Consider the following 56559-nt stretch of genomic DNA (forward strand, 5'->3'; position numbering starts at 1 on the left):
CCGCGGTGTTCGAGGAATGTCTGCATGTCGGCCAGCAGCTGGCACGGGTGCAGGTCATCGGACAGGCCGTTGATCACGGGCACGCGGGAGTTGGCGGCGAATTCGGTCAGGGTGCTGTGGGCAAAGGTACGGATCATCACGGCGTCGAGCATGCTCGACATGACAATCGCGCAGTCGCCGATCGGCTCGCCACGGCCCAGTTGCGTGTCGCGCGGCGAGAGGAAGATCGCCTGGCCGCCGAGCTGGATCATGCCGGCTTCGAACGAGATACGGGTGCGGGTCGAGGACTTCTCGAAAATCATCCCGAGCACGCGGTTTTTCAGAGGCTCGAACAGTACGCCGCGGTTACGCAGGTCTTTGAGCTCAACGCCTCGACGGATCACGCTGACCAGCTCTTCGGGCGTGCAATCCATCAGGGAGAGAAAGTGCCTTGCGCTCATCATTGACTACCTTTTTGCAACAGACCGCAGATACTCAAAGCCTTGTTTAACTGAAAAACGGGCGAGACCTGCGGCGTAAGCCGCACGGGGCGACGAAATAGGGGAAGGCGCGATCTTATAATTAAATGTCGCGTCTTACCAATAGGGCTACGGTTTTTAGGGGATTTCAGAGGGGCTACGGGGTGATCGCAGTAGCGCTTTTGAAGCCTGTTTCCTGACAGCAGCCCGTCATTTGTACACTGGGCTCACGGGGCTTTGCAATCAAACGGGGCGGGGATGGCACTCTGATGGTCGGTTTCTGACCCGGTATTCGAGACCTCTGATGGCAATGTGCCTTGCCTGAAACACTTGCTAATGCAAAGTGCTGGGTTATAACTAAATCACGAGCGACGCAGGAAGCCTTTGGAATGGAATCGAAAGAACAGCAGCTAATGGAGTTACTCGGCCTCACAGCCCGCTCACTGACCCATCTCACCGCGTCCATGACTTCGATGTCCTTCGAGTTGTTGCGCAGCGAAGACGAAGTCACCAGGGCCGCCGCCCGACGAATGATCGACCGCATGGTCACCATCAGCACCGGCCTCGACGAGCACTGGCACCTGATCGGCGAACTCACCGGGGTGCATGTCGCTCACGAGCAGATCGAAACCATTCAGGAGATCCAGTTGCAGGCGCCGCCCAGGCTCTCGCCGAACTGACCCGAGCGGCCATCGGCTGGCCTGATGGCCGCCGATTCACAAGACGAACGTCGCTGGCGCGGCGGCGGGTCACGCGCCATAGTTTTGTTTCCGCGGGCGACATTGCCCGCCCAGAACAAGACAGAGACTGGCCATGACCAAGACTCTCCATCACCGTGCGTGCCACCTGTGTGAAGCCATCTGCGGCCTGACCATCGAAACCACCGAGATCGAAGGCAGCGTGCAGATCACCTCGATCAAGGGCGACGCCCTTGATACGTTCAGCCGCGGGCATATCTGCCCCAAGGCTGTGGCGCTGCAAGACATTCAGAACGATCCGGATCGCCTGCGCCAACCGATGCTGCGGGTCGGCAGCGAATGGCAGCCTATCGAGTGGGAAGACGCCTTCAGCCTTGTAGCCGAACGCCTGTCGGCGATCCAGGAACGTCACGGGCAGAACGCAGTGGCGGTCTATCAAGGCAACCCCAGCGTGCACAACTATGGGCTGATGACCCACAGCAATTATTTTTTAGGCCTGCTGAAGACCCGTAACCGGTTTTCCGCGACGTCGGTCGACCAATTGCCTCATCACCTGACCAGCCATTTGATGTACGGCCACGGGTTGCTGCTGCCGATCCCGGACATCGATCACACCGATTTCATGTTGATCCTCGGCGGCAATCCGCTGGCCTCCAACGGCAGCATCATGACCGTGCCGGATGTGGAAAAACGCTTGAAGGCGATTCAGGCCCGGGGCGGCAAAGTGGTGGTGGTCGATCCACGCCGCAGCGAAACGGCGGCGATTGCCGATCAGCATCTGTTCGTGCGTCCCGGTGGCGATGCAGCGCTGTTGTTCGGGCTACTCAATACCTTGTTCGCCGAAGGCCTGACCCGCGACAGTCATTTGCCGGTAGACGGTCTGGATGAGGTGCGCGAGGCGGTCGCAACCTTCACTGCCGAGGCCATGAGCCCGTTGTGCGCTGTGCCCGCAGAGCAGATCCGCCAACTGGCGCGGGACTTCGCGGCGGCGCCGACAGCGGTCTGTTACGGCCGCATGGGGGTCTCGACCCAGGCGTTCGGTACCCTGTGTCATTGGGTTGTGCAGTTGATCAACCTGGTGACCGGCAACCTCGACCGCGTGGGCGGTGCGTTGTGCACCGAACCTGCGGTAGACCTGGTGGCGTCCACCTCGGGCGGGCATTTCAATCGGTGGCAGAGCCGGGTGTCCGGGCGTCCGGAGTACGGTGGAGAGCTACCGGTGTCGGCGCTGGCCGAAGAGATGCTCACCGAAGGGGAAGGGCAGGTCCGCGCGCTCATCACCGTGGCGGGTAATCCGGTGTTGTCCACGCCCAATGGCCGGCAACTGGAACAGGCACTGGATGGCCTGGAGTTCATGGTCAGCATCGACCTGTACATCAATGAAACCACGCGTTATGCCGACCTGATCCTGCCGTCGACCTCGGCCCTGGAAAACGATCATTACGACACAACGTTCAACATGTTTGCGGTGCGTAACGTGACGCGCTTCAACCGCGCAATCCTGGCCAAACCGGAAGGTGCGCTGCATGACTGGGAGATTTTCGTCGGCCTGGCCAAGGCATTCGCTGCGAAGACCGGCAAAGAGTTGAAACCTACAATTGCGCCTGCGCAGATGATTGATCGTGGTCTGCGGATGGGGCTTTACGGCGATGCCTCGGAACAAAAGTTGTCGCTCGCCACCTTGTTCGATCACCCGCATGGCGTCGATCTCGGGGCGCTGAAATCCAACCTCGCTCCGCGTCTGAAAACCGCAAACCAGCGAGTCCAGGCAGCGCCCGTCGAGGTCCTCGCCGACCTGGCACGCTTTGCAGCCTTGCAAGCGCCGGCCGCCGATGAGTTGTTGATGATCGGCCGTCGCCATGTACGCAGCAATAACTCGTGGATGCACAATTACCACAGGCTGGTGAAGGGCAAGCCGCGTCATCAATTGCTGATGCATCCGGACGACCTGGCCAGTCGTGGGCTCAATGATGGGCAGCGCGTGCGGGTCAGCTCCCGGGTCGGCATGATCGAAGTTGAAGTGCTGGGCAGTCTGGATATGATGAAAGGCGTGGTCAGCCTGCCTCACGGTTGGGGTCATGCGCGGCCGGGTGTGCAGATGACGATTGCCAGTGGTCAGCCGGGTTCCAGCGCCAATGACCTGACCGATGAGTGTCAACTTGACGAGCTGTCGGGAAATGCGGCGTTGAACGGCGTGCCGGTGACCGTGGCGGCGGCTTGATCAAGTCTGTCGGGGAGACCGAGCATGGCGCTTGGGTTTCCGTTACAATGCGCCACCGTGCCGACCACTGAGTCGGAAAGTTCAGCCGAGGTGCTCCATGGATATCATCGAAACGATTAAAGAGCAGATTGCTAACAACACCATTCTGCTTTACATGAAAGGTTCGCCGAATGCCCCGCAGTGTGGCTTCTCTGCGAAAGCCGCGCAGGCCGTCATGGCTTGTGGTGAAAAGTTCGCGTACGTGGATATCCTGCAGAACCCGGAAATCCGCGCCAACCTGCCAAAATACGCCAACTGGCCAACCTTCCCGCAACTGTGGGTCGGTGGTGAGCTGGTCGGCGGTAGCGACATCATGACCGAGATGGCTGCAGACGGTTCGCTGCAAACCACCATCAAGGCTGCTGTCGAAGCGGCTGCTGCCAACAAGACCGAAGCCTAAGACGATTGGCTCCCTTGTAGGAGCTGTCGAGTGCAACGAGGCTGCGATCTTTTGATCTTCAGCAACTAAAAAGCCCCGCTCCTCGAAAGAGGGGCGGGGCTTTTTATTGCGCTTGATAAGTTATGTCGATGTCGCCGCTGCCATCGCCAAGATCGCAGCCTCGTTGCACTCGACAGCTCCTACACAGCTCCTACTCTTCGCCCATCTGCGATTGCAGATAGTTCTCAAGACCGATTTTATCGATCAGGCCCAGTTGGGTTTCCAGCCAGTCGATATGTTCTTCTTCGGACTCAAGGATATCTTCGAGCAGTTCGCGGCTACCAAAGTCGCCAACGGTTTCGCAATGAGCGATCGCGACTTTCAGGTCCGCATGACCGGTGCGTTCAATACGCAGGTCGCACTCAATCATTTCCTGAGTGTGTTCGCCGATCTGCAGCTTGCCCAGGTCCTGGACGTTCGGCAGGCCTTCGAGGAACAGGATGCGCTTGATCAGCTTGTCCGCGTGCTTCATCTCGTCGATGGATTCGTGGTACTCGTGCTTGCCGAGCTTGTTCAGACCCCAATCTTCATACATGCGTGCATGCAGAAAGTATTGATTGATCGCGACCAGCTCATTGGCAAGGATCTTGTTGAGATGCTGGATGACTGTAATGTCGCCTTTCATGATGGGGTCCTGCCCTGTATTAGCTGTCTATGAGGCAGAGTTTGAGCCGCACAATTAAGAGTGTCAAACCTAAGTTATTGAAACTTAAGTGAAAATTAATCGGAATAAGAATGTTTGTGTTCCGCGTCTAGAGCGTAAGCGATTGATTTTCAGGCATAAAAAAACCGGACATCAAGTCCGGTTCTTTGAAATGGGTTACTTACGCGGCAGTAAATTCTACGGGATAAGGAATCGCGGCCTGGGCGGATTGCAATTTGGTCAGGGTTTCGCGAACCACTTCCTTGGCAAGGCAGGCGCATTTACCGCATTGGCTGGCTACGCCGGTAGCCTGACGGACTTCCTTGTAGCTGCAGCATCCTTCATAGATTGCATCGCGGATTTGACCGTCGGTGACGCCAGTGCAGAGGCAGACATACATAAAGTGAGAACCGTCGCTGGTTGTGACTCAGTTGCGATGGATCTTAATGTTAACGAGAATGATTGTCAAAGTGGTTTCTGAAAGCTTCGCGTTATAAGCGAGTGCGACTGACGAACGGTTTTCTTCAGGGCAATCTGCCAGTAACCGTGGCGCCGGCAATTTAACGTGCCTGCGAAAAACCGTTGGGGGCAGCTCAAAAACGCAGTGTATGATGACCGGTCCTTATGGAGCGGGTTGGTGTCACAGGGCTGTCGCCTGAGGGTGGCAGGCTGATACGAACCCGGTACTTCACGTCATTACACCAGGAGATATCCAATGAGCGTACTCGTAGGCAAACAAGCCCCTGACTTCACCGTACCGGCCGTACTCGGCAATGGCGAAATCGTAGACAGCTTCACCCTGTCGTCGGCCATCAAAGGCAAATACGGCCTGGTGTTCTTCTACCCACTGGACTTCACCTTCGTTTGCCCGTCCGAGCTGATCGCTCTGGACAACCGCATGTCTGACTTCAAGGCACGCAACGTTGAAGTGATCGCGGTTTCGATTGACTCGCACTTCACTCACAACGCATGGCGCAACACCCCGGTCAACAATGGTGGCATCGGCGAAGTTCGCTACACCATGGCGGCCGACCTGAAGCACGAAATCGCCAAGGCCTACGACGTTGAGTCCGAAGGCGGTGTGGCTTTCCGTGGCGCGTTCCTGATCGACGACAAAGGCGTTGTCCGCTCGCAGATCATCAACGACCTGCCGCTGGGCCGTAACATTGAGGAGCTGATCCGTCTGATCGACGCTCTGCAGTTCCACGAAGAGCACGGCGAAGTCTGCCCTGCCAACTGGAAAAAAGGCGACAAAGGCATGACCGCTTCGACCGAAGGCGTCGCGGCTTACCTGACTGAGAACGCTGCCGCGCTGTAAGGCATGTTCGAGGCATAAAAAACCGGCCGTTGAGGCCGGTTTTTTTATGGGCGGGATAAAACTGCGACTTGTAGGAGTGAGCTTGCTCGCGATGGATCTGAGAGCGCCGCGGGGGGCCAGACTTGCAGCGTTATCGTTGACGAGCATCGCGAGCAAGCTCGCTCCCACAATCAGTCGTTGTAGTCTTCCCAGCCGCCCATTTGTTTCCAGCGATTGACGATGCCGCAGAACAGCTCGGCCGTCTTCTCGGTGTCGTAACGAGCCGAGTGGGCCTCGCGACCGTCGAAGTCGATGTCGGCGGCCTGACAGGCCTTGGCCAGGACGGTTTGACCGTAGGCCAGACCTGCGAGCGTTGCGGTGTCGAAGCTCGAGAACGGATGAAACGGGTTGCGCTTCATGTCCAGGCGCGCAACCGCAGCGTTGAGGAAGCCCAGGTCGAAGCTGCTGTTATGGCCCACCAGAATCGCCCGCTTGCAGCCGTTGGCTTTCAACGCCTTGCGTATGCCACGGAAGATATCGGTCAGTGCTGCCTCCTCACTCACCGCCATGCGCAGCGGATGATCGAGTTTGATCCCGGTAAATTCCAGGGCGGCCGCTTCGATGTTCGCGCCTTCAAAAGGCTCGACACGAAAGAAGTAGGTGTGATCGGGGTACACAAACCCTTTTTCGTCCATGCCGATGGTGGTCGCGGCAATTTCCAGCAAGGCGTCAGTGGCAGAGTTGAAACCACCGGTTTCAACGTCGACAACGACTGGCAGGTATCCACGGAAGCGCTCAGCCATCGGGTGGCGGGAACCACCTCCGCCGCCTTGACCGTCCTGTTCGTCGTCGAAATGGTCTTCACTCACGCGTGTTCCTCCAGCAGGCGCCAGCGCAGTTTTTCACCGGCGCGCAGCGGGATTACGGTCAGCTCGCCAAATGGCAGGCTGGTCGGGGCGGTCCACTCGTCGCGGACCAGGGTAATGCGATCGGTGTTCACCGGCAGGCCATAGAAGCGTGGACCGTTAAGGCTGGCGAAGGCTTCGAGCTTGTCCAGCGCGTTGCGCTGCTCGAAGGCTTCGGCATACATCTCGATCGCTGCATAGGCGGTGTAGCAACCGGCACAGCCGCAAGCGGCTTCCTTGGCGTGCTGGGCATGGGGGGCCGAGTCGGTGCCGAGGAAAAACTTGTCGCTGCCGCTGGTGGCGGCATCGAGCAAGGCTTCCTGGTGAGTGTTGCGCTTGAGAATCGGCAAGCAGTAGAAGTGCGGCCGAATCCCGCCGACCAGCATGTGGTTGCGGTTGTACAGCAGATGATGGGCGGTGATGGTCGCGCCAACGTTGGCCGAAGCCTCGTTGACGAACTGCACGGCGTCAGCGGTGGTGATGTGTTCGAACACCACTTTGAGCGTCGGAAAACGCTCGACCACACGACGCATGTGCTCATCGATGAAGAGTTTTTCGCGGTCGAACACATCGACATCGCTACGGGTGACTTCACCGTGAACCAGCAAGGGCATCCCGACTTCGGCCATGACCTCAAGTGCAGGGAAGATCTTGTCGATGCTGGTGACGCCAGAGTCCGAGTTGGTGGTCGCGCCGGCCGGGTACAGCTTGGCGGCGTGAACGAAACCGCTGGCCTTGGCTTCACGAATTTCTTCGGGCTGGGTGCGGTCGGTCAGGTAAAGGACCATCAACGGTTCGAAGCGACTGCCGGCCGGGCGTGTAGCGAGAATCCGCTGGCGATAGCCGTCGGCTTCAGCGGCGTTACGCACCGGAGGTACCAGGTTGGGCATGATGATGGCGCGACCAAAGGTGCGCGCGACATCCGCAACGGTATTGGTCAACACGGCACCATCGCGAAGATGAATATGCCAGTCGTCGGGACGCAGCAGGGTCAGGCGGTCGGACATGAGGGGATTCCAGGCGGGTCAAACTGAGGGGAATGCTACCGGAAAAGACTCTCTCAGGCACTCGCTATCAAGTTTTGCAGGAAGCTTCCGATATCCAACAGGTATGCCGTAAACATGTGTGTGTCGGTCTTTTTGTTGTAGAAGCCAGTGGAGCCTCCCGTGCGCCAGCGTTATTTAGCCTTGCTCAGTGTGTTTGCCAGCCTTCCCGCGATGGCGCTCACTTTCCAGACCCGTCTGGAGAGCATCGAGTGGACGGTCGAAGGGGACAAGTTCGAGTGCCGCCTGACTCAACCGATTACCGATTTCGGTTCGGGTGAGTTCGTGCGTCGCGCCGGCGAACAGGCGACGTTTCGTCTGAAGGCCTACAACTCGATGGTCGGCGGCGGTTCGGCGACCTTGCTGGCGGCCGCTGCGCCCTGGCAGCCTGGGCGTGGCGACATCAATCTCGGTTCCGTCCAGATTGGCAGCGGCAATGTGCTGTTCAACAGTTCGCAAGTCCAGGCCGGGCGCCTGATCAGTGGCTTGATGGATGGCCGCAGTCCGGTCGTCCGGCATTTCTCGGGTGATGGCCGGGTGTCGGAAGTGCGCCTGCTGCCGGTCAAGTTCAGCAAGGCGTTCAACGATTATCAGGGCTGTGTCGCGAAACTGCTGCCGAAGAATTTCGAGCAGGTTAAACAAACGCAGATCGGCTTTCCCGGTGACGGCCTGGATCTCGACGCGCAGGCCAGGTCTCAGTTGCAGGTGATGCTGGAGTTCATGAAGGCCGATCCGACGGTCAATCACATCGAGCTCGACGGTCACTCCGACAACAGCGGCAACCGCCTGACCAATCGTGACCTGTCGCGGCGGCGGGCCCTGGCGGTCATGGAGTTTTTCAAGGCCAACGGTGTTCAGGAGTCGCAGATCACCGTGCGCTTTCACGGTGAACGTTATCCGTTGGCGCCCAACACCAATTCTGCCAATCGGGCGAAGAACCGTCGGGTCAATGTGCACCTCGCACGGGTCGCGCCTACCGAGCAGCCGGCCCCTCAGGCAACGGTGTCGGCGAGCGCGGGGAAGACCTCCTGAACCCGCTGTAATCGTCGCTCGCTCGACATAATCTGTCGCTTCGTCGTCATAAGCTGTCGCGCCTCTGTAAATTATCCTGCATGACCGGTAGACTTGGCGGCTTTCCGTAGAACCCCGTGGAGTGATGGCATGGCGGACGTAAACAAGGTCGTTCTGGCGTATTCCGGCGGCCTGGACACTTCGGTGATCCTCAAGTGGCTGCAGGATACTTATAACTGTGAAGTCGTGACCTTCACCGCTGACCTGGGTCAGGGCGAAGAGGTCGAACCTGCACGCGCCAAGGCTCAGGCCATGGGCGTGAAAGAGATCTACATCGACGACTTGCGCGAAGAATTCGTACGCGATTTCGTTTTCCCGATGTTCCGCGCCAACACCGTTTACGAAGGCGAGTACCTGCTGGGTACTTCCATCGCTCGTCCGTTGATCGCCAAACGCCTGATCGAAATCGCCAACGAAACCGGTGCTGACGCCATTTCCCACGGCGCCACCGGCAAGGGTAACGACCAGGTTCGTTTCGAACTGGGCGCCTATGCCTTGAAGCCAGGCGTGAAAGTGATCGCTCCTTGGCGCGAATGGGACCTGCTCTCCCGTGAAAAGCTGATGGATTACGCCGAGAAGCACAACATTCCGATCGAGCGTCACGGCAAGAAAAAATCCCCGTACTCGATGGATGCCAACCTGCTGCACATCTCCTATGAAGGCGGCGTGCTGGAAGACACCTGGACCGAGCACGAAGAAGACATGTGGCGCTGGACCGTCTCCCCGGAGAAGGCTCCAGACAAGGCGCAATACCTGGAACTGACCTACCGCAACGGCGACATCGTTGCACTGGACGGCGTCGAAATGACCCCGGCCACTGTGCTGGCGACCTTGAACCGTATCGGTGGCGAACACGGTATCGGCCGTCTGGACATCGTCGAGAACCGTTACGTGGGCATGAAGTCCCGTGGCTGCTACGAAACCCCGGGTGGCACCATCATGCTGCGCGCTCACCGTGCGATCGAGTCGATCACACTGGACCGCGAAGTGGCTCACCTCAAAGACGAGCTGATGCCGAAATACGCCAGCCTGATCTACACCGGTTACTGGTGGAGTCCTGAGCGTCTGATGCTGCAACAGATGATCGATGCGTCCCAGGCTCACGTGAACGGTGTCGTTCGCCTGAAGCTGTACAAGGGCAACGTAATCGTTACTGGCCGCAAGTCCGACGAATCGTTGTTCGACGCCAACATCGCGACCTTCGAGGAAGATGGCGGCGCCTACAACCAGGCCGACGCGGCGGGCTTCATCAAGCTCAACGCCTTGCGCATGCGTATCGCAGCGAACAAAGGCCGGAAGCTTTTCTGAGGCCTTTGCGTAATTGAATTTGTGGCCTTGTCGTCGACAAGGCCACAAATTTGAAAAGAGGGACTTTCTCTCTGATATTACGTTCCGCATTCTTGTTTCTTTTAATACCTTCGTGTCTTCTTCTCTCTGATCGGTCTTGAGGAGCTACTGACTGCTGCGTGTCAGTTAGCAAGTTTGATCAATGACCGTCATGTCGTGTGAGTTCAAATTGTAAGCAATGCAGAACGTTGTTCCGCTGCGCTTCTTTGCATTCTTCGGGTTTTTGAGTGCGCTTTCCTTCAATAATGTGTCCGATTCGGTTTCCGTGAGAAACACGACGACTTGCGCCGGGTCTCCCTTGGGCTTTCGAATCTTTTCCAGCAGGGAGCGGAACTCGACTTTTTTATTCATCCACCTTGCATCAATGATGTGCAGGTCTCTTAGTAACTCGGGCAGCCGAACATGGTGCTGAGCGGAGAGGTTTACCTGCAATCCGATTTTGCTTGGCGGTGCCTGGGCATCCCCTGATCGGTGACGGGATGGTTCGTTGCTCAACATTCTGACGTTGCTGTTTTCCGGGCGCTCAGCGTTGCCCATGACTTTTATGAATTGCTTTCCTTTCTCAAAATCAGAAGGCGCGTAAAGCGATCGATAATTGAAGTTGAGTGTGGCGAAGAACAGAAAGAGCAAATAAAAGGGAAAGCTGATCAGGAACCAGAGATAGATCTCTCTCTCGTCATCGTCGAGGAAGGGCAGAGAGACCGCTGCCGATGTTTCAGACAGTGTTGCGAATATCGCGATGACGGTCATGGGGTTGGTTATTCTTTGTTTGAGTCTTGTCATATTTTTTACTCATGGAAGTTAGTCTTTTCTCAATTGGTTAATGGGTAATTGCTTGGTTGTTTGGCTGTTATAGTAGCTGTAATTTTTGTGGTTCGGATATATCTGTTTTTCAGTGCTGGGAGTATGGATTGTTTTTCATGGTGCCTGGTGTGTGATATTTATGGTTCGGATCTTGGGCCCGGGAAGTACCGGCTGTTCTTAAGGGTAGCTCAATAAGCGGCGTATGTCGGTATCATCGATACGAGGTGTTCTTATGCGTTTTTTGGTTGTAAGTCGATACAAATAATTTTAAAAAAATGCAGTATCGTGAGACCGATACTGCTTCTGATGAACTGTATCCAAAGAATTTTTGTAGGATTAATCCGTGATGTTTGTAGGGTATGTCTCTCGGTGCGGGTGGCCGGGGGGCACGGCATGCCATGGGTGAAACGACTAGGCTATTGTGCGGGCTCTAAAAATTCGAACAGCGAAAATTGGACTTGCCCATGAATAAAGTGCTGATCGTGGATGATCACCCCGTCATTCGTCTTGCGGTACGTATGCTAATGGAGCGTCATGGCTACGAAGTCATTGCAGAAACAGATAACGGCGTGGATGCATTACAACTTGCTCGTGAACATATGCCGGATATTGTCATCCTGGATATTGGAATACCGAAACTGGATGGGCTCGAAGTTATTGCTCGCCTGACATCGGCGGCGATGCCAATGAAAGTGCTGATATTGACTTCCCAGGCGCCGGGGCATTTTTCCATGCGTTGCATGCAGTCGGGTGCCGCCGGATATGTCTGCAAGCAACAGGATCTCACTGAGTTGCTCAGTGCAATAAAGGCTGTATTGTCAGGCTACAGTTACTTTCCCAATCAAGCCTTGCATACCGTGCGCTCCAGTCTGGGAAATGCCAGTGAAGCCGATATGGTGGATCGTTTGTCGGGACGGGAAATGATGGTCTTGCAACAGTTGGCTCGAGGCAAGACCAACAAAGAGATCGCCGATGGAATGTTCCTCAGCAATAAAACCGTCAGTACTTACAAGACTCGTCTGTTGCTGAAGCTCAATGCTCGTTCACTGGTCGACCTGATCGAACTGGCTCAACGCAATGGTCTGGTGTGATGGCGCAAGCGTTTGAGAGGGCAAGATGAGCGGGTGTTTTTTGGGGCCGGCACCTGGTAAAAAGCCTCCGTTTCGGGAGGCTTTTAGGTGTCATAGGTCAAAATCGTAATCGGCCAATTGCTTTTGCAGTCGGCGCTCCTCCAGCAGATTGTCGATGGTGCGGCGTTTGCTCAGGTTGGTCTTTGCCACTTCAACCACCGGTTCAGCGTCCTCGGCTTCAACGGGGGTGAAGTCGTCTTCTACGTCCAATTGCTCTTTGCCAGTGCTCATAAAGTCAACTCCAGGCTAAGACTGCCTTTGGCGCTCCTTATATCGACAATCGCTCTGCGGGTAAAAAAGATTTTTTCAATCGATAAATCAATAAACCTAATAGCGGCTCAATCGTCCGAGGTCTTGTGCTTGTATTCGCACAAGTCTTCGATCCGGCAACTGCCGCAGCGAGGCTTGCGGGCCAGGCAAACGTAGCGCCCGTGGAGGATCAGCCAGTGATGAGAGTCGAGCAGATACTCCTTTGGCACGAACTTCATCAGTTTTTTCTCAACCTCGACCACATTTTTGCCTGGAGCAATGCCGGTGCGGTTGCTGACCCGGAAAATATGGGTGTCCACGGCCATGGTCAGTTGGCGGAAGGCCGTGTTGAGCACCACGTTGGCGGTCTTGCGGCCGACGCCGGGTAGCGCTTCCAGCTCTTCGCGGGTTTGCGGCACTTCGCCTCCATGGCGCTCCACCAGCAAGCGACAGGTCTCGATCACGTTTTTCGCTTTGCTGTTGAACAGGCCGATGGTCTTGATGTATTCCGACAATCCCTCGACGCCCAGCGCATAAATCGCCTGCGGCGTATTGGCCACCGGGTAGAGTTTTGCGGTGGCTTTGTTGACGCCGACATCGGTCGATTGTGCCGAGAGAATCACCGAGATCAGCAATTCGAACGGCGAGGAGTAGGCCAGTTCGGTCTTCGGTTCCGGGTTGTCTTCATGCAGCCTGCGGAAAATTTCCAGACGTTTTGCGGCATTCATGGGCAGTGCGTTTCCTCGAAGTCGGTCAGTGTGAGTGAGTCGGACGGGCCCAGGCCTGCCAGGCGGCGAGCAGCAGTCCCAGCAGAATGAACCCGCCAGGGGCCAGAGTGGCGAGGTGCAAGCCACCGCTGCCGATGAGCTCGCGCAGCAGGCCCAGACCCACCATCAACGCGCCGAACAGGCCACACAGGCGCAGGCGATCACGCCATGCACTCTGGAAAAAACCCGTGTGGTCCAGAACCACGCATTGCAAGGCGATCAATCCTGCATAGATCCCCAAATGCTGATGCCATCGAAGCGACCCGGCTTGCGCGGCGAGTTCTGCGCAACTGGTCAGCGTGGCCGCCAGCACGATGCCGGCAAGTACGTGTGTCGCCGGGATCAGTCGGGATCGCAAGGCGCCCATGCTCACGCCAAAGGCGCTGATGACCACGATGAACATCAGCCACACGCCCAGCGCGGTCATCCATGAGTCCGTGGCACCGATCAGCGGCGCGAGCATCAGTGAGTGCTGCAGAGACGATGACTTATTCATGGGGATTGCTCCCGATCAGCTGTTGCGAGTTCTCGTCGAAGTAACGCAACGCGTCATGGATCGCGTTGATCACCGCTCTTGAAGTGATGGTCGCGCCAGCGATCTGATCGAATTGCCCTAGATCCTTTTTCAATGCCCAGCCATTGTCGGCAGGTTCGGTTCGGGACTTGCCGGAGAAAACTTGAAGCCAGGTATTGGGCCAGTCGGCGATCCGCGCACCCAACCCCGGGGTTTCCGATTGTTTGAGGGTTTTGACGCCCAGTAACTTGCCGTTCGCGCCGATGGCGATCAACAAGTCGATGGCGCCCGCATAGCCCAGGGTCTGGCTGCGCAGCAAGACGGCGCTGGGTTGTCCGGCCTTGGTTGCCCGGTAGCCACCCGGCAGTGTGCTGTTGGGCAATGCAATGTTTGCGAAGTTGAGCGGCTGTTCCAGCGGCTGATTGTCGTAGCTGTCAGGGGGGAGCAGGTCGAGCAAATTGCGGCTGTCGATCAGGCGCTGTTCGGCCGCAATGCGCGGCGCGCTGATGTGCTGCACAAGGTAAGTCGCGCCAATCCCCAGACCTGCCAGCAACACCAGGATCATAACGCTCGACGCTCGGCTCATGACGCAGCCTGCTCCTGCCTGGACGCGACAAACCGCTCCAGCGCCGGTACACAAAGGTTCATCAGCAGCACGGCGAAGGCTACGCCGTCCGGATAGCCGCCCCATGTGCGAATCAAATACGTCAGCAGCCCCACACCCGCGCCGAACAGCAGTCGGGCACCGGGGCTCTTTGCTCCGGACACCGGCTCCGTGACGATGAAGAATGCGCCCAGCATGCTCGCGCCGGTGAGCAGGTGAAACAGCGGCGAGCCATGGGAGTCGGAGCCCGAACCGTTCCAGCACAGCAGGCTAATGATAAACAGGCTGGCGAGCATGCCGACCGGCGCATGCCAACTGAACACCCGTCGTTGCAGCAGAAACGCGCCGCCCGCCAGAAAGGCCAGGTTGACCCATTCCACACCGCGACCGCCGAAGTGGCCGAACGCCGGGTTGCCGGCGAAGAGTTCGTCCATGGTCAGGCTTTTATTGATTCGCAGGCTGTCCAGCGCCGTGGCCTGAACCCATGCATCCGGCGTTTGACTGAGGCTGAAACCGAACACCTGCTGCAAACCACCGAGCAGGTCCATGCCATGGGACGATGGCCAGTGAGTCATTGGCTGGGGAAAGGTCACCAGCACCAGGGCGAAACCGAGCATGGCCGGGTTGAACGGATTCTTGCCGACGCCGCCATACAGGTGCTTGCCGAACACCATCGCGAAGGCCGCTGCACAGACGGTCAGCCACCACGGGCAGTAAGGCGGCAAGGCCAGTGCCAGCAGCGTGGCGCTGACCAGGGCGCTGCCGTCGCTCAAGGTCGGCTTGAGCGCGCGCTTGCGCAGGCGCAACACGGCCGCTTCAACGGCCAGTGCGGTAATGCCCGCCAGAATCAGGTTGATCAACACTCCCCAGCCATACAGCCAGAACAACACCAGCATTCCCGGCAAGGTGGCCAGCAACACCAGCTTCATGGCCTGCTGAAGGCGCTCGTCGACCGACTCAAGGAGCGACATAGGCATTCACCTGACGCTCGGCTTCTTGCAAGCGGGCGCGCGCCTTGTCCATCAACTCGGCGGGGGTATCGGCCTGTCGTTCGAGTTTGCTGACATCGGCGCGGGCGTAGGCCAATTCGGTTTTCAGCTGTCGAAGCTGGCTGTTGATGGGGCGCTTTTCGACCCGCGCCAGGTCAGGCAAAGGTTGTTCACTGACCGCTTCGACGGCGTGCAGGTTCTGTTCGGCTTCGCTGAGTGCTCGTTCCAGCGCTTCGATCTGTTCAGCCGGTGCTTCACTGGCTTGAGCTTTTTTGAGTTCGGCGCGGCGCATGGCCAACTGGATTTTCGCCCGTTTCAACTCGGCGTCCTTCGCCGGTGCAACGGGGGCCGGAGCGGATGGTGCGCTGTTTTCCAACTGCGCCAAGGCTTGTTCGGCCGCTTCGAATTGCTGTTGCAGCACGATCAATTGCGATTGCTGCTCGAAGGTCGGCGGATGCCCGAATGCCTTGAGCGACTTGTTCAGTTGCGCCCGGCTCATCGCCAGATCGATCTTGGCTTTTTTCAATGCCACATCGGCATTGGCGGCCTTCTGCGCGCGGACGCGTTCAAGGGCGGCCTGCACCGGGTCGAGCGCCACGTCACTGTGCTGCTGCACGGCGCGATGTGCCCGGGCCTGGCGCTCAGCGAGTTTCTGTTGTTCTTCACGCTGCAGGCGGGTGTTGCGTTGTTCAAAACGGCGCCGTGCGTGATTGCGTTTGGCGGTGCGAGCCTGTTGTTCCTCAAGGCTGAACGCCAGGCCTCCGACTATCGGCAGCACCGTGGCCAGCGGCAGCGGTCGCATCTCGATGCAATCCACCGGGCAGGGCGCCACGCACAGATCACAACCGGTGCATTCGTCGATGATCACCGTGTGCATCAATTTGGCCGCGCCGACGATGGCGTCTACCGGGCACGCCTGAATGCATTTGGTGCAACCGATGCATTCGGCCTCTCGGATGTAGGCGATCTGCGCCGGGGCCGAACCGCGACTGACGTCCAGTTCCAGCACCGGTACTTTCAGCAAGTCGGCCAGGGCCGCAATGGTTTCGCTGCCGCCGGGCGGGCACTTGTTGATCGGCTCGCCACTGGCAATACCTTCGGCGTACGGCTTGCATCCGGGGTGGCCACATTTGCCGCATTGGGTCTGCGGCAAGAGGGCGTCGATGCGTTGAATCAGACTCATGTTTTGATCAGTCCGCTGAATCCGAGAAAAGCCACTGCGATCAGTCCGGCGCCGATCAGGTCGATCGGAAGGCCGCGAAAGGGCAGGGGAACATCGTTATCGAGTGTGCGCTGGCGCAAATCGCTGAACAGCCTCAGCACCAGCCAGAAACCCAGCCCAGCACCGATACTCAGGGCCGTGGCGTGGAAAAATCCTTTGCCGTTCTGGGCGTTGAGCAGCGCCAAACCGAGCACGCCAGCATTTCCCAGCAGCAGCGGCCAGAGCCCCTCGAACGAAAGCTTCGCAAACAACCGTGAAAGCAGCTTCAACAGCGGTCCGATCAACAAAACGCTCAGCGGCAGGAACACGAACAGACGCAGCGAGGTCAGTTCCAGCGGCACCAGCAACCAGTGGTAGAGCGCGTAGCCGAGCACGCCGACGATCAGCATCAGGCAAGTTGTCGCCATGCCCAGTGCGTGGACCTGACGCCGTTCGGTGCCCAGCAGCGGATCGACGCCCAGCGGCCAGTGCAACACGAAGTTGTTGATCAGGGCAGTGCTGATAAGCGTAAGAAGAATCTCGGTCATGATCGTGCCGGCAAGAAAAGGCCTGTCTACCTGAAGGTTAGGCATTATCCGGCAAGGAAGGAGGGTGGGCCAGATATGAAAATCCCACAGTCATGGCTGGCACGACTGTGGGATCGATTTACCGCAGAGCCTTACTTGATGCGCTGACCTGGCTTGGCACCGCTGTCGGGGCTGAGCAGGTAGATTTCTTCACCGCCAGGGCCGGCAGCCATCACCATGCCTTCAGAGATCCCGAACTTCATTTTGCGGGGCTTGAGGTTGGCGATCATCATGGTCAGGCGACCTTCGAGCTTGGACGGGTCCGGGTAGGCGCTTTTGATCCCGGAGAGCACGTTGCGTTGCTCGTCGCCGATGTCCAGGGTCAGGCGCAGCAGCTTGTCGGCGCCTTCCACGGCTTCGGCCTTGAGGATCAGCGCGACGCGCAGGTCAACCGCGGCAAACGCATCGAACTCGATTTCCGGCGACAGCGGATCCTTGGCCAGTTCGCCGTTACCGGCAGGTGCAGCGTCACCGGTGTCAGTCTGGCTGGCGGTCAGGTCTTCTTTCGAGGCGTCGGTCATGGCCTGCACTTTTACCGGGTCGATACGGGTCATCAACGGTTTGAACTCGTTCAACTGATGGTTGCTGAGCAAGGTCGCGTGGTCGTTCCAGGTCAGCGGCGCGACGTTCAGGAACGCTTCGGCATCGGCGGCCAGCAGCGGCAGGACCGGCTTGAGGAAGATCACCAGTTGACGGAACAGGTTGACGCCCAAAGCGCAGATGGCCTGGACTTCGTCCTGCTTGCCTTCCTGTTTGTTCAGTGACCACGGTGCCTTGTCGGCGATCCAGGCGTTGGCACGGTCGGCCAGGCCCATAATCTCGCGCATGGCGCGGGCGAAGTCGCGAGCCTCATAGGCTTCGGCGATGCTTGGCGCCGCAGCGAGGAAAGCGTCGGTCAGTTCCGGTGCGGCATTGCCCGCCACCAGGACACCGGCGTTGCCTTTGTGGATGAAGCCGGCGCAACGACTGGCGATGTTGACGACTTTGCCGACCAGGTCCGAGTTGACCTTCTGCACGAAGTCTTCGAGGTTCAGGTCCAGGTCATCGACGCCACGGCCCAGCTTGGCCGCGTAGTAGTAGCGCAGGTATTCCGGCGACAGGTGATCCAGGTAGGTCCGGGCCTTGATGAAGGTGCCGCGGGACTTGGACATTTTCTGGCCGTTGACCGTCAGGTAGCCGTGTACGTTGATGCCGGTCGGTTTACGCAAACCGGCGCCTTCGAGCATGGCCGGCCAGAACAGGGCGTGGAAGTTGACGATGTCCTTGCCGATGAAGTGGTACAGCTCGGCAGTGGAGTCTTTGTTCCAGAACGCGTCGAAGTCCAGCTCCGGCGTACGGTTGCAGAGGTTCTTGAAGCTGGCCATGTAGCCGATCGGCGCGTCCAGCCACACGTAGAAGTACTTGCCCGGCTCGCCCGGGATCTCGAAACCGAAGTACGGCGCATCGCGGGAGATGTCCCACTGTTGCAGGCCGGCATCCAGCCATTCGGCGATCTTGTTGGCGACGGCGTCTTGCAACGTGCCACTGCGAGTCCAGGCTTGCAGCATTTCCTGGAAGTCCGGCAGCTTGAAGAAGAAGTGCTGGGAATCCTTGAGCACCGGGGTGGCGCCAGAGATCGCCGACTTCGGATCCTTCAGGTCGGTCGGGGCGTAGGTCGCACCGCATTTTTCGCAGTTGTCGCCGTACTGGTCTTCGGTGCCGCATTTCGGGCAGGTACCCTTGATGAAGCGGTCGGCCAGGAACATTTTCTTTTCCGGGTCGAAGTACTGAGTGATCGAACGCGTGGCGATGTGCCCGGCGTCGCGTAGCTTCAGGTAAATCTGGCTCGACAGCTTACGGTTTTCTTCGGCGTGAGTGGAGTGGTAGTTGTCGAAGTCCACCAGGAACTCGGCAAAGTCGGCGCTGTGTTCAGCCTGGACGTTGGCGATCAGTTGTTCCGGGGTGATGCCTTCCTTTTCTGCGCGCAGCATGATGGCCGAACCGTGGGCGTCGTCGGCGCAGACATAAATGCATTGATTGCCGCGGTGCTTTTGGAAGCGCACCCACATGTCAGTCTGGATATATTCCAGCATATGGCCAAGATGGATCGAACCATTGGCATAGGGCAGGGCGCTGGTGACGAGGATCTTGCGTGGCTCGGACATGGGGCTCGGCTACTTGATGAAACGGAGGTCGGCCACTATAAAGCGCTGGCGCATATTTTTCACCCCTGTGGCCTGAGGGTTTGTTGTTACAAAACAGCTGTTGTGGCGAGGGGGCTTGCCCCCGTTCGGCTGCGCAGCAGTCGTAAAACCGGTGAATGCGGTGTGTCTGTCATGTTGCATGCGCTGGTTTTGAGGGCCGCTGCGCGACCCAACGGGGGCAAGCCCCCTCGCCACAGGCAAGCTCTCCCGCCACAGGAATGCGTTTGCAACAAATGATCTTCAGGCATGCCGACTTGGGCGCGGAACGGTTACGATACCCGCCTGATTTTCCAGTCTTGCTATCGGAGTTGCCCATGAGCGCCGTCAATCGCGCAGCGGTGGAAGCCGTCCTTCGCCAATACACCGACCCTTACCTGAACCAGGATCCGGTCAGCGCCGGGTGCGTGCGCAACATCGACATCCAGGGTGATCGTGTCAGCGTCCAGATCGAACTGGGCTACGCTGCCGGCCTGTTCAAAAGTGGCTGGGCACAGATGCTGCAAATGGCCATCGAAGGCCTCGACGGCGTGACCAGCGCCCGCGTCGACATCACCAGCGTGATCGTCGCGCACAAGGCCCAGGCGCAGATTCCGGGGCTGGCGAACGTGAAAAACGTGGTGGCCGTGGCTTCCGGCAAGGGCGGCGTGGGTAAATCCACCACCGCCGCCAACCTGGCCCTGGCACTGGCCCGCGAAGGCGCCAAGGTCGGGATCCTCGACGCGGACATCTATGGCCCGAGTCAGGGCATCATGTTTGGCATCCCTGAAGGCATCCGACCAAAGGTCAAGGATCAGAAATGGTTCGTGCCGATCGAATCCCATGGCGTCGAAGTGATGTCCATGGCGTTTTTGACCGACGACAACACGCCGATGGTCTGGCGCGGGCCGATGGTCTCCGGTGCGCTGTTGCAACTGGTCACGCAAACGGCGTGGGGCGACCTGGATTACCTGGTCATCGACATGCCGCCCGGCACCGGCGACATCCAGCTGACCCTGGCGCAGAAAGTCCCGGTGGCCGGTGCGGTGATCGTCACGACCCCGCAGGACCTGGCACTGCTGGACGCGCGCAAGGGCGTGGAGATGTTCCGCAAGGTCAACATCCCGGTGTTGGGCGTGGTGGAAAACATGGCCGTGCACATCTGCTCCAACTGCGGGCATGCCGAGCATCTGTTCGGTGAGGGCGGTGGGGTGAAGCTGGCCAACCAGTACGGCGTCGAACTGCTGGCTTCGTTGCCGCTGGCGATGGCCATTCGCGAGCAGGCCGATGGCGGCAAGCCAACGGTGATTGCCGAGCCGGACAGCCCGATTGCGATGGTTTATCAGGAACTGGCCCGCCATGTCGGCGCGCGGATTGTGTTGCAGGAAGCGGCGACGCCGGCGATGCCGAACATCACCATCAGCGACGATTAATTGCGGCGCCTGTTAAAAGATCGCAGCCTCGTTTCACTCGACAGCTCCTACATGGGTTTTGCATTCCCTGTAGGAGCTGTCGAGTGAAACGAGGCTGCGATCTCTTGATCTTGCTTTAAATGCGCAACCCGCCATCCATTTCCAGAATCCGGCCGGTGTAGTAGTCGTTCTCGAAAATATACGCCGCCGAATGGGCGATCTCTTCAGGCTTGCCCATGCGCTTGAGCGGGATCCCGGACGTCATCTTCTCCAGCGCCTCAGGCTTCATGCCCAGGGTCATTTCGGTTTCGATGAAGCCCGGCGCAATGCCCGCCACACGAATGCCGTAGCGCGCCAGTTCCTTGGCCCAGGTCACGGTTGCGGCAGCGACACCGGCCTTGGCGGCGGAGTAGTTGGTCTGGCCGACGTTGCCGGCACGGGAGATCGACGAGATATTGATGATCGCGCCACTGTTTTTCAGCTCGACCATTTTCGCCGCGACTTCACGGGTGCACAGGAACACGCCGGTCAGGTTGACGTCGATGACCGCCTGCCACTGGGCCAGACTCATCTTGGTCATTTCGCCGTCCTTGACCTTGAGCAACAGACCGTCGCGCAGGATCCCGGCGTTGTTGATCAGGCCATGGATCGCACCAAAGTCTTCGGCTACCTGGGCGACCATGTGCGTCACTTGCTCTTCATTGGCGACGTTGCACAGGTAGGCGCGGGCCTCGACACCCTTGGCCTTGCAAGCGGCGACGGTGTCGTCGAGCTTTTCCTGGTTCAGGTCCACCAGCGCCAGCTTCGCGCCTTTACCTGCGAAATACTCGGCCATGGAACGGCCTAAACCCTGGCAACCGCCAGTGATAATGATTACTTTGTCAGTGAGTTGCATTCGCATGCCCCAATAGCAGGTCAGAGTGGTTTCCTTGTAGAGGGCCTCTCGATCTGCACCTGATGTGGCCTGGTTGCACATGAGAACTGCCCCGATGGCGTGGCTGGAACTTATCCCCAGGCGCCTGCCCGTTTTTTCGACGGATTCTATATAAGGAGTCATAAATTGAGCGTTGAAGCGGCCAAGAATGCCCGAGAATTGCTTCTCAAGGAATACCGTGGAGTGCTCTCGACTCACTCCAAGGCGATGCCCGGTTTCCCGTTTGGCTCCGTGGTTCCGTACTGCCTGGACGGGCAGGGCCGTCCGCTGATCCTGATCAGCCGCATCGCCCAGCACACTCATAACCTGCAAAAAGATCCGAAATGCTCACTGTTCGTGGGTGAGCGCGAGGCCGAAGACGTGCAAGCCGTTGGTCGCCTGACCTACCTCGCCGAAGCCGAAAAGCTCGAGGATGAGGCTGCCATCGAAACGGCGGCCGAGCGTTACTACCGCTATTTCCCGGATTCGCAGAGCTACCACAAGGCCCATGATTTCGATTTCTGGGTGCTCAAACCGGTGCGGCATCGTTACATCGGCGGCTTCGGCGCGATTCACTGGGTCGATCAGTTGACCCTGGCCAACCCGTTCGCCGGCAAAGCCGAGGTGAGCATGGTCGAGCACATGAATGCCGATCACGCCAAAGCCATCGCCCACTACGTCGAGCTGGCAGGCTTGCCGAAAACCGAACCGGCGCAACTGGTCGGCATCGACACCGAAGGCATGCACTTGCGCATCGGTCAGGGGCTCTACTGGCTGCCGTTTCAAGCCCCGTGTAATACGCCGACACAAGTGCGGGAAGCCTTGGTTTTCCTGGCTCACGCCGAGCATTGGCCAAAAAATGAAGTGGCCGACGCTTGAATTCACGAAACGGCGACGTCATCTAGGGAAGACTGGCAAGGCATTCTTGCGTTGAGGAACCATTTGATGCGCCCTTTTTTATTGCTCTTTGTACTGTTTCCGGTGTTGGAGCTGTTCGTATTCGTCAAGGTAAGCGGGGCGATCGGGTTTTTCCCGGCTCTGTTGCTGGTCATTCTCGGCTCGATGCTCGGTGTGTTCGTGCTGCGTATCGCCGGTCTGGCAACAGCGCTGCGTGCTCGTGAAGCCCTGAACCGCGGTGAGCTGCCGGCCCAGACCATGCTCGAAGGGCTGATGCTGGCGCTGGCAGGCGGTCTGTTGATCCTGCCGGGCTTCGTTACTGATGTGCTGGGTTTGATCATGCTGCTGCCGATCTCCCGTCGACTGCTGGCCAATAAAATGCGCCAGCGTGCCGAAGAGCAGGCGATCCGTCAGCGTGCATTCGCCGACGACCTTCAGCCACGTGGCGGTCCTGCTCCACGCGAGCCGCTGGGCCGCGAGCCGAACGTGATCGAAGGCGAGTTCGAGCACCGGGATTCCAAGTAAACCGTTTCACCTGCACGGCACCTTCGGGTGCCGTGTTCGTTTTCGGGGCATCGACGTAAAAAATTTCGATCCCCGCCCTTGTAATAAGCTTATGCGCCCTTATGTAACGGTCACCGCAAGGTTTCTGGCGATCACGCCAGACAGACTTCCGCGTCTCGCTTGTCGAGCCGCACCCGGCACCGCCGGATTTGTTAAACCCGCCGGGAATACACCGGCCGATGAAAACCACAATTAGGAGAGATCGACAATGAAGCTTCGTCCTTTGCATGACCGCGTCGTCGTCCGTCGCAGCGAAGAAGAAAAGAAAACCGCTGGCGGTATCGTCCTGCCAGGTTCGGCTGCTGAAAAGCCAAACCAGGGTGAAGTCCTCGCCGTAGGCCCAGGCAAAGCACTGGACAACGGTGAAGTGCGTGCGCTGGCCGTGAAAGTGGGTGACAAGGTTGTGTTCGGCCCTTACTCCGGCAGCAACACAGTGAAAGTCGACGGCGAAGACCTGCTGGTAATTGGCGAGAGCGAAATCCTCGCTGTTATCGAAGGCTGATTCCCCGCTCATTTTCCCGCTACTACAAAGTATTTAAGGAATATCGATCATGGCTGCTAAAGAAGTTAAATTCGGCGATTCCGCCCGCAAGAAAATGCTCGCCGGTGTGAACGTCCTGGCTGACGCAGTAAAAGCGACCCTGGGCCCTAAAGGCCGTAACGTGATCATCGAGAAGAGCTTCGGCGCTCCGACCATCACCAAGGACGGCGTATCCGTTGCCAAAGAAATCGAGCTGAAAGATCGCTTCGAAAACATGGGCGCGCAGCTGGTCAAAGACGTTGCCTCCCGTGCCAACGATGACGCAGGCGACGGCACCACCACCGCTACCGTTCTGGCTCAATCGATCGTCAACGAAGGCCTGAAAGCCGTCGCTGCCGGCATGAACCCGATGGACCTGAAGCGCGGTATCGACAAAGCGACCATCGCGATCGTCAAAGAGCTCAAAGCCCTGTCCAAGCCTTGCGCTGACACCAAGGCCATCGCTCAGGTCGGCACCATCTCGGCCAACTCCGACAGCTCCATCGGCGACATCATTGCCGAAGCCATGGAAAAAGTCGGTAAAGAAGGCGTGATCACCGTTGAAGAAGGCTCGGGCCTGGAAAACGAACTGTCGGTTGTTGAAGGCATGCAGTTCGACCGTGGCTACCTGTCCCCGTACTTCGTCAACAAGCCAGAGACCATGACTGCCGAGCTGGACGGTCCGCTGATCCTGCTGGTCGACAAAAAGATCTCGAACATCCGCGAAATGCTGCCAGTCCTGGAAGCCGTTGCCAAAGCCGGCCGTCCACTGCTGATCGTGGCCGAAGACGTTGAAGGCGAAGCCCTGGCGACTCTGGTTGTGAACAACATGCGTGGCATCGTCAAAGTCGCAGCCGTCAAGGCTCCAGGCTTCGGCGACCGTCGCAAGGCCATGCTGCAGGACATCGCTGTTCTGACTGGCGGTACCGTCATCTCCGAAGAGATCGGCCTGAGCCTGGAAAGCACTACCCTGGAACACCTGGGTAATGCCAAGCGCGTGATCCTGTCCAAAGAAAACACCACCGTGATCGACGGTGCCGGCGTTGAGGCTGACATCCAGGCTCGCGTTCTGCAGATCCGTCAGCAAGTGGCCGACACTTCGTCCGACTACGACCGTGAAAAACTGCAAGAGCGTCTGGCCAAGCTGTCCGGCGGCGTTGCAGTGATCAAGGTTGGCGCTGGTTCCGAAGTTGAAATGAAAGAGAAGAAAGCCCGCGTTGAAGACGCCCTGCACGCAACCCGTGCAGCCGTTGAAGAAGGCGTGGTACCTGGCGGCGGCGTGGCACTGGTTCGCGCTCTGCAGGCTATCTCCGAGCTGAAAGGCGACAACGATGACCAGAACGTTGGCATCCAGTTGCTGCGTCGCGCTGTTGAAGCGCCACTGCGCCAGATCGTTGCCAACTCCGGCGACGAGCCAAGCGTTGTAGTCGACAAGGTCAAGCAGGGTTCGGGTAACTACGGTTACAACGCTGCTACCGGCGAATACGGCGACATGATCGAAATGGGTATCCTGGACCCGGCTAAAGTGACTCGTTCGGCTCTGCAAGCGGCTTCGTCGATTGCCAGCCTGATGATCACCACCGAAGCCATGATCGCCGAGATCAAGGAAGACGGTCCAGCTGGCGGCGGCATGCCAGACATGGGCGGTATGGGCGGCATGGGCGGCATGATGTAAGCCAGCCTTACCCCGTACATAAAACCCCGCCTGCGATAAGCAGGCGGGGTTTTTTATTGCCTTTATTAAAGATCAAAGTCAAAAGATCGCAGGCTCCTACATTGGCATGGCGTACACCCTGTAGGAGCTGGCGCAGCCTGCGATCTTTTGATCTTGTTTTAGACGTTAATCGCTTGCGCCTTGATTACTCGACCAGCCTTCACCGCCGGCCGATACAAAATGTAGTAATACGCCCCCAAACAAATCAGCCAGCAAAAAATCGCCGTCCACACGTTGTGCGAAAAGAAGTGCGCCCCCTGCATCATCCGGCTCACGGAAAACACCGTGCCCAGGGCGAAAGCAAAGACAAACGCCTTGCGCGCCAGACGCGGCCGACGGTCGCGCAGCACAAAGAACAGCGCAAACAGCGTGAAGCCGGTGGCGGCATGACCGCCAGGCCAGCAACGGCCGGGTTTGTCGGTGGGCGGGCGCGGGCTGAGCAGTTCGCTGTAGGTCTCGTGACCACCGAATTGCTCAAGGCTCCATGGGCATTGAACCGCCGTCACCGCTTTGACGGGCGTGACAAAGGAAGTGGCCAGCCCCAGGGACAACACCAGACAGCCCAATTCCCGTTTAAACGGTTTGAGCCGGTCCATGAAAAAGGAGCCGATAAAACCAAGGATGGAAAACACCGAAAAGGCGATGACCACCTGCTTGGCACGGTCATGCAGGATGTCTTCGAGGACATAGCTGTGCCGCCCGATGAAATCCCCCGCGACCGGATCATAGAACAGCCTGGCAAGGTCCATGTCCAGGGACGTCAGTTCGAGCAGCACCAGAATGATCGCCGCAACAGCGGGAACACCCAGGCACACCCAGAAATTGAGAGGGCGGGAAGCGGGGCGGACAGTGGTCGAAACCATGGCAGTTCCTTGGTCGGTTAAATGTTCTGAAGAGCGCAGCCGCGCGGAGTTTGGGCCTGATCCTGTCGTCAAGGTGTGAACCGATAGTGAAAAAGTCGTTAAGGCCTGAGCGGGGTTACCGGTTGGATTGACAACTGCACACAGTCCTAGCCCTGAGCCACACTTGGCCTTAAGCTGCGCGGGCCGAGACGGCCGTTACTGTGTACGGAGAAGGTGCCCATGCGAATTCTACTGGTTGAAGACAACCGCGATATCCTGGCCAATCTGGCCGATTACCTGGGGCTCAAAGGCTACACCGTCGATTGCGCACAGGACGGTTTGTCAGGCTTGCACCTGGCCGCCACCGAGCATTACGACTTGATCGTGCTCGACATCATGTTGCCCGGCATCGATGGCTACACCCTGTGCAAACGCCTGCGTGAAGACGCCCGTCGAGACACGCCGGTGATCATGCTCACCGCTCGCGATCAGTTGGATGATCGCTTGCAAGGCTTCAAGTCCGGCGCCGATGACTACCTGATCAAACCCTTCGCCCTGTCGGAACTGGCTGCGCGGATCGAGGCGGTCATGCGCCGGGCCCAGGGTGGCGGTCGCCGTACCCTGCAGGTCGGTGATCTGATCTACGACCTCGATACCCTGGAAGTCACCCGCGAAGGTCGCCTGTTGAAACTCAACCCGGTGGGCCTGAAGTTGCTGGCTGTGTTGATGCAGAAAAGTCCTCATGTCCTGCGCCGGGAAATACTCGAAGAGGCGCTGTGGGGCGATGACTGCCCGGACAGCGACAGCTTGCGCAGCCACGTCCATCAATTGCGCCAGGTGATCGACAAGCCGTTTGCCAAGCCGCTGCTGCAAACCGTGCACGGCGTGGGTTATCGCTTGGCCGAGGGCCGTGATGGAGTTTAAACAGAGCCTTGCTCAACGGATCATCATCGCCTTTGCGCTGATGAGCGCACTGGTGGCAGGGGCCTTCGCCATGGGCATTGTGGCGACTGTGCACCTGGTGGAAGAAAAACTGATTTCGGCAGGTCTGGGCGGCGATCTTCAACGTCTGCTGTTGATGGACAGTGTCTCGGACTGGAGCCATCGCCCTGAGCCGGACCAGCTGTTCTATTTCAGTGGTGGGCCGGGCGACTTCGCCTTGCCCAAGGATCTGCGGCACCTGGACCCGGGTTTTCACGAAGTGTTTCGTGAGCAGCTGTCGTACCACGCGATGGTCGAAATTGTCGATGGCCGACGATACGTGCTGCTGCAGGACCAGAGCGATTTCGAAGAGCGCGAACGGGTGCTGTTTGCCGTGGTGCTGGTGGGCTTCGTTCTGAGCCTGGCGCTGGCGGTGTTTCTCGGCTGGGTGTTGGCACGCAAGGTGATGGCGCCCGTGGTGCGCCTGGCACGTCAGGTGCGTCATCGCGATCAGTTGTTGGGACTGGCGCCACCTCTGGCACCGGATTATGCCGCCGATGAAGTGGGCGAGCTGGCCGTGGCCTTCGACGCCACCCTCGGGCGCTTGCGCCAGGCGTTGACCCGGGAGCGGCTGTTCACCAGCGACGTCAGCCACGAACTGCGCACGCCATTGATGGTACTGGCCAGTTCCTGCGAGCTGCTGCTGGAAAACCCCGGCATCGATCAACGGGGGCGTGCTCAGGTCGAGCGAATCGCCCGCGCTTGTGGGGAGATGCGTGAACTGGTGCAAACCTTCCTGATGCTGGCCCGCGCGCAACGTGAAGACGCCGGTGTGGCGCCGCAGCAGACCCTGGGCCAGGTCGCCGATGGGTTGCTCAATCTATGGCGCGAGCCGATCGAGTCCAAGGGACTGTCGCTGATTTTTGAATCGGGCAATCCGGCCAGCACTTGCTACAACGCCACTCTTTTGCACGCGGTCATGGGCAACCTGTTGCGTAACGCGCTGCATTACACCGAGCGGGGGTTCATCCGCTTGACCCTGACGACCACGGGTTTCATGGTCGAGGACAGTGGTGTGGGGATTCCCGAAGAGAAACGCGAGGCCATGTTCGAGCCTTTCGTGCGTGGCAGCGAGAAGCGCGGTGAAGGCCTGGGACTGGGGTTGTCGCTGGTGCAGCGGATCTGCGAGAACCAGGGGTGGGGCGTCAGCCTGACGAATATGGAGCCTCATGGCTGCCGTTTTCAGGTGGAGTTGAATCAGTCCGGGGCTTGATACTTTTCATTGGTGGCCCCCGGCCATCGTTTTGGCCCTGTAAAACTTTGAAATAGTTCGGGGTTTTACATAACAATTTTTTCACGAAGGCATGACCTAAAGCTGACACGCCGCTACCTAAGGTGGTTGTCATCAGCAGCTCAGGAGTCCTTGGTGATGGCCAGCCCGATCAAACTTGATTTTTCCGAAAAGTACGACGATCAACACGCCCAGGAGTATCTGCGCAAACATCAGGATGGCCTTGGCCGCCGACTGTCCCACTGGCGTGACGAACAGTTGGCGCGACAAGCGCTGACGCTGGTGGGGGAACCCGGTCTGGTCCTCGATTTACCCTGCGGTGCCGGGCGTTTCTGGCCGTTGCTGGCGGAAAAATCCAACCGTGTGATCATCGGAGCCGACAACTCCGAGTCCATGCTGAAGATTGCCTTGCAAGCACAACCTGTCGATGTGGTGAAACGGGTACAACCCTTGCACACATCTGCATTCGACATTGCCTTGCCTGATAACGCCGTCGACAGCATTTTTTGCATGCGTTTGCTGCACCACATCGGTGAAGCCGAGCATCGACTGACCATTTTGCGTGAGTTCGAGCGTGTCACCCGTGACAGCGTGATCCTTTCGTTGTGGGTTGACGGCAATTTCAAGGCCTGGAGACGCAAGCGCCTGGAGAAAAAGCGTGAGCAGGAAGGTTACCAAAATCGATTTGTGTTACCGGCTGCCACGGTAGAAAAGGAATTCGAGCAGGCGGGTTTCCGCATCCAGGAACAACTGGACTTCATTCCGCTCTATGCCATGTGGCGGGTTTATGTATTACGCAAGAGGTAAATGGATGGCAGTGCAATGTGCAGCAGAAACGGACGTTGTTTCCCAGGACCGCTTCGACTGTTTCTGGAATCAGCGCGGTGAATGGGTAGAAGAACCCAACGTCCGTCGCGGCGGTGAAAGTGGCGTGGAACGCGTTCAGAGCAGCCATGGACAGTTGCTCTATTCCAAGCGTCAGACCGGGCATATCTATCGCAGCTGGCTGCACCCGCTGGGTCGGCCGACGGTGCTGCGCGAGCACGATGCGCTCATCGGCATGGGGCTGATTAACGTGCGTGTTCCAGAAATCGTTTTTTGCGGTGCCCAGCGCGATCCGGTTCACAAATGGCGGGCATTGCTGGTGACCAAGGCGCTGGACGGCTTCGAGGAAATCGAACACTGGTACGCTGGCGGCGGTCGTGAGCGTCACGGTGAAGCGGTGCATGATCGCGTGCTGAAAGACCTGGCCGAGAACCTGGCCCGTATGCACAAGAATCGCTGGCAGCACGGCTGCCTCTACGACAAGCATGTATTCGTCCGGATTTCCGGTGAAGGCGAGGCGGCCAAGGTCGAGGTTGCCCTGATCGATCTGGAGAAATGCCGGCGGCGTTTGACCGCCCGTCTCGCCGCTACCCATGACCTGAAGCAATTGCGTCGCCATTCGTCGTTCAGCACGACGGACTGGCAGAAACTCGTCTACTTTTATGAGACGGCGTTTGGCAGCGCTATCAAAGGTTTATAGCAATGAAACTCGAAATTGCGCGAGGTCTGTTCCTGGTAGGAGCCTTGGCAGTTGCTTCACTGGCGGTGGCGGCTTGGGAGCAGCCCCGTACGCAAGTCCTCAGTTCAATGCATGGGGACGCGCGGTGTCCGATGCCACGAGTTGCCAAGGCAACCGTGGCCACCCAACCCGATCATGATTTATTGCTGTTCATGTTCGGACTTTCTCAAGGACTGAGGCCGCAGAGTTGACCAGATTGAAGCCCAAATAAAAGGCCTCGCAGATGCGAGGCCTTTTTTGTGACGCAAGATCAAAAGATCGCAGCCTGCGGCAGCTCCTACAGGGTGTACGCATTCCAATGTAGGAGCTGCCGCAGGCTGCGATCTTTTGATCTTACGGTTTATCCGGTTTAGCCAGCAACGTGTACACGCACGGCAACACGAACAGCGTAAACAACGTGCCGATCGACATCCCCGTAGCGATCACCGTACCGATGTCGAACCGGCTGACCGCACCCGCACCCGTGGCGATGATCAACGGCACCATGCCGAACACCATGGCGGCGGTGGTCATCAACACCGGACGCAGACGAATGGCGGCGGCTTCCTCCACCGCTTCGCGCGGTGTCAGGCCTTTTTCCTTGCGCAACTGGTTGGCGAACTCGACGATCAGGATCCCGTGCTTGCTGATCAGCCCGATCAGCGTCACCAGGCCGACCTGGGTATAGATGTTCATGCTCGACCAGCCCAGGAACAACGGGATCAATGCGCCGCAGATCGACAGCGGCACCGTCACCAGAATCACCAACGGATCGCGGAAGCTTTCGAACTGGGCGGCCAGTACCAGGAAAATGATCGCCAGTGCCAGGGCAAAAGTGACCCACAGCGCACTGCCTTCCTGCACGTATTGCCGTGATGCGCCGGCATAGTCCACAGCGAAACCTGCCGGCGCTTCTTCCCGGGCAATCTGGCGCACGGTATCGATGGCTTCACCCATGCTCACCAGCGGGACCCCGGAAAGAATCGCCGAGTTGAGTTGCTGGAACTGGTTCAATTGCCGTGGTCGCGCGCGGTCTGTCACGGTAATCAAGGTCGACAGGGCCAGCAGTTCGCCCTGGGTATTCTTGACGTAATAGTTGTTCAGCCAGTCAGGGTTATCCCGGAACGGTCGTTCGACCTGAGCGATGACCTTGTAGCTGCGGCCTTCAATGGTGAAACGGTTGATCTCCGCCTCACCCAGCAACGTCGCCAGTGTTCCGCCCAGATCCTGCATCGACACGCCCATCTGAGCGGCCTTGGCACGATCGATATCCACCACCACTTCCGGCTTGTCGAACGCCAGGTCGAGGTCGACGAAGGCGAACTTGCCGGACTCCATCGCCCGCTTCTTTACCCTGTCCATCACTTGCAGCAGCGACTCGTACTCATTGGCGGTGTTGACGACGAACTGAAACGGCAGCCCTTCACCGGTGCCCGGCAGGGAAGGCAGGTTGAAGCCAAAAATCTGCAATCCCGGGATGCTTTCCAGTTTCGCCTGAACCTCGGGCAGGATCGCCATTTGGGTTCGGCTGCGTTCGTTCCACGGTTTGAGCAGGAAGCCACCGATGCCCGATTGCACACCGTTGAAGCCATTGATCTGGAACGAGGAGTAATACTCGGGGAACGCCTTGAAGATGGTGATGAACTCGTCGGTGTAGGCGCTCAGGTAGTCGAGGTTGGTCGGTTGCGGGGCGTTGGCCAGCATGAAGATGATGCCCTGGTCCTCATCCGGTGCCAGTTCCGACTTGGTGAACTTGAGCAGCACCGGAATCAGGCACAGCACGATCACCGCGAACACCAGCACCACCGGCCGGGTGTTGAGCGTGCCGTGCAGCAGGCTCTGGTAACGGCGCTTGAGGCCTTCGAAAATCAGGTCCAGGCGATGGGCGAGGCCGCTGGGATTTTCGTCGTGGCGCAGCAAAAAGGCGCACATCATCGGCGACAGGGTCAGGGCGACGATGCCGGAGATCACCACCGCCCCGGCCAGGGTCAGGGCGAACTCCTTGAACAGCGCCCCGGTCAGCCCCGTCAGGAAGCCGATCGGCGCATAGACCGCCGCCAGGGTGATGGTCATCGAGACCACCGGCATGGCGATTTCCCGGGCGCCTTCGATGGCCGCATCCAGTGGCGTCTTGCCGTCTTCGATGTGTCGGTGAATGTTTTCCACCACCACAATGGCATCGTCCACCACCAGGCCGATGGCCAACACCATCGCCAACAGCGTCAGCAGGTTGATCGAGTAACCCATCATCTGCATGAAGAACATCACGCCGATCATCGACAGCGGGATGGTGACCACCGGGATCACTACCGAACGCAGCGCACCGAGGAACAGGAACACCACCACGATCACGATCAGCACGGCTTCGAACAGGGTTTTCACCACTTCGTCGATCGAGGCCTGGATGAACAGCGTGGCGTCGTAGGCGATTTCACCCTTGAGGTTCGGCGGCAGTTGGGCTTCCAGGTCCGGCATGATCTTGCGCACTTCCTTGATCACGTCCAGCGGGTTGGCGCCGGGCGTGGCCTTGATGCCGATGTACACCGAGGGGGTGCCGCCAAAGGAACTGATGGAGTCGTAGTTTTCCGCGCCCATTTCAACCCGGGCGACATCGCCGAGCAGCACGCGACTGTCACCATCGACCTTGAGTGGAATCGCGGCGAAGGCTTCCGCGGATTTGAGCTCGGTGTTGGCGTTGATGCTGGTGACCACGTACTCGCCTTTCACTTCGCCAGCGGCGGAGAGGAAGTTGTACTGGCGCACGGCGTCGGTCACATCGCTGGCGCTCAGGCCGAAACCGGCCAGTTTCACTGGGTCCAGCCACAGGCGCATGGCGAATACCTGGTTGCCGAGAATCTCGGCTTCGGCCATGCCCGGCAGGGTCGCCAGTTTTGGCTGGATGACCCGCGACAGGTAGTCGGTAATCTGCGGGTTGCTCAGCTCCTTGCTGAAGAAGCTGATGTACATCAGCGCCGAAGCGTCGGCGGCTTCCTTGCTCAGCACCGGGTCTTCGGCGTCCTGGGGCAACTGGTTTTTCACCTCGTTGGCCTTGGCCAGCAGTTCGGTGAACAAACGGTCGCTGTTGGCGCCGATGCGCGCGTAGATCGAGATCACCGAGAAGTTCTGGCGACTGACCGACGTCATGTAGTCGATGCCCTCGGCGCTGGCCAGACTCTGTTGCATCGGTTGAGTGATGTAACCCTGAATGGTTTCGGCGTTGGCCCCGGGGTAAGCGGTGGTCACCGTGATCAGGGCGTTTTCCATTTGCGGATACTGGCGCAGCGGCAGCTTGCTCCAGGCCTGAAAGCCCAGCAGCACAATCAACAGGCTGACCACGGTGGCGAGCACCGGGCGGCGGATGAACGGGTCGGTAAAAGCCATGGGGGTTCCTTGATCAGTCCGCGCGTGGCGGGCTGTTCTTCTCGGCTAAAGTCTTGTCGTCGCTGATGGCAATGTGCGCGCCGTTGTCCAGTTTGATCTGGCCGGCCGTGACCACTTTTTCGCCGTCCTGCACGCCCTTGGTAATCATCACCAGCCCATCGCGACGCTCGCCGGTTTCAATGAAACGCCGTTCGGCGATCAGGATCGGCTGGCCCTTGTCGTCTTTTTCGAGGCTGCCGTCTTCGGCTTTTTTCTGCGCGACGACGTAGAGCGAGTTGCCGTACAGCGTGTAAGTGATCGCACTTTCCGGCACGACGATGCGCGGCTGCGGGTCGGGCAACATCACCTGCAGGCTGGCGAACATGCCCGGCAACAGCTTGCCGTCTGGGTTGGCCAGAGTCGCGCGGACCTGCACGTTGCGGGTGCTGTTTTCGACTTTCGGGTTGATTGCACTGATGGTGCCGGGGAAGTTTTCCGTTGGATAGGCCGAGACAATGATCTGCACCGGTTGGCCGATGGCGATCTTCGGCACCGATTGCTCTGGCACGAAAAAGTCCACATAGAGGCTGCTGAGGTCTTGCAGGGTGGCGATCATGGTGCCGCTGGCCACATAGTCGCCGACGTCTACCTGGCGGATGCCGATGGTCCCGCTGAAAGGTGCGAGCATGCGTTTTTTGGCCAGCGCCGCCCTGAGCTGATTGACCGTGGCCCGGCTCTTTTTCAACACCGCCGAGAGCCGGTCGAATTCACCTTTTGAAATCGCTTGGCTGCCCACCAATTGGCTGCCGCGACCGTAATCGAGCTGGGCCAGCCCCAGGTCGGCCTGAGCGGTTTCAAGCAGGGCGGTTTCCACCACGTTGTCAAGTTGCAGCAGCGGTTGGCCGATCTTGACCTTCTGGCCTGACTGGAACTGCACATCGGTGACGGTGCCGTCAGTCTCCAGGCTCAGATCCACCCCTTGCAACGCCTTGAGCGTGCCGACGGTGGGCAGGCGGGCTTGCCACGGCTGTTCGGTGGCTGTGGCCACGGCGACGCTTATCGGCGGTTTCGGCGCGGAGAAGCCTTGAATCATCGTGTAGATGGAGAAGGCTTTGTAACCGGCCAGGACCAGCACGATCAGCAGAACAACACCCAACATGATCAGCATGCGGCGACGCAGCATATTTCCACTTCCTTGGAGAAAATCAGGCGAGACAGGCGGGCACATTACTCCGAGTGGGAGGGTGATTCCAACTGGTAGAAGTTGCAGAGTGTAAGGCTATCGATTGGCGTTGGCCTGAAAAGATCGCAGCCTTCGGCAGCTCCTACAGGGGGGACGCATTCCGATGTAGGAGCTGCCGAAGGCTGCGATCTTTTCGGCGTTATTCACGTCATCAGGTGAAGGTGGTTGTCCCAGAGCCCGGCAGGTAGCTCCAGAGGTTTTGCAACAAGGTTTGTCTGACGGCAATCGTAGTACCGGCATCGTCCTTGACCCGAGGTCACGACGAAACCATCCGCCACCGCCCCGACCCCCGCGCAATCGGGAAGCGGCGCATCCAGGCGCACTTCACCGTTGTCCAGGTCCCAGATAAAAAAGCGATTGCCCCGTGGCGCGGTCAGTGCGACCAGGCGCAACTCGCTGTGTACCGCGACGCTGGCGGTGTAATGCCCCATCGCCTGCAACTGATGCTCGGGCACCGGGAAGGCCACGAACGGTTGGCCGGGCCGCTTGATCGCCAGCAGCTCCGAAGACTCGTGGGACGGCCCCATGAACTGCTGACCGGCGACGATGGTGCCGTCGCTGGCGATCCCCAGATGTCGCACGCTGTTCATCTGCTGGGCGAGGGTTTCCTTGCTCAGCAGGGTGCCGTTGCGTTGCATCAGGACCAGGCTCGGCTCCATGGCGTTGAGGTTCATCTCGACCCGGCTTTCGGCCTCGGTGCGAATGCCGCCGTTGGCCACCACCAGGGTTTCGCCATCGGGCATCCACGACACCTGATGCGGGCCGACACCGTGGGTGGAAATCTCGCCGCTGTGCACCAGCCGCTCACCCTCGAACTTATACACACCCAGCAATCCGCGACCCGGATCGGAGGTGTCGTTCTCGGTGGCGTACAGCCAGTCACCGCTCTTGTGAATCACCGCGTGACCGTAGAAGTGCCGATTCGGCAGCGAAACCACGGTTTGCAGCAGCGTGCCGTCGCGCAGGTCGATCAGGTAACTCTCGGTCCCCGGACGCCGGGCGACAAACAGCGCAATCGGCAGCGTCGGGTGGTTGATGATGTCGTGGCAACGCTGGCCGACCTGGGTGGCAAACACCCGGGTGCCGTCCAGCCGATAACCGACGGCGTAATGCTTGCCGTCGCCATCGTCCCGCGCCGAGAGCAGCAGCGGGCTCTTGTCCTTCTGCCTGAACAGCGTCCAGCCGCCCAGTGTCACCGCACCCAGCAGCAAACTACCTAACGTCAGAGCCTGGCGTCGCAGCATGGCACTCGCCCTCATCAGTCACCGTCGTTGGCGTTGAAGCCCAGTTGGATGCCCAGCGCCTTGGCCAGTTCGCCTTCGTGCAGGCGGTGGACGACGTTGAGGCTGTCGTAGATATCGTTGAGTTGCTGGCGACCGGCGTCATCGTTGAGCATTTCGGTCAGCGAGCGCTGGTTGCTGGCGAACAGTTTCAGCGATGCGGCGTAAGCGGCGTCGATCTTGTCGGCCAGCGGTTTCTGCTCGCTCGGCAGCAGGCCGCGCAGGCCTTTGTTGTCGATCCCTTCCCACACCGTTTTGGCGGCGGAGAGGCTGGCTTCGAGGCCCGTCAGGGAAGACTGGCTGCGCCACGCATCGGCCTGGAACGGTTGCGGCACACCCTTGCTCTGACGGCCCATCGGCGTGCCGAGTTTTTTCTTCAAACTGTCGAGTGCGGTGACTTGCACACGCAACAGGTCGGCGATGGCTTCGTGGGAATCGGCGTAGCGCTGGTTCGGGAACTTGCTCATCTGCGCGAGCATGCCGTCGGTGTTGTTCCAGCTTTTCAGAATCTCTTCGGCCAGTTGTTTCTGACGTTCGCCAATCGCGATCAGCAGTGGGCAGTACTTGGCTTTCTGTTCAGCGTTGGCCACATCGGGCTTGCTGTCGAACAGGATGTATTCATAGGCGGACAGGCCTTGCACCACAACGCTGGACTTGGCCAGGGCGGCGGCATCGATTTGCGGCTGGGCGGTGACCAGTTGCTCGACCTGACGGCCGACGAGGTTTTTCTTGTCCGGCCAGAACTGCACCTGCCAGGCGCGATTGCCTTCGGCCAGCGGCCCGATCAGCAGTGGCTGCAGCTCGGCCCAGGCTTTTTGCGCGTGCAGGAAATCGGCGCGGGCAGTGTCGAGGTTTTCCTTGCCTTCGCAGTAGGCGAGGGCGCTGACGGCCAATTGGCGATCAGCTTCAACCCAGCGGGTGTAAGTCGGCAGGATCACCGATTTGGCGATGGCCGCCGAGGTGACCGCTTGCGGGTCTTGCGGCGAACAGGCGCCCAGGGCTAGCGCGGCAAGGCTGGTGAACAACAATTTGGGACGGAACATGTCGGGCTCCCGCTTATGGAATAGGTATTAAAGGGAATTCAAAAACGCCAGCAACGCAGCGCGCTGCCCGGCATCGAAAGACAAAACCTGTTGCTGCGCTGCTTTGGCTTCGCCGCCATGCCAGAGCACGGCTTCGAGCAGATTGCGGGCGCGGCCGTCATGCAAAAACTGGGTGTGGCCACTGACCGCTTGCGTCAGGCCGATACCCCACAACGGCGGGGTGCGCCAGTCGCGGCCGCTGGCCTGGAATTCGCTGCGGTTGTCGGACAGGCCGTCGCCCATGTCATGCAGCAGCAGATCGCTGTATGGGCGAATCACTTGATTGGCCAGTTCAGGTTCGGCGGCATTGGCGGGGGTGGTGTATTTCGGCGTGTGGCAGGATTGGCATCCTGCCTGGAAAAACAGATTCTTGCCGGCCAGCACTTCAGGCGTGCCGACATCGCGGCGGGCCGGTACGGCGAGGTTACGGCTGTAGAACAGCACCAGACGCAGGATGTTGTCGCTGACTTCCGGCTCGCCATCCGGACCATTGCCGGTGGGCGCCTGCTTGCAAGCGGTTTGCGCGTCGGTGCAGTCATCCATTGGGCGCAGGCTTGTGGTGAGGCCCATGTCACCTGAAAACGCATGAACGTTTTGTTGATTGAGGTTCGGTTGGCCGGCCTTCCAGCCAAATCGCCCGAGGACGGTTTTTTGCTGAGCGTCATCCCAGACCCGGTTCGGGCGTCCGGCGATACCGTTATTGTCCTTTGCCTGAGCTTCGGCATTGGCCAGGATCGCCTCGTCGGGGATGGCTTCAAGCAAGCCCAGGCCAATCATTGGCGGTGCCACCCTGGCCGAGAAGCGGGTGTCCGGGTGCATCGGACCGTAGCCGAGTTGGGTGATCTGCAACGTCGGCTTGCGCAACTCGATTTCGGTGCCGTCCTTGAAGCGGATCGGCACCGGCGTGTAATCCACGCGCACCTTGCCTTCCGGGATGACGCCAGGCACCGACATGTCCTGGAACTGACCGCCGTAGACTGGCTCCGGGACAACACCGAGCTGCTTGATGACGTTGGCATAGGCCGGCGCATCGGGAATCGAGAGGCGCACCAGCATCGACACGGCGTTTGCGGCATCCGGCGTGGGCGGGTGACCACGGCCGTCCTTGATGTGGCAGTTCTGGCAGGCGTTGGTGTTGAACAACGGACCGAGGCCATCCCGCGCGGTGGTGGTCGACGGGGCGATCACCCAGGGGCTGCGGAAGAAGCTGTTGCCGACGCTGAAGTCCACGCGCCGTGACGGCGGCAGGTTGGCGGAGGGCAGGGAGAATGCGTTCTGATCGGTCTTGCGCACGGTCGCGCTGCCACCGGACCGGGCTTCACCGGGTTCGGCTTGGGTAAAACGCGGGGCGTCATCGCAGGCACTCAGGCCCAGGGCCAGAAACAGTGCGGACAAGCGAAGAGGCAGCGAGGGCATAGACATCCTGCGAGACGAGCAAAATAAAGGCGCAAAGTCTAACAGGGCAGGGGGGATTGAATAAGAGGAATTATCGTTTGGTTGATGTGGGGCAGGTTTTTGCTGAAGACCGAGCCGCGACCATTACGGGCAGGCCTCACTCTCACAGGTTCAGCGCATATCCCTGTGGGAGCGAGCTTGCTCGCGAATGCGCCATCACAGACAACATCGTCAGTGCGGCGAATACCGTATTCGCGAGCAGGCTCGCTCCCACAGTGGTCTGCGTGTGGCAGGCATGAAAAAGGCGACCCGAAGGTCGCCTTTTTATTCAGCCGGCGTTGATCAGAATTCGTGATCAGCGTTGTCCGGGTTCAGGTCGCTGATGCCCAGTTTGCCAGCGGCCGCTTCGATCGAACCGGTCTGCTTGACCAGGGAAGCGATGGCGTCGCGGACGATCTGGTTGCCAGCAGTGTTGCCGGCGGCGATCAGTTGGTCGTAGTGCTCACCCTTGTTGGCGTGGTCGACGATGATTTGCATCTTGGCTTCGGTCGCAGCCAGGTCGGCTTTCAGCGCGGTGTCGGCAGCCGGATCGGCCTTGGCCACCAGGGACGACAGGCTGGCGCCGGTCAGTTTGGTACCGTCGACGCGGGTGTATTCGCCCAGGTAAACGTTACGAACGCCTTTGGCATCGTAGAACTGCGAGTTGTGGGTGTTGTCGCTGAAGCAGTCGTGTTCGTCTTCCGGGGAGTTGGCTTCCAGGGAAACCTTCATGCGCTCGCCCGCCAGTTCGCCCAGGGAGAGGCTGCCCATGCCGAACAGCATTTTGCGCAGGCCGGTTTCAGCCGGTTCCGCTTCCAGGGTGGCGCGGTAGTTGTCGGCCACGTTCGGCTTCCAGTTACCGACCATTTCTTCCAGGTCGCTGACCAGCAGTTGGGTCACGGACTTCAGGTAGGCGCGACGACGATCGTTGTGACCGCCGGTGGCGCCTTTGCCTTCCAGGTAGTCGGAAGGAGGACGGTTGCCGGCGCCAGGGCCGGTGCCGTTCAGGTCCTGGCCCCAGAGCAGGAATTCGATGGCGTGGTAGCCGGTGGCGACGTTGGCCTCGGAACCGCCCAGCTCGTTCAGGCTGGCGAGTTTTTCCGGGGTGATGTCTTTCACGTCAATCTTGTCTTCGCCAACCTGGACCTGAGTGTTGGCGATGATGTTGGCCGTGGCACCCGGGTTACCCAGTGCGTGCTCATAGGATTTGTCGACGTAGTCGATCAGGCCTTCGTCCAGTGGCCAGGCGTTCACCTGACCTTCCCAGTCGTCGATGATGGTGTTGCCGAAGCGGAACACTTCGCTCTGCAGGTAAGGAACGCGAGCCGCGATCCAGGCAGCCTTGGCGGCTTTCAGGGTGTCGGCGTTCGGCTTGGCGAGGAAGGCGTCGATGGCGGTTTGCAGGGTCTTCGCGGTGGATTCGGCATCGCTGTAAACGGCGAAGACGATGTCGGCGTAATGCGCGACAACGGCTTTGGCGGCGGCTTCGTCGACTTTACCGGCTGCTGCGGGTGCGGCAGCAGGTGCGGCTGGGGCGGCGGTGCTGGCGGCCGGAGTCGGCGCCGGAGCGGCAGCTTTGTCTTTGCCTTCGCCACAACCGGCGAGGGAAATAGCGATGGCCAACAGACTGGCGGTAGCCAGAGGCATACGAATCATGGCGAACATCCTGCTTCGAGAGGGGGTGGAATGGCGCAGCAAGTGCGCAAAACTGCGACATAATGCAAATCTTTCGCATTATGTGTAAAGGGTTGTAGCTGGAAATATTTCTTATTCGCGGAACATGTGTGACAGATCAAAAGATCGCAGCCTCGTTTCACTCGACAGTTCCTACAGAGTGAAACGAGGCTGCGATCTTTTGATCTTTACAAAATAGCCGCATTGCTGCGCTGCGCCTGTTTCAGATAGGCGCCCAGTTCCCGTGCCGGCAGCGGTTTGCTGTAGAAGTAGCCCTGACCTTCGTGGCAGCCTTCGGAGATGATGTAGGCCTCTTGCTCGGCGGTTTCCACGCCTTCGGCAATCACCTGCATGCCCAGGCTCTTGCCCAGCTGGATGATGGCCCGAACGATGGTCGCATCGTCGTCGTCATCCAGCAGGTCCTGAACGAAGCTCTTGTCGATCTTGATCTTGTCCAGGGGCAGGCTTTTCAGATAGCTCAGTGACGAGTAACCGGTGCCGAAGTCGTCGATGGCGATCAGTGCGCCGGAGCGACGCAGGCTCAGCAGGTGCTGGGCGGCGGTGCTGATGTCTTCCATCAGGCCGGTTTCGGTGACTTCCAGCTCCAGGCTGCGCGGTGGCAGGCGGTACATCTGCAGCAGGTTGTTGACCACCCGCGGCAGCTCGGCGTGGTGCAGTTGCACCGTGGACAGGTTGACCGCCATGCGCAGGTCGATGAAACCCTGGTCATGCCAGTCGCGCAATTGTTTACAGGCCTGATCCAGCACCCATTCGCCGATGGCGATGATGGTGCCGTTCTGCTCGGCCAGGGGGATGAACAAGTCCGGCGGAACCAGCCCATGCTCGGGGTGCTGCCAGCGAATCAGCGCCTCGACGCCCACTACCCGGTGATCGCGGTAGCTGATCTGCGGTTGGTAAACGAGGTAGAACTGCTCGCGGGTCAGGGCGTCGCGCAGGTCTTTTTCCAGCTCGCGGCGGCGACGCATCTCGGTGTCGACGCTGGCGATGTAGAACTGATAGCGGTTGCGCGAGCGGGTTTTGGCCAGGGTCATGGTCTGCTCGGCCTTTTGCAGCAGCTTCTCGGTGCTGTCACCGTCTTCGGGGAACAGGGTGATGCCGATGGTCGCGCGCAGGCGAATCTCTTGATGATCGAGGGCGAACGCCGCTTCCAGGTCATCAAGAATGCTTTGGGCCAGTTCGGCCGCTTCGTAGGGTTGTTCGATATCGGCCTGAACCAGGGCGAACTGGTCGCCGCCGAGGCGGGCGAGGGCACCGAGACGACCACTGTGGGCCCGCAGGCGATCGGCCAGGGCCAGCAGCAGTTGGTCACCGGTCTGGTAGCTGAACTGTTCGTTGATGCCTTTGAAGTCATCGAGGCCGACGACCAGCACGGCAACCCGGCGTTGTAGTTTGCCGGCGTCCACCAGGATTTTGTCCAGTTGCTGCTGCAATTGCTGACGGTTCGGCAGGCCGGTGAGGAAATCGTACTGGGCCATGCGCAACAGGCTGTTTTCCGCTTCGTGGCGCAGATGGGTGTTGCGCTCGATGGACTCGAGCAACTGGTTGGCGGTGTTGATCCAGATCCCCAGCTCGTTTTTCTCGTGGCCCTTGAGCTGCGGAATCTTGTGTTCGCTGGGGCGGTCCGGGTTGATTTCGGTCAGGTGCTCGATGATCCGCGACAGCGGTTTTGTCAGCAGCCAGTGATAGACCAGGTACAGCACCAGCCCCATGGCCAGGGCGCGCAACACACCGGAGATGAAAATGATCACCGAACTGACGATAAACCCTTGCCCGTAGGTGGCGGTGTCGAGGGTGATGCTCAGGTCGCCGTAATACTCGCTGTAGGGGCCGCGACCCACCAGTTGGGTGGTGAAGGTGCGTTCCTTGCCGAGGATCAGGTCGGTCAGCCAGCGACTGCTGGAATGCTGCAACTCGCGAGACTTTTGCGCGAGCATCGCTTCGTTGGGGTGGCCGATGGAGGCCTGGCGCACGGCGTCGTCCTGAAACAGGCCTTCGATCACCTGCATGCCCATTTCCCGGTCCAGGCTGTAGACGGCCTGGGTCGAGGGGTCGCGGAACATGTCGAGGATGCGCTCGGCATCGCTGGCCACGGCCTGGCGTGTTTTATAGGCATCGAAAACGATCTGCGCGCAGCTCAAGACCACGCCGACGATCAATGCCGACAGGAGCACGACCCGGAGCAACTTCACCGACAAGCTGTTCTTGAGTTCCAGCTTCAAAGAGTCATTCCTTGTTCCGTGCGGGTAGCATCAAGTTGCCATGAGTATTGGCAATCCGGTGATGGCAGTCAAAGGGTCAATCAAACACAGGGGAATTTGCCTGTGGGTTGGCCGAAATGCTGTTGTTTGGAGTAATTCCCTATTAGTACTGTGTCGGTTGTTGGGTCCTTCAACTTGAGGGGGGACTGGACTTATTTTCCTTCAGGTAGATGTTAGACGGCTGTGGCGTGGAGGCAAGGGGATCAAGGCTGGTTTCATTGTGGGAAATCGGCCTGGTTTCTGCGGATGTGCTCGATTCGGTTGTGGGAGCTGGCTTGCCTGCGATGGCGGCCTTCGGGCCGACCATGTTGGCTGGTGTTGACTGTGTACATATCCATTTCTGCGGTAACGGCCGCTTAGGGTTTCGCCCTTACGGCGAGTCCCTTTTGTCAAACGCCACAAAAGGAACCAAAAAGTCTCGCCCCAAGCGTCCGGCCCCTCGCTAAGGCTCGGCGTTCCTTCGCTCCGGTATCCATCCGGGGACACTGCCCTCCGGTCTGCTTCACGCCCTGAGGCTTTCCGTCAACACGGTTTTGCCGTCCCCACTACGTTTAGGAGGGAAGAGCCTCGCTGGGCTAGAGCCGTTAAATAGGTTGTTTCGTCATACGGCGTACTGTTCTTCCAACACCGATAAACGATCCTGATCCACTTGAATGCCAATGCTCTGATGGCTGCCGGGTATGAGCAACCTTTAGCCCTCTGCTGCTGATAATAAGCCTTTGCCCAGGTCGATTGATGGACGCTATGCACAGCCCATTCCACAAATGTTTGGCGCAGAAACGTCGCGCATCGATAACGCCAATGAACAACTTTCTTCTTGCCACTGCGTTCTGTTACTGGAGCGATTCCGACATATCTCTGCACGCTATTCGCATCCTTGAAGCGATCACGTTGCTCCCCAAAAGCCACCATGAGACGTGGAGCAAGTTGGGGGCCTGCGCCGGGTAAAGTCTTGAAAAGGCTGTAGTCAGCCAAGCTATTGGCGGTTTTTTCGATCTGGCTATCAAATTGTTTGATCGACTTTATGATCCCCTTCAACTGCACTACCTGGGTTAGAACATACAGCTCTGAGGGCCGAATTACTCCTGGGTCTTCGGTTAGCGGCATGGCCTTGGCGATCAGATCCAAACGTGCCTGATTGAGCTGAGCCCGGCGGACATTGTGCTCGTTGAGAAACTTCAAAATGCTGGTTTGCCGAGCATGTTTAAGTTTTTCAAAGGTTGGCCAGTGCGCTAGGAAATCACAAAACACCAGCGTGTCATGGTCATGGAACAGATCGAGCATCAATGGATAGTACTGTTTGAGCGTGCAGACGATGCGATTGCTGATTTTGACTCGGTCACCCACCAGCCCTCGACGATGTTCGGTCAAGCTTGCGAGTGAACGCATCGCTGAGCTTTGGCGAATAAGTTGGGGAAACCATTTCGGGTGGTTGAGCAGCAGCTCAAGTGCCCATTGAGCATCCGTAGGGTCGTCCTTGGCGCCACTGTGGACGAAGGTTTTGCGGTGTTTAGCCAAGGTGCTCGGATTGATCGGAAACACACAAAAAAACTCGTATTTTTGAAGCGCTGCAACCAACGGCCCTTTGTTCAACTCCACGCCTATCGCGATCTTTCCTCCAAAACGCTGATGCAGAGTCTTGGCCCAGCGATCAATCGATTCTGGCTTGTGTTCAATGACATCGAAATGCCGCTGAGTCTCGCCAGCGATTTGCAGGCAAATGTCGTGCTTGGTATCAGCCCAATCAATTCCGATATAAGCAGTGAATTCTTGATCCAGGAGCGTTTGCATGGAAAGCCTCCACAGACGCTAAAGTAGATGCAGGGACATGCATGCTTGCGTCCAGCGAAGGCGATATAGAGAGCCGTGCGTGGCTTTCCCTGAGAGTTCGTTAGAGGGCGCAAGCGCACCTGTGGTCTCGAAGGTGAAGCCGTAATCATCGAGTGTTTCGCGACGCTATTCGTAGGCCACAGGTGCATGTTCCTTCCTTGATTTCGTGCAGCATCAGTATGGAAGAAAGGAACAGATCACCTATATCGCGACGACCTACATGCAGCGTGTTCGACTGCGTCGAACGGCGCTGTGCGCCACTCCCCGGATGAACACCTCCACTCAGCCTCCCGAAGGGGCGGGTGGATCAAGATCAAGAGCTGCAGGCGAGCTAACGCTCGGCCTGTTGAGTGGTGGAGAAGCGGGTGTACACCGGTCAAATGTGGGAGCAAGCCTGCTCGCGATGGCGGCCCGACAGCCGATTTGATGTTGTGGATGTCCCCGGATCTTGTGGGAGCTGGCTTGTCGGGTCGCCGCATCGCTGCGATGGCGGTCTGACAGCCGACCAATCTCCTGCGGTTGTACGCGAATTCCGTAGGGGTTTTCGAAGGCATAAAAAAACCCGGCATAAAGCCGGGTTTTTTGACTGGCATCGATCTTAAGCGGTGAAGGTTTTGCCTTCGAACTGCTCAGCCACGAATTTCCAGTTGACCAGGTTCCAGAACGCTTCGACATACTTCGGACGAACGTTGCGGTAGTCGATGTAGTAAGCGTGTTCCCAGACGTCGCAGGTCAGCAGCGGGGTGTCGCCGTTGGTCAGCGGGTTGCCGGCACCGATGGTGCTGGCCAGGGCCAGGGAACCGTCAGCTTTTTTCACCAGCCAGCCCCAACCGGAACCGAAGGTGCCGATGGAAGTCTTGCTGAACTCTTCCTTGAACTTGTCGAACGAACCGAAGGCTGCGTTGATGGCTTCCGCCAGTGCGCCGGTTGGTTGACCGCCGGCGTTTGGCGCCAGGCAGTTCCAGTAGAAAGTGTGGTTCCAGACCTGAGCGGCGTTGTTGAAGATGCCGCCCGAGGAAGATTTGACGATTTCTTCCAGGGTCTTGCCTTCGAACTCGGTGCCAGGCACCAGGTTGTTCAGGTTCACGACATAGGTGTTGTGGTGCTTGTCGTGGTGGTATTCCAGAGTTTCCTTGGAAATGTGCGGCTGCAGGGCATCGTGTGCGTAAGGCAGCGGTGGCAATTCGAAAGCCATGATGATTCTCCTAATCAGGTCAGTTGCGGTGGTCGCAAGGCCGATCACGGGCGGCCAGACAAGCGCCGGGGAGTTTGTACTCTTTGCGGCGCATCGAACCGGATCATAGCACCGGGGGTGCGGCATAACCACGCAACAACTGTGTGGAATAGAGGTTCCAGAGCCTTTTGGAATAATCAGGAGGCGATGATTAATTGCAAAGCCACAGTGAACATCATCATGGCCACCAGCAGGTCGAGAATTCTCCAGGTGCTCGGTCGGGCAAGCCACGGCGCCAACCACGCGGCACCGAGCGCCAACGTGAAAAACCACAACAGTGATGCACTGGCTGCGCCCACCACATAAGCGCCGGGCTCGGTTTGTTGTGCGCCGAGGGAGCCGATCAGCAATACGGTATCCAGATAAACGTGCGGGTTGAGCAACGTCACCGCCAGGGCGCTGAGCATCACCGCGCGCAGCGAACGTACTGTCTGGTTTTCACCTTGTTGCAGGCTCTGTTTCGAGCAGGCCCGACGCAACGCCAGGCTGCCGTACCACAGCAGAAACGCCGCGCCACCCCAACGAGCGATGGCCAGCAGGGTCGGGTTTTGCGCCAGCACCGTCGCCAGGCCGAATACCCCGGCGGCCACCAGCAGCGCATCGCAGGTCACACAGAGCGCCGCCACCGGCAGGTGATGTTCGCGGCGCAGGCTCTGAGCCAGCACAAACGCATTTTGGGTGCCGATCGCCATGATCAGCCCCGCGGCCACCAGCAGGCCGTTCACATAGCTTTGCCACATAACTTTTTACTCCGCGTTCGCTGCCAGGTCTCGCAGCACTTGCAAGGCGCGTTCGGCATCGGCCTGGCCGACGAACAAATGGTCGTGGTAGTAACCGGCAATCACGTTGCAGCTGATGCCGGCCTTGCCCAATGCGGTGGCGAACGCGGCGGTCAGGCCGACGGCTTCGAGGGCCGAGTGCACGTTCAAGGTGATCCAGGCCGCGACGTAGTCGAAACTGAAACCGGCCTTCTCGGCGTGGGAACGTTCCAGAATCACCGTCAGGCCTTCCTGCTCGCGAAAGCTGCCGATGATCTCGAGGCCCGCCGGCAACTGGCCGTCGCGCACAGTACAGAACACGTAGTCGCCGGCATTGAGTTGCGGGCTCATGCTTCGTAGAAGCGTTGCCAGTGAAGTTTCGCCAGCCATGTCGATGTTCCTTGTTGAAGAGTTCTTGCTGGCCATTCTCCGGTGTCAGGCTGTATAAGAAAAACCAATCATACTGATCGCTCATTAGGAAAACTGATGTTCGACTATAAATTGCTTTCTGCGTTGGCCGCGGTGGTCGAGCAGGCCGGTTTCGAACGTGCGGCGCAGGTGCTGGGTTTGTCCCAATCGGCGATCTCCCAGCGCATCAAGTTGCTGGAAGCCCGGATCGGGCAACCGGTGCTGGTGCGGGTGACGCCGCCAGCGCCGACTGAAATCGGCCGACGGCTGCTCAACCATGTGCAGCAGGTGCGCTTGCTGGAGCGGGACCTGCAAACGCTGGTCCCGGCGCTGGACGAAGAAGGCCTGCCGGAACGCCTGCGCATCGCTTTGAATGCCGACAGCCTCGCCACGTGGTGGGCCCAGGCGGTCGGTGACTTTTGCGCGGAACAACATCTGCTGCTGGATCTGGTGGTCGAAGACCAGACCGTCGGCCTCAAGCGCATGCGCGCCGGTGAAGTCGCGGCGTGTGTCTGCGCCAGTGAACGCCCGGTGGCCGGCGCGCGCAGCGTGCTGCTGGGCGCGATGCGCTACCGTGCGCTGGCCAGCCCGGCCTTCATTGCCCGGCATTTTCCCGACGGTGTGCGCGCCGATCAGTTGGCCCGAACCCCGGCGCTGGTATTCGGCCCGGACGATTTCCTACAGCATCGCTACCTCGCGTCCGTCGGCGTGGAGGGTGGATTCGAACACCATTTGTGCCCATCGTCCGAAGGCTTTATCCGCCTTACAGAAGCGGGACTCGGTTGGGGGCTGGTGCCTGAATTGCAGGTGCGCGAGCAACTGAAGCGAGGTGTTTTGCTGGAGCTTTTGCCAGATAAGCCCATCGATGTGCCGCTGTACTGGCATCATTGGCGCAATGGCGGTCAGTTGCTGGCGTTACTCACCGATCAATTGGTGCGCTCGTCGAAGCAATGGCTGGTGCCGTTGGACTGACAGGCGGCGTCAAGACCTCACGAAATACGCAAAACGAAATATTCGGAGCAATTCATGAAGATTCTGGTCACCGGCGCAAGCGGCTTCATCGGCGGGCGCTTTGCGCGTTTCGCGCTGGAGCAGGGCCTGGACGTGCGGGTCAACGGTCGCCGGGCCGAGAGTGTGGAGCATCTGGTGCGTCGAGGCGCCGAGTTCATTCAGGGTGACTTGAGCGATCCGGAACTGGCGCGCGACCTGTGTTCAGATGTCGAAGCGGTGGTCCATTGCGCCGGTGCAGTGGGCGTGTGGGGGCGTTATCAGGACTTCCATCAAGGCAACGTGCAGGTTACCGAAAACGTGGTCGAAGCTTGCCTGAAACAGCGGGTTCGACGACTGGTGCACCTATCGTCGCCATCGATCTACTTCGATGGCCGCGACCATCTGGGATTGACCGAAGAACAGGTGCCCAAGCGCTTCAAGCATCCCTACGCCGCGACCAAATACCTGGCCGAGCAAAAAGTCTTCGGCGCCCAGGAATTCGGCCTCGAAACCCTGGCCCTGCGCCCGCGCTTCGTGACAGGTGCCGGTGACATGAGCATCTTCCCGCGGCTGCTGAAGATGCAACGCAAAGGTCGCTTGGCGATCGTCGGCAATGGTTTGAACAAAGTCGATTTCACCAGCGTGCAAAACCTCAACGAAGCCTTGCTCAGCAGTTTGCTGGCCAGCGGTTCGGCCTTGGGCAAGGCTTACAACATCAGTAACGGCGCGCCGATTCCATTGTGGGACGTGGTCAATTACGTCATGCGCAAGATGGATGTCCCACAGGTTACCCGCTACCGTTCCTACGGTTTGGCCTACACCGTCGCCGCACTCAACGAAGGGGTGTGCAAGTTCTGGCCCGGCCGTCCCGAGCCGACCCTATCGCGACTGGGCATGCAGGTCATGAACAAAAATTTCACCCTGGACATCAGTCGGGCGCGGCATTATCTGGATTACGATCCAAAGGTCAGTCTCTGGACCGCCCTCGATGAATTCTGCGTGTGGTGGAAGGCCCAGGATATTCACTGACAACCCCAACACTGAACGGAGTTCGGGGTTCAAGGTCAATCGATGCGGCAGTGGGGTTTATACTCGCCGCATCAAGCCATCACCGCGTTCCACAAAGGTTGACTCAATGTCCATGCGTAACGATGCCAACGACGACTTCGACGATGTACCGAGCCTGCGTGCCGACAGCCTCGACGACGATGATTTTGTGCCCACCGCTCGCACCTCCGTGCATTCGCGGACCACGCCCGTGGTCAAGGTCAAAGGCCCGAGCACCGGCCCTCTGTGGGCGTTGGTCGGCGCCTTGTTCTTTGCTTTCGCCGGCCTTGCCTGGTGGAGCTTTCAGCAAATCTCGCTGATGGAACAGCAACTGGTGGCGACCCAGGAAAGTTTCGCGCGTATCAGTGAGGACGCGGCGGGGCGCTTGCAGGACATTTCCGGCAAGGTTGTCGCCAGCCAGTCCAACGTCACCAGTGACAGCGAAGCGCTGAAACTGCAAATCAAACAGCTGGAAAGCAAACTCCAGGATCAGAGCAAGCAACAGCAAGGCGTTGTCGGCCAGACCTCTGACCTGGACAAGCGTTTGGCGCAGATGACGGCGCAAACCACTGATCTGGATAAACGCCTGGCACAAATGACCGCTCAGAGCACTGAGCACCAAACCGCCAACACGCAATTGCAGGCCCAGGTCAAAGCCTTGAGCAGCGAACTGGCCGCACTGAAAAGCGCCCCGGCGGACACCGACAAGTTCGACGCACAGCTCAAAAGCCTCGGCGCCGACATCGTCGCGTTGAAAAAGCAAGGCAACCCAAGCGCCGCCATCGAGCGTCTGGAACAAGACATGATTGTGCTCAAAAGCGAACAGGACAACCGCCCGGCGGCAGCTCCAGGCTCGTCCAACACCGCCGAGTTCGACGCGTTCCGCAGCCAGGTCACCCGCAGCATCAACACCCTTCAGGCGCAGATTCAAAATCTGCAGCAGCAGTTGCGCGCCCGGCCGTAATCCCCCGGCCAGTGAACACACACTTGTGGCGAGGGGGCTTGCCCCCGTTGGGTGGCTAAGCCACCCCAAAACCATTCAGCACCGTTCTTCAGATTATCCGCAGCGTCTGATGTGCGACTGCTGCGCAGTCGAACGGGACGGTGCGGCGGTCCGACAAGTCCCCTCGCCATAAAAGCTCCTTCGCCCCCTCGCCACAGTTCCCTGAATACTCGTACATATCCCCAAGCCGTCTACGCTCTTGAAACACCGACAGGAACGAGGGATGCGCAATGGGGTTTTTGCCTAAATGGACCTTGCTGGGCGTGATGCTTTTGCTGTGCATGGGCCAGGCTCATGCCGCCGGGACGGAAAAGGATGACAGCCAGGCGGCCATAGCCTTGCTGGAAAAAGCCCTGGCCTACTACCACGAGAATGGCGACAAGGCCTTCGCGGCGTTCAGTCGCCAGGGCGAGTTTGTCGACAAGGATCGTTACGTGTTCGTCGTCGACACCAAAGGCGTGATGCTCGCCAGCGGCGGGCCGTCCTCGGCGCTGATTGGCCGTGATGTTTCCGATGTGCTTGGGCCGGACTTGCAGAAAGCCTTCAAGGACGCCTTGAAAGTGCCGGAGGGCAACGGCATTCAGCAGGCGGAGTACCGCTGGCAGAACTGGGCTGACGGCAAGGTTGAACGCAAGCATGTGTTCTACCAGCGCATCGGTCAGCGGATCCTGGTAGTCGGTTACTACTTGCCGCGAGCGTCGGCGGAGCAGGCAATGGCCTTGTTGAACAAAGCGGCGACCGATCTGGCCAGGAACGAGAAAGGCACACTCACGGCGATCAACTCCCTCAAGGGCGGTTACTTGCAGGATGACCTGTACGTGTTCGTTGTCGACCTGGATACCCAGCGTTACGTTGCTCACGGCACCAACCTGCGGTTGATCAATACCGATTTCGGCAAGATCAAGGACCCGGAAGGCAAAGCGGTGGGTGAGCCGATCCTGGCGTTGATGGCTAAACAGGATTACGGCGAATACGAATACCGCTGGAAAAATCCGGTGACCGGGAAGGTCGAGGACAAGCATGCCTACCTGAAAAAGGTTGGGCATTTTCTGGTGGCTGTTGGGTATTACAGCCCTTGAATGGTGGTGACTGACAGACCGCTATCGCGAGCAGGCTCGCTCCCACAGTAGATCTCCAGTGATCACAGAATTGTGTACGACAGAGATCAAGTGTGGGAGCGGGCTTGCTCGCGATTGCAGGCGACTCGGTCTATCTAGCGAACCTTGTCCTCACGCCCCCGCAACAACATGTTCGGCATGGCAATCGCCGCCGCCAGCCCCAGCAGCGACACTGCTGCACTCACCATTAGCAAATGTCGGAAGGTCAGCAGCAGCTCGGCGCGCAAGGCGTTCTGCGCATCCCCCGGTGCGGCGTTCAAACCGTCCAGCAGGACATTCCCCGAACTGCCCTCGGCAATCACCGAAGAGCCGGCCAGGTGGGCGAAACTCGAATCCTGCAACAACGCCAATAGCAGCGCCGACATCAAGGCCACGCCCACTGCACCGCCCAGCGAACGGAACAGGTTGGTGGTGCTGGTGGCGACGCCGATGTCCCGTTGTTCCACCGAGTTTTGCGTGCCGACCAGCGAGGTCGGAAATTGCATCCCGGAGGCGATCCCGCTCAGCAACATGAACAGGCTGCTTAGCAAAACTGCCTGCGGAGGACTGAACGCCATGCCCAGAATCGAGATCGGCATCAGCACGGCTCCGATCAGGATCATCGGCTTGTAGCGGCCGGTCACCGACGTCCGGCGCCCGGCGAAATACGCGCCGATCGGCAAGCCCATGGCCAGCGGCAACAGGTGCAGCGCGGCACTGTCGGCCCCGGCGCCGGTGACGCTCTGGAAGCGCAGCGGCATCAGCACAATCAGCGAGATCGCGTGGAAGCTGGTGAAAAAAATCGTGCACCAGCACAGGATCGCATTGCGGTTGGCGAACAGATGCATCGGGAGCAACGGCTCCCGCGCCCGGCGCTCATGCCAGACAAACAACCCCAGCACGACGACTGCGCAGGCCAGCAGGCCCAGCACTTCGGCACTGCGCCACGAATGCCCCTGACCGACCTCGGTGATGCCCAGCAACAACGCCGTCAAACCGATGATCATCAGCAACGTGCCGAGGTAATCGATGATCGGTTTGCGCTGCGGCACCGGCAGCCCCACCAGTGTGCGATTGGCCACCAGCCACGCGCCCAGTCCCAACGGCAGGTTAATCAGGAATACCCAGCGCCACGACAGATACTCCGTCATGTAACCGCCGAGCACCGGCCCGGCCACGCTGGCCACTGCGTACATGCTGCTGAAATAACCCTGATAGCGACCGCGTTCCCGGGGCGGCACGATGTCGCCGATGATCGCCTGGCTGACCGAAATCATCCCGCCGGCACCGATGCCCTGAATAATCCGCGCCAGCACCAACTGCTCCATGCTCTGGGCCATGCCGCAGAACAGCGAAGCCAGCGTGAACAACCCCATGCCGAACAGCATCAACTTGCGACGACCGTACAGATCGCCCAATTTGCCGTAGATCGGCACCGCGACGGTCATCGCCACCATGTAGCCGGAAATCACCCAGGCCAGCAGGCTGACGTCCTTGAATTGGGCGGAGATGGCCGGCATCGAAACAGCGACGATGGTCTGGTCCAGCGCGCCAAGAAAGATCGCCAGCATCAGGGCGATCAGTACGCTGCGAATGGCCGGTTTGGGCGTTTCAGGCTGGTTGAGATTGGTCACGGGAAAACCTGTGGGCAGAGATTGACCCGCAAGGAGCAAGGCGAGCGGGGATGCTCGCCAGTGTAAGTCGGTAGCAGGCTATTCGATAGCCTCATAAGGAAGGCCGACGTAATTTTCTGCAATCGTTTTTCGACCGGCCTCGGAGTCGACGAAGTACGCAAGTTCCGATTCGGCGATGCGCTGACTGAACGCATCGTGGTCATCGAAACGGTGCAACATCGAGGTCATCCACCAGGAAAATCGCTCGGCTTTCCAGACCCGGCGCAGGCAGACCTCGGAGTATTTCTCCAGCAAATCCACCCGGCCTTCGCGGTACACCTTCAGCAGAATGTTGAACAACGTACTGACGTCGCTGGCCGCCAGGTTCAGGCCCTTGGCGCCGGTGGGCGGGACGATGTGCGCAGCGTCGCCGACCAGGAACATCCGCCCGTACTGCATCGGTTCGACCACGAAACTGCGCAGCGGCGCGATGCTTTTTTCGATGGACGGCCCGGTCACCAGTTTTTCAGCCAGCGCCTCTGGCAGGCGGGTCTTGAGTTCGTCCCAGAAGCGCTGATCGGACCAGTCTTCGACCTGCTCATCCGCTCCCACCTGAAGGTAATAACGCGTGCGCGTCGCCGAACGCATGCTGCACAGGGCGAAACCCCGTTCGTGGCGGGCGTAGACCAGCTCTTCGTGGACCGGCGGCGTGTCGGCGAGCATGCCGAGCCAGCCGAACGGATAGACCCGTTCGAACACCTTGATGCAATCGGCGGGAATCGACTGCCGCGCCACGCCATGGAAACCGTCGCAGCCGGCGATGTAGTCGCAATCGAGCCGATATGTCTGGCCTTCCTTTTCGAATGTGACGAACGCTTCATCGGTTTTCATGCCGTGGGGCACAACGTTGCCGGCTTGGTAAATAGTCTTTGCGCCGGCCTCCCGACGAGCGGCCATCAGGTCGCGAGTGACTTCGGTCTGGCCATAAATCATCACGGTTTTGCCACCGGTCAGGGCGTGCAGATCGATGTGCACCTGACGCCCGTCGAGCGCCAGCTCAAAGCCCCCATGGACCAGCCCTTCGGCGTCCATGCGCTGACCCGTTCCGGCCTGGCGCAGCAGCTCTACCATGCCTTGTTCGAGGACACCGGCACGGATTCGTCCGAGCACGTAGTCCGGGGTTTGGCGTTCGAGGATAAGGGTGTCGATGCCGGCGTTGTGCAGCAATTGACCGAGCAATAAACCAGCAGGGCCGGCGCCGATGATGGCGACTTGGGTTTTCAGCGTTTTCAGCGTTTTCATTGTTTTTATGACTCGCAAGCTCCACGCGACCAGGGCCGGTGGATGATTTTTATGGATCGAGTGCTTGCATTTTTCACTTGCGAGTCCGTCAATTGAAGGTGAAAACTGAGCCGATACCTGTACATTCTGCCAATCGGTGCGATTATCGCCCGCTACCCCCTGAGGCCTGGATTGAAGTGATGAACAAGCCTGACCTGCCTTCGATTCCAGTGTTCAAGCTCTACGGTGAAAGCCTGGACTGGCCAACCCCGGACTTGCTGCACTGTGAAACCATTTCCAAACGCAGCCGCGAACACCAATGGGAAATCAAACCCCACCGCCACGCCGATTTGTGCCAGTTGCTCTTCGTATTCAAAGGTCAGGCAGAGCTTGAAATCGAAGGCAAACGTACGCAACTGACTGAACCGGCGATCCAGATCCTGCCACCGTTGTCGGTGCATGGCTTTCGCTTTTCCGAGGACGTCGAAGGGTTTGTCGTGACCCTCGCCGCGCCGCTGGTCGCCCATCTTCAGGCACAGCTGGGCAACTCGGTGAGCGCCCTGGCCCAGGCCGAAAGTTATCCGGCGGGCAAGGACGGGGACTACCTCAACAGCCTGTTTTCTGCGCTGCAAAACGAATACACCGGCCATCAACCGGCACGGGAAATGCTCATGCATTCGCTGGTCAGCGTGATCATGGTGTGGGTCAGCCGTCAGGTGATTCAGCGCCGCTCCGCCAGCCAGCGTCCGCAGCGTGCCCGGGAATACCTCAACGGTTTTATTCAGTTGGTGGAAGAGACTTACCGCCAGCACGTCAAGGTCGAGGACCTGGCGCATCGGTTGGGGATTTCCGTGTCCCACCTCAACGGCACCTGCCGTGAGCTGGCGGGACAACCGGCGTTGCAGATCATGCACGAGCGTCAGTTACTGGAGGCCAAGCGTTTGCTGACCTACACCAGCATGACCATTTACGAAATGTCTGACGTGTTGGGGTTTTCCGATCCGACCAACTTCACACGTCTGTTCCGACGTCGAGTGGGGATCTCGCCCAAGGCGTTTCGCGACCGCTTGAAGGCCGATCAGGACAGCGAGGCCTGATCCCCTTCGTTACCGGAGGGCGTTGAGGGTCGCGTTGTGGGGAATGCAGCGCTCGAAGTTACAGCTCGCGTATTCACGCGGCAGTTGTCGCAACTGCTCGACGCGCCAGGCCGCGGTGCCATACAGCGCCAGCGTGGCCGTGCAGGTGATGAAAATCACGAGGTATCTTCTTGTTTTGATGTTCATGGCGTTGACCTCTGAACGAATACCCTTCGGTACTACTTTCAGCATAGGTCAGAGGTGGTGAGTTGTGTAGGAGCTGCCGAAGGCTGCGATCTTTTGATCTTGATCTTGATCTTCTCGGCGTCGCTGAAGATCAAAAGATCGCAGCCTTCGGCAGCTCCTACAGGGTCATGCATTCAACTCCGGGAGTTGGCGCCGCCGGTTACAGCCCAACATCCCACTCCGGTTCTTCCGGAAATCTCAACACCAGAAAATCCAGCATGCTGCGCAGCGCCGCCGGCATGTGTTTGCGTGAGGCGTACACCGCGTACACGTTCATCTCTCGGGGTTCCGCCTGGGGCAATAAGCGGATCAACTCGCCACTGTGGATATGCACGCCGGCCTGATAACTGGGCAGCATGGCCACCCCGGCGCCGGCCATGGTGACGCGCAGCAGCGTGCTGGCCTCGTTGGCGCAGATGTTGCCCTGCACCGGCACTGAAACCTGCTCGCCGTCCTGCTCGACATGCCAGAGGCTTTTGCCGAAGTAGGAGTGGGTCAGGCAGTTGTGCTGGCTCAGGTCTTCCACCCGCAACGGCGTCGGGTGCTCGCGCAGGTAAGCGGGGGAGGCGCAGATCACCGAGCGGCAGACCGTCAGCCGCCGCGCGATCAGGTTCGGGTCCAGGTCATTGCTGGTGCGAATCGCCAGATCGATGCGCTCATCTACCAGGTTCACCGTGCGGTCGAGCATCTGCAGGTCGATGCTGACGCCGGGGTAGCGCTTGACGTAGGCGGCCATGGCGTCCGCCAGTTGTGCCTGGCCGAATGAGGTGCTGACGCTGATTCGCAGCAGGCCGCGTGGGGCATCGTCCGGTTCGCTGACGGCGGCCTGCATGTCTGTGGATAAGTCGAGCATCTGCCGGCAACGTGGCAGGATTTCACTGCCGGCGGCGGTCAGGCTCAATTTGCGCGTGGTGCGGTGCATCAGGCGCGCGCCGACCCAGTCTTCCAGTTCCGCCAGATACCGGGAAACCACCGGCCGTGACAGGTCCAGGTGATCGGCGGCGGCCGACTGGCTGCCGAGGTCGACCACGCAGACGAACACCCGCATTGCTTGTAGACGATCCATGATTTGCCCGCTTTCAGAAACAAACTATGTTCAAGCATCGCATTTTTTGTACTGAGTCAGGCAACTAAGCTCTGTTCCTGTGTAGGAGCGAGCTTGCTCGCGATGGACGCAAGAGCGCCGCGTTCACCCGGTAAGCACGCGTAATCGTTAACGGCCATCGCGAGCAAGCTCGCTCCTACAAAAAAGCCCCACCACGGCATTCGGACAACGGAGCAACAGATGATCGGTTTCACCTCCCTCAAGCGCATTTTGCTGGCCACGGCCGTCCTCGGTTTCGCGGCTCATGCCACGGCGGCTTCGACCCTGACCCTGGAGGTCTACAACCCGGGCGACAAGGCCATTTTTCCGGTGACCTCGGTCCTGGTCAGCGGCGAAAAGGACGCCATCCTGGTGGACGCGCAATTCGGCAAATCCCAGGCCGAACAGGTGGTGGAAAAAATCCGCGCCAGCGGCAAGCAACTGACCACCATCTACATCAGCCACGGAGACCCGGACTACTACTTCGGCCTCGACACCCTGACTACTGCGTTCCCGAAAGCCAAAGTGCTCGCCTCGCAGCCGACCGTGGATCACATCAAAAAAACCGTCGACGGCAAAGTGGCGTTCTGGGGCCCGAAAATGGGCGCTGACGTGCCGGCCAAAACCATCGTGCCGGACGTGCTCGAGGGTGACAGTCTGATGCTCGAAGGGCAGAAGTTGCAGGTGGTCGGTCTTGCGGGCAAGCAGCCGGATCGCACCTTTGTGTGGATCCCGTCGATCAAGGCAGTGGTCGGTGG

General features: G+C 59.1%; 53 protein-coding genes and 1 pseudogene (2 of these 54 only partly in view). 23 read left to right on the forward strand and 31 right to left on the reverse strand.

The window, feature by feature from the left end; all coding sequences use genetic code 11:
- Positions 1-440 carry the 5' end (the start) of an ornithine carbamoyltransferase gene (argF, locus tag ACYZUD_RS29800; RefSeq protein ID WP_074874030.1) on the reverse strand. The gene continues 481 nt to the left of window position 1, outside the view, so the window shows 440 of its 921 coding nt (coding positions 1-440); it begins with the start codon at positions 438-440; the stop codon falls past the left edge of the window.
- A 407-nt stretch (positions 441-847) separates the two neighbouring features.
- Between argF and ACYZUD_RS29805 the strand changes: the two genes are divergently transcribed.
- The 3 genes from ACYZUD_RS29805 (at position 848) to grxD (ending at position 3816) form a co-directional block, all read left to right on the forward strand.
- The gene (locus ACYZUD_RS29805; RefSeq protein ID WP_462021406.1) at positions 848-1138 is read left to right on the forward strand and encodes a hypothetical protein; all 291 of its coding nucleotides are present in this window, start codon (positions 848-850) and stop codon (positions 1136-1138) included.
- 133 nt (positions 1139-1271) lie between these two features.
- On the forward strand, positions 1272-3377 hold the full coding sequence (locus ACYZUD_RS29810; protein ID WP_462021407.1) for a molybdopterin oxidoreductase family protein: 2106 nt from the start codon (positions 1272-1274) through the stop codon (positions 3375-3377).
- 97 nt (positions 3378-3474) lie between these two features.
- Entirely contained in the window at positions 3475-3816 is a 342-nt protein-coding gene (grxD, locus tag ACYZUD_RS29815) for a Grx4 family monothiol glutaredoxin (protein WP_007943565.1), read from the forward strand.
- A 190-nt stretch (positions 3817-4006) separates the two neighbouring features.
- On the opposite strand, the gene bfr is transcribed toward grxD, so the two are convergent.
- The gene (bfr, locus tag ACYZUD_RS29820) at positions 4007-4480 is read right to left on the reverse strand and encodes a bacterioferritin (protein WP_462021408.1); all 474 of its coding nucleotides are present in this window, start codon (positions 4478-4480) and stop codon (positions 4007-4009) included.
- 199 nt (positions 4481-4679) lie between these two features.
- Complete coding sequence (locus ACYZUD_RS29825; protein WP_033057470.1) at positions 4680-4898, reverse strand: bacterioferritin-associated ferredoxin; 219 nt, start codon at positions 4896-4898, stop codon at positions 4680-4682.
- A 315-nt stretch (positions 4899-5213) separates the two neighbouring features.
- On the opposite strand from ACYZUD_RS29825, the gene ACYZUD_RS29830 reads away from it, so the two are divergent.
- Positions 5214-5816, forward strand: coding sequence for a peroxiredoxin C (locus ACYZUD_RS29830; protein WP_462021409.1), 603 nt, complete (start codon positions 5214-5216; stop codon positions 5814-5816).
- Positions 5817-5986: 170 nt separating this feature from the next.
- On the opposite strand, the gene rnt is transcribed toward ACYZUD_RS29830, so the two are convergent.
- The gene (gene rnt / locus ACYZUD_RS29835; RefSeq protein WP_149631464.1) at positions 5987-6664 is read right to left on the reverse strand and encodes a ribonuclease T; all 678 of its coding nucleotides are present in this window, start codon (positions 6662-6664) and stop codon (positions 5987-5989) included.
- Positions 6661-7707: a dihydroorotase gene (pyrC, locus tag ACYZUD_RS29840; RefSeq protein ID WP_462021410.1), complete on the reverse strand. Its 1047-nt coding sequence runs from the start codon at positions 7705-7707 to the stop codon at positions 6661-6663. Before pyrC ends, rnt begins: the two co-directional genes overlap by 4 nt.
- 159 nt (positions 7708-7866) lie before the next feature.
- Here pyrC and ACYZUD_RS29845 point away from each other — a divergent pair, with 159 nt between their 5' ends.
- Both ACYZUD_RS29845 and ACYZUD_RS29850 read left to right on the forward strand, forming a co-directional pair.
- Entirely contained in the window at positions 7867-8775 is a 909-nt protein-coding gene (locus ACYZUD_RS29845) for a flagellar protein MotY (protein ID WP_462021411.1), read from the forward strand.
- A 129-nt stretch (positions 8776-8904) separates the two neighbouring features.
- On the forward strand, positions 8905-10122 hold the full coding sequence (locus tag ACYZUD_RS29850) for an argininosuccinate synthase (RefSeq protein ID WP_008009296.1): 1218 nt from the start codon (positions 8905-8907) through the stop codon (positions 10120-10122).
- A gap of 165 nt (positions 10123-10287) precedes the next feature.
- Here ACYZUD_RS29850 and ACYZUD_RS29855 read toward each other — a convergent pair whose 3' ends face one another.
- The gene (locus ACYZUD_RS29855) at positions 10288-10944 is read right to left on the reverse strand and encodes a hypothetical protein (RefSeq protein WP_462021412.1); all 657 of its coding nucleotides are present in this window, start codon (positions 10942-10944) and stop codon (positions 10288-10290) included.
- 485 nt (positions 10945-11429) lie between these two features.
- On the opposite strand from ACYZUD_RS29855, the gene ACYZUD_RS29860 reads away from it, so the two are divergent.
- Positions 11430-12056: a response regulator gene (locus tag ACYZUD_RS29860; RefSeq protein ID WP_462021413.1), complete on the forward strand. Its 627-nt coding sequence runs from the start codon at positions 11430-11432 to the stop codon at positions 12054-12056.
- A gap of 90 nt (positions 12057-12146) precedes the next feature.
- Here the strand turns inward: ACYZUD_RS29860 and ACYZUD_RS29865 are convergent, their stop codons facing one another.
- The 8 genes and pseudogenes from ACYZUD_RS29865 to metG form a co-directional block, all read right to left on the reverse strand.
- Entirely contained in the window at positions 12147-12326 is a 180-nt protein-coding gene (locus ACYZUD_RS29865) for a PA3496 family putative envelope integrity protein (RefSeq protein ID WP_059182237.1), read from the reverse strand.
- A gap of 107 nt (positions 12327-12433) precedes the next feature.
- Positions 12434-13072: an endonuclease III gene (gene nth, locus ACYZUD_RS29870; RefSeq protein ID WP_008032146.1), complete on the reverse strand. Its 639-nt coding sequence runs from the start codon at positions 13070-13072 to the stop codon at positions 12434-12436.
- Positions 13073-13097: 25 nt separating this feature from the next.
- Positions 13098-13607, reverse strand: coding sequence for an Rnf-Nqr domain containing protein (locus ACYZUD_RS29875; RefSeq protein ID WP_462021414.1), 510 nt, complete (start codon positions 13605-13607; stop codon positions 13098-13100).
- Entirely contained in the window at positions 13600-14211 is a 612-nt protein-coding gene (locus ACYZUD_RS29880; protein ID WP_462021415.1) for an RnfABCDGE type electron transport complex subunit G, read from the reverse strand. The genes ACYZUD_RS29875 and ACYZUD_RS29880 overlap by 8 nt, the downstream gene beginning before the upstream one ends.
- A complete protein-coding gene (locus tag ACYZUD_RS29885; protein ID WP_462021416.1) occupies positions 14208-15200 on the reverse strand; it encodes an RnfABCDGE type electron transport complex subunit D in 993 nt (330 codons plus the stop codon). The genes ACYZUD_RS29880 and ACYZUD_RS29885 overlap by 4 nt, the downstream gene beginning before the upstream one ends.
- Before the next feature lie 805 nt (positions 15201-16005).
- Positions 16006-16380: pseudogene (gene rsxB, locus ACYZUD_RS29890) on the reverse strand (electron transport complex subunit RsxB); the annotation flags it as partial.
- A gap of 17 nt (positions 16381-16397) precedes the next feature.
- Positions 16398-16967, reverse strand: coding sequence for an electron transport complex protein RnfA (locus tag ACYZUD_RS29895; protein ID WP_462021417.1), 570 nt, complete (start codon positions 16965-16967; stop codon positions 16398-16400).
- A gap of 131 nt (positions 16968-17098) precedes the next feature.
- Positions 17099-19150, reverse strand: a complete 2052-nt coding sequence (metG, locus tag ACYZUD_RS29900; protein WP_462021418.1) for a methionine--tRNA ligase — start codon at positions 19148-19150, stop codon at positions 17099-17101.
- A gap of 353 nt (positions 19151-19503) precedes the next feature.
- On the opposite strand from metG, the gene apbC reads away from it, so the two are divergent.
- Complete coding sequence (apbC, locus tag ACYZUD_RS29905) at positions 19504-20598, forward strand: iron-sulfur cluster carrier protein ApbC (RefSeq protein WP_462021419.1); 1095 nt, start codon at positions 19504-19506, stop codon at positions 20596-20598.
- 115 nt (positions 20599-20713) lie between these two features.
- On the opposite strand, the gene ACYZUD_RS29910 is transcribed toward apbC, so the two are convergent.
- Entirely contained in the window at positions 20714-21472 is a 759-nt protein-coding gene (locus ACYZUD_RS29910; RefSeq protein WP_462021420.1) for an SDR family oxidoreductase, read from the reverse strand.
- A 165-nt stretch (positions 21473-21637) separates the two neighbouring features.
- Between ACYZUD_RS29910 and ACYZUD_RS29915 the strand changes: the two genes are divergently transcribed.
- The 4 genes from ACYZUD_RS29915 (at position 21638) to groL (ending at position 25146) form a co-directional block, all read left to right on the forward strand.
- On the forward strand, positions 21638-22369 hold the full coding sequence (locus ACYZUD_RS29915) for a HugZ family pyridoxamine 5'-phosphate oxidase (RefSeq protein WP_462021421.1): 732 nt from the start codon (positions 21638-21640) through the stop codon (positions 22367-22369).
- A 66-nt stretch (positions 22370-22435) separates the two neighbouring features.
- A complete protein-coding gene (locus tag ACYZUD_RS29920) occupies positions 22436-22912 on the forward strand; it encodes an FxsA family protein (protein WP_462021422.1) in 477 nt (158 codons plus the stop codon).
- A gap of 247 nt (positions 22913-23159) precedes the next feature.
- Positions 23160-23453: a co-chaperone GroES gene (locus ACYZUD_RS29925; protein WP_007898444.1), complete on the forward strand. Its 294-nt coding sequence runs from the start codon at positions 23160-23162 to the stop codon at positions 23451-23453.
- Positions 23454-23502: 49 nt separating this feature from the next.
- The gene (groL, locus tag ACYZUD_RS29930) at positions 23503-25146 is read left to right on the forward strand and encodes a chaperonin GroEL (protein WP_008155543.1); all 1644 of its coding nucleotides are present in this window, start codon (positions 23503-23505) and stop codon (positions 25144-25146) included.
- Between the two features lie 158 nt (positions 25147-25304).
- On the opposite strand, the gene ACYZUD_RS29935 is transcribed toward groL, so the two are convergent.
- Positions 25305-26048 (reverse strand): phosphatase PAP2 family protein, encoded by a 744-nt coding sequence (locus ACYZUD_RS29935; protein ID WP_462021423.1) that lies wholly within the window; start codon positions 26046-26048, stop codon positions 25305-25307.
- A gap of 219 nt (positions 26049-26267) precedes the next feature.
- Here ACYZUD_RS29935 and colR point away from each other — a divergent pair, with 219 nt between their 5' ends.
- The 5 genes from colR to ACYZUD_RS29960 all read left to right on the forward strand — a co-directional run bounded on the left by colR (position 26268) and on the right by ACYZUD_RS29960 (position 29994).
- On the forward strand, positions 26268-26951 hold the full coding sequence (gene colR, locus ACYZUD_RS29940) for a two-component system response regulator ColR (protein WP_095132512.1): 684 nt from the start codon (positions 26268-26270) through the stop codon (positions 26949-26951).
- Positions 26941-28221: a sensor histidine kinase gene (locus ACYZUD_RS29945; protein ID WP_462021424.1), complete on the forward strand. Its 1281-nt coding sequence runs from the start codon at positions 26941-26943 to the stop codon at positions 28219-28221. Before colR ends, ACYZUD_RS29945 begins: the two co-directional genes overlap by 11 nt.
- A gap of 156 nt (positions 28222-28377) precedes the next feature.
- On the forward strand, positions 28378-29046 hold the full coding sequence (locus tag ACYZUD_RS29950; RefSeq protein WP_462021425.1) for a class I SAM-dependent methyltransferase: 669 nt from the start codon (positions 28378-28380) through the stop codon (positions 29044-29046).
- Between the two features lie 4 nt (positions 29047-29050).
- Positions 29051-29764 carry a lipopolysaccharide kinase InaA family protein gene (locus tag ACYZUD_RS29955; RefSeq protein WP_462021426.1) on the forward strand — a complete coding sequence of 238 codons (714 nt, stop codon included), beginning with the start codon at positions 29051-29053 and terminating at the stop codon, positions 29762-29764.
- A 2-nt stretch (positions 29765-29766) separates the two neighbouring features.
- On the forward strand, positions 29767-29994 hold the full coding sequence (locus ACYZUD_RS29960; RefSeq protein WP_462021427.1) for a hypothetical protein: 228 nt from the start codon (positions 29767-29769) through the stop codon (positions 29992-29994).
- 142 nt (positions 29995-30136) lie between these two features.
- On the opposite strand, the gene ACYZUD_RS29965 is transcribed toward ACYZUD_RS29960, so the two are convergent.
- The 11 genes from ACYZUD_RS29965 to ACYZUD_RS30015 form a co-directional block, all read right to left on the reverse strand.
- Positions 30137-33163 carry a multidrug efflux RND transporter permease subunit gene (locus tag ACYZUD_RS29965; RefSeq protein WP_462021428.1) on the reverse strand — a complete coding sequence of 1009 codons (3027 nt, stop codon included), beginning with the start codon at positions 33161-33163 and terminating at the stop codon, positions 30137-30139.
- Positions 33164-33176: 13 nt separating this feature from the next.
- A complete protein-coding gene (locus ACYZUD_RS29970) occupies positions 33177-34325 on the reverse strand; it encodes an efflux RND transporter periplasmic adaptor subunit (protein WP_462021429.1) in 1149 nt (382 codons plus the stop codon).
- Positions 34326-34528: 203 nt separating this feature from the next.
- Entirely contained in the window at positions 34529-35629 is a 1101-nt protein-coding gene (locus ACYZUD_RS29975) for a DUF1513 domain-containing protein (RefSeq protein ID WP_462021430.1), read from the reverse strand.
- 14 nt (positions 35630-35643) lie between these two features.
- A complete protein-coding gene (locus tag ACYZUD_RS29980) occupies positions 35644-36708 on the reverse strand; it encodes an imelysin family protein (RefSeq protein ID WP_462021431.1) in 1065 nt (354 codons plus the stop codon).
- A 27-nt stretch (positions 36709-36735) separates the two neighbouring features.
- Complete coding sequence (locus ACYZUD_RS29985) at positions 36736-38163, reverse strand: di-heme oxidoreductase family protein (RefSeq protein ID WP_462021432.1); 1428 nt, start codon at positions 38161-38163, stop codon at positions 36736-36738.
- Between the two features lie 321 nt (positions 38164-38484).
- Positions 38485-39837: an imelysin family protein gene (locus ACYZUD_RS29990; RefSeq protein WP_462021433.1), complete on the reverse strand. Its 1353-nt coding sequence runs from the start codon at positions 39835-39837 to the stop codon at positions 38485-38487.
- Between the two features lie 206 nt (positions 39838-40043).
- On the reverse strand, positions 40044-42095 hold the full coding sequence (locus tag ACYZUD_RS29995) for a putative bifunctional diguanylate cyclase/phosphodiesterase (RefSeq protein WP_462021434.1): 2052 nt from the start codon (positions 42093-42095) through the stop codon (positions 40044-40046).
- A gap of 561 nt (positions 42096-42656) precedes the next feature.
- Positions 42657-43925: an IS110 family RNA-guided transposase gene (locus ACYZUD_RS30000; protein ID WP_462021435.1), complete on the reverse strand. Its 1269-nt coding sequence runs from the start codon at positions 43923-43925 to the stop codon at positions 42657-42659.
- A gap of 637 nt (positions 43926-44562) precedes the next feature.
- Complete coding sequence (locus ACYZUD_RS30005) at positions 44563-45159, reverse strand: superoxide dismutase (RefSeq protein WP_065949384.1); 597 nt, start codon at positions 45157-45159, stop codon at positions 44563-44565.
- 176 nt (positions 45160-45335) lie between these two features.
- The gene (locus ACYZUD_RS30010) at positions 45336-45938 is read right to left on the reverse strand and encodes a LysE/ArgO family amino acid transporter (protein WP_462021436.1); all 603 of its coding nucleotides are present in this window, start codon (positions 45936-45938) and stop codon (positions 45336-45338) included.
- Between the two features lie 6 nt (positions 45939-45944).
- Positions 45945-46346 carry an ACT domain-containing protein gene (locus ACYZUD_RS30015; RefSeq protein WP_462021437.1) on the reverse strand — a complete coding sequence of 134 codons (402 nt, stop codon included), beginning with the start codon at positions 46344-46346 and terminating at the stop codon, positions 45945-45947.
- Positions 46347-46442: 96 nt separating this feature from the next.
- Here ACYZUD_RS30015 and ACYZUD_RS30020 point away from each other — a divergent pair, with 96 nt between their 5' ends.
- From ACYZUD_RS30020 to ACYZUD_RS30035, 4 genes are all read left to right on the forward strand, one after another.
- Positions 46443-47336 carry a LysR family transcriptional regulator ArgP gene (locus ACYZUD_RS30020; protein ID WP_462021438.1) on the forward strand — a complete coding sequence of 298 codons (894 nt, stop codon included), beginning with the start codon at positions 46443-46445 and terminating at the stop codon, positions 47334-47336.
- Positions 47337-47390: 54 nt separating this feature from the next.
- Positions 47391-48383, forward strand: a complete 993-nt coding sequence (locus ACYZUD_RS30025) for an NAD-dependent epimerase/dehydratase family protein (RefSeq protein ID WP_462021439.1) — start codon at positions 47391-47393, stop codon at positions 48381-48383.
- Between the two features lie 106 nt (positions 48384-48489).
- Positions 48490-49365: an ATPase gene (locus ACYZUD_RS30030; RefSeq protein WP_462021440.1), complete on the forward strand. Its 876-nt coding sequence runs from the start codon at positions 48490-48492 to the stop codon at positions 49363-49365.
- A 269-nt stretch (positions 49366-49634) separates the two neighbouring features.
- Positions 49635-50483, forward strand: coding sequence for a cache domain-containing protein (locus ACYZUD_RS30035; protein ID WP_462021441.1), 849 nt, complete (start codon positions 49635-49637; stop codon positions 50481-50483).
- Between the two features lie 134 nt (positions 50484-50617).
- Here the strand turns inward: ACYZUD_RS30035 and ACYZUD_RS30040 are convergent, their stop codons facing one another.
- Both ACYZUD_RS30040 and pobA read right to left on the reverse strand, forming a co-directional pair.
- The gene (locus ACYZUD_RS30040) at positions 50618-52135 is read right to left on the reverse strand and encodes an MDR family MFS transporter (protein ID WP_462021442.1); all 1518 of its coding nucleotides are present in this window, start codon (positions 52133-52135) and stop codon (positions 50618-50620) included.
- A gap of 78 nt (positions 52136-52213) precedes the next feature.
- Complete coding sequence (pobA, locus tag ACYZUD_RS30045) at positions 52214-53407, reverse strand: 4-hydroxybenzoate 3-monooxygenase (protein ID WP_462025134.1); 1194 nt, start codon at positions 53405-53407, stop codon at positions 52214-52216.
- A 188-nt stretch (positions 53408-53595) separates the two neighbouring features.
- Here pobA and ACYZUD_RS30050 point away from each other — a divergent pair, with 188 nt between their 5' ends.
- A complete protein-coding gene (locus ACYZUD_RS30050; RefSeq protein ID WP_462021443.1) occupies positions 53596-54492 on the forward strand; it encodes a helix-turn-helix domain-containing protein in 897 nt (298 codons plus the stop codon).
- Between the two features lie 9 nt (positions 54493-54501).
- On the opposite strand, the gene ACYZUD_RS30055 is transcribed toward ACYZUD_RS30050, so the two are convergent.
- Positions 54502-54678 carry a hypothetical protein gene (locus ACYZUD_RS30055; RefSeq protein ID WP_462021444.1) on the reverse strand — a complete coding sequence of 59 codons (177 nt, stop codon included), beginning with the start codon at positions 54676-54678 and terminating at the stop codon, positions 54502-54504.
- A gap of 199 nt (positions 54679-54877) precedes the next feature.
- Entirely contained in the window at positions 54878-55783 is a 906-nt protein-coding gene (locus ACYZUD_RS30060; RefSeq protein WP_462021445.1) for a LysR family transcriptional regulator, read from the reverse strand.
- Positions 55784-56002: 219 nt separating this feature from the next.
- On the opposite strand from ACYZUD_RS30060, the gene ACYZUD_RS30065 reads away from it, so the two are divergent.
- Positions 56003-56559: the 5' portion of an MBL fold metallo-hydrolase gene (locus ACYZUD_RS30065; RefSeq protein WP_462021446.1), read on the forward strand. Its footprint extends 325 nt past the window's final position; the window shows 557 of its 882 coding nt (coding positions 1-557); the start codon lies at positions 56003-56005; the stop codon falls past the right edge of the window.

Source organism: Pseudomonas sp. XS1P51 (genome assembly GCF_054897845.1).

Coding starts and splice junctions, on each gene's coding strand:
- ACYZUD_RS29805 (WP_462021406.1), top strand. CDS start 848: ATGGAATCGAAAGAACAGCAGCTAATGGAGTTACTCGGCCTCACAGCC.
- ACYZUD_RS29810 (WP_462021407.1), top strand. CDS start 1,272: ATGACCAAGACTCTCCATCACCGTGCGTGCCACCTGTGTGAAGCCATC.
- grxD (WP_007943565.1), top strand. CDS start 3,475: ATGGATATCATCGAAACGATTAAAGAGCAGATTGCTAACAACACCATT.
- bfr (WP_462021408.1), bottom strand. CDS start 4,480: ATGAAAGGCGACATTACAGTCATCCAGCATCTCAACAAGATCCTTGCC.
- ACYZUD_RS29825 (WP_033057470.1), bottom strand. CDS start 4,898: ATGTATGTCTGCCTCTGCACTGGCGTCACCGACGGTCAAATCCGCGAT.
- ACYZUD_RS29830 (WP_462021409.1), top strand. CDS start 5,214: ATGAGCGTACTCGTAGGCAAACAAGCCCCTGACTTCACCGTACCGGCC.
- pyrC (WP_462021410.1), bottom strand. CDS start 7,707: ATGTCCGACCGCCTGACCCTGCTGCGTCCCGACGACTGGCATATTCAT.
- ACYZUD_RS29850 (WP_008009296.1), top strand. CDS start 8,905: ATGGCGGACGTAAACAAGGTCGTTCTGGCGTATTCCGGCGGCCTGGAC.
- ACYZUD_RS29855 (WP_462021412.1), bottom strand. CDS start 10,944: ATGACAAGACTCAAACAAAGAATAACCAACCCCATGACCGTCATCGCG.
- ACYZUD_RS29860 (WP_462021413.1), top strand. CDS start 11,430: ATGAATAAAGTGCTGATCGTGGATGATCACCCCGTCATTCGTCTTGCG.
- ACYZUD_RS29865 (WP_059182237.1), bottom strand. CDS start 12,326: ATGAGCACTGGCAAAGAGCAATTGGACGTAGAAGACGACTTCACCCCC.
- nth (WP_008032146.1), bottom strand. CDS start 13,072: ATGAATGCCGCAAAACGTCTGGAAATTTTCCGCAGGCTGCATGAAGAC.
- ACYZUD_RS29875 (WP_462021414.1), bottom strand. CDS start 13,607: ATGAATAAGTCATCGTCTCTGCAGCACTCACTGATGCTCGCGCCGCTG.
- ACYZUD_RS29880 (WP_462021415.1), bottom strand. CDS start 14,211: ATGAGCCGAGCGTCGAGCGTTATGATCCTGGTGTTGCTGGCAGGTCTG.
- ACYZUD_RS29885 (WP_462021416.1), bottom strand. CDS start 15,200: ATGTCGCTCCTTGAGTCGGTCGACGAGCGCCTTCAGCAGGCCATGAAG.
- ACYZUD_RS29895 (WP_462021417.1), bottom strand. CDS start 16,967: ATGACCGAGATTCTTCTTACGCTTATCAGCACTGCCCTGATCAACAAC.
- metG (WP_462021418.1), bottom strand. CDS start 19,150: ATGTCCGAGCCACGCAAGATCCTCGTCACCAGCGCCCTGCCCTATGCC.
- apbC (WP_462021419.1), top strand. CDS start 19,504: ATGAGCGCCGTCAATCGCGCAGCGGTGGAAGCCGTCCTTCGCCAATAC.
- ACYZUD_RS29910 (WP_462021420.1), bottom strand. CDS start 21,472: ATGCAACTCACTGACAAAGTAATCATTATCACTGGCGGTTGCCAGGGT.
- ACYZUD_RS29920 (WP_462021422.1), top strand. CDS start 22,436: ATGCGCCCTTTTTTATTGCTCTTTGTACTGTTTCCGGTGTTGGAGCTG.
- ACYZUD_RS29925 (WP_007898444.1), top strand. CDS start 23,160: ATGAAGCTTCGTCCTTTGCATGACCGCGTCGTCGTCCGTCGCAGCGAA.
- groL (WP_008155543.1), top strand. CDS start 23,503: ATGGCTGCTAAAGAAGTTAAATTCGGCGATTCCGCCCGCAAGAAAATG.
- ACYZUD_RS29935 (WP_462021423.1), bottom strand. CDS start 26,048: ATGGTTTCGACCACTGTCCGCCCCGCTTCCCGCCCTCTCAATTTCTGG.
- colR (WP_095132512.1), top strand. CDS start 26,268: ATGCGAATTCTACTGGTTGAAGACAACCGCGATATCCTGGCCAATCTG.
- ACYZUD_RS29945 (WP_462021424.1), top strand. CDS start 26,941: ATGGAGTTTAAACAGAGCCTTGCTCAACGGATCATCATCGCCTTTGCG.
- ACYZUD_RS29950 (WP_462021425.1), top strand. CDS start 28,378: ATGGCCAGCCCGATCAAACTTGATTTTTCCGAAAAGTACGACGATCAA.
- ACYZUD_RS29955 (WP_462021426.1), top strand. CDS start 29,051: ATGGCAGTGCAATGTGCAGCAGAAACGGACGTTGTTTCCCAGGACCGC.
- ACYZUD_RS29960 (WP_462021427.1), top strand. CDS start 29,767: ATGAAACTCGAAATTGCGCGAGGTCTGTTCCTGGTAGGAGCCTTGGCA.
- ACYZUD_RS29965 (WP_462021428.1), bottom strand. CDS start 33,163: ATGGCTTTTACCGACCCGTTCATCCGCCGCCCGGTGCTCGCCACCGTG.
- ACYZUD_RS29970 (WP_462021429.1), bottom strand. CDS start 34,325: ATGCTGCGTCGCCGCATGCTGATCATGTTGGGTGTTGTTCTGCTGATC.
- ACYZUD_RS29975 (WP_462021430.1), bottom strand. CDS start 35,629: ATGCTGCGACGCCAGGCTCTGACGTTAGGTAGTTTGCTGCTGGGTGCG.
- ACYZUD_RS29980 (WP_462021431.1), bottom strand. CDS start 36,708: ATGTTCCGTCCCAAATTGTTGTTCACCAGCCTTGCCGCGCTAGCCCTG.
- ACYZUD_RS29985 (WP_462021432.1), bottom strand. CDS start 38,163: ATGCCCTCGCTGCCTCTTCGCTTGTCCGCACTGTTTCTGGCCCTGGGC.
- ACYZUD_RS29990 (WP_462021433.1), bottom strand. CDS start 39,837: ATGATTCGTATGCCTCTGGCTACCGCCAGTCTGTTGGCCATCGCTATT.
- ACYZUD_RS30000 (WP_462021435.1), bottom strand. CDS start 43,925: ATGCAAACGCTCCTGGATCAAGAATTCACTGCTTATATCGGAATTGAT.
- ACYZUD_RS30005 (WP_065949384.1), bottom strand. CDS start 45,159: ATGGCTTTCGAATTGCCACCGCTGCCTTACGCACACGATGCCCTGCAG.
- ACYZUD_RS30010 (WP_462021436.1), bottom strand. CDS start 45,938: ATGTGGCAAAGCTATGTGAACGGCCTGCTGGTGGCCGCGGGGCTGATC.
- ACYZUD_RS30015 (WP_462021437.1), bottom strand. CDS start 46,346: ATGGCTGGCGAAACTTCACTGGCAACGCTTCTACGAAGCATGAGCCCG.
- ACYZUD_RS30020 (WP_462021438.1), top strand. CDS start 46,443: ATGTTCGACTATAAATTGCTTTCTGCGTTGGCCGCGGTGGTCGAGCAG.
- ACYZUD_RS30025 (WP_462021439.1), top strand. CDS start 47,391: ATGAAGATTCTGGTCACCGGCGCAAGCGGCTTCATCGGCGGGCGCTTT.
- ACYZUD_RS30030 (WP_462021440.1), top strand. CDS start 48,490: ATGTCCATGCGTAACGATGCCAACGACGACTTCGACGATGTACCGAGC.
- ACYZUD_RS30035 (WP_462021441.1), top strand. CDS start 49,635: ATGGGGTTTTTGCCTAAATGGACCTTGCTGGGCGTGATGCTTTTGCTG.
- ACYZUD_RS30050 (WP_462021443.1), top strand. CDS start 53,596: ATGAACAAGCCTGACCTGCCTTCGATTCCAGTGTTCAAGCTCTACGGT.
- ACYZUD_RS30055 (WP_462021444.1), bottom strand. CDS start 54,678: ATGAACATCAAAACAAGAAGATACCTCGTGATTTTCATCACCTGCACG.
- ACYZUD_RS30060 (WP_462021445.1), bottom strand. CDS start 55,783: ATGGATCGTCTACAAGCAATGCGGGTGTTCGTCTGCGTGGTCGACCTC.